The following is a 57,671-nucleotide window of genomic DNA, read 5'->3' on the forward strand; positions in this document are numbered from 1 at the left end:
GATAATACGAAGTGCATTTTTATAATAGACTTTCTTTAATATCTGATCGCTGAGGCCAAGCCCATACATTTTCCAATAAGCATGATACTTTTTATGGTAAGGAAAATATTCGTCTTCTGTTTCAAGCACCCGGAAATAGGTAGCATATTCGCTGGGTACCCAGCTATCCTTGCCAAAAAGTATGCGATCCTGATATGTATCGAAAAACTGCTTTGCCCGCCTGGGCTGACGTCCTAATTCTGCGATGATTGCTCCAAACTCCACATTAAAGTTCGGGTAAGTGTCAAGTAATTTCCCGAGATGATCCAGGTTGTTTGCAAACCATCCGAAATGTGCAATGATGAAGGTGGTCCTGGCATGTTTCTTAACCAGATTATGCTGTTGTTGAATAAGCTGTTCCCATGAATAGCCATCCGAACTGCTGCGGTTTCTGCCAGTTTGCGTAAGAAGTTCCAGCCAGCGTTCATTATTTGCATCGGGCTTGTCCCAAAATTGCTTTGGATCGGCGGTGTGGATCAATACGGGTATACCCAGCTGAGCGCATTTTGCCCATATAGGATCGAGCCTTGCATCATCCACAGCTATTACTTTACCGCTTTGATCCTTAACGGAAAATCCAAGGCTTTTAAATATTTTAAGTCCTTTTGCACCGACTTTAACATCATCTTCGAGCTGTTTAACTGCTTTTTGGATCCATCCTTCCTGCCCAACCCCATCAAATGAAATATTGGTAAAGATCACCAGGCGGTTCGGTGTCGTTTGAGAAACATGTTTAACTGCGGAGGCAAGATACTCACCACCCCTTCCGCTCAGGTTGACCATTACCCGCATATTGAGCTTGTCCATTTCAGAAAGCAGGTTTCCAAGATTTTGAGAACCCATATTATTCTGGTGATTGTGAACATCAATAAAAGGAAATTTCGCACGGGTGATCACATGCTCCGGCACAACCAGCGAAGAAGGGGGATTATATGTTTCGAAATCAATTCTGCTTTTGTCAGTTTGTGCCAGGCTGCAACGGCTAAAGATCAGCAAGGCAGCGAAATAAAGATATTTTGTGTTGAAAATGTTCATCATATTAATTACTCAGGCCTGAATGTAATATATAGTATTGGAAATATGTAAAGCCAATGAGAAAATTACAATGAGAAATACATCTTTTAGCGGTAAACTACCGGAGTCGTTATCCCATTAAGATTGTAAACAACTTTGCCCGCCCTTAAAGTAAGTTCGCATTCCAATTTCTTTGTTGCATCCATTTTATAGCCAGTATGATCCCAAAAGCCAAACTTGCCTTCACGCATGTTGAATACTGAAACGTCGGCAATGGATCCTACCGACAAAGTTCCAAGGTCTTCCCTGTTAATTTCCTTAGCGGGATTTTGTGTTGTAGCTTTAATAACCGAAGGAAGATCCATACCCATGGCAATAAATTTAGACATGACGTCCAATAAATTCTTCATCGCACCATTAGTAGCCCCTTTATTCATATCAGTGCTGATGGAATTTGGATAAAATCCTTGCTGAAGTGCCGGAATGGCTTGTGAATATGCAAAGCTTATTCCGCCAAAACCCACATCGAAAACAATACCTCTTTTTTGCGCTTCAACCACAAATGGTTTGATCTTTTTTGTTTTAGGATCCACGAGAGATTCTCTGGAATCACCAAGTTCGGCAAAACAATGCGTGAAAATATCGCCCGGACGGAGGTGTTTGAAAAATAATTCCTCAATCGAATGTGCCGGCACTGTACCCCCGAAATCAACCATAACAGGGATGTTGGCAATCTTTCCCGCGCCAACTGCTCTGTCAACAGCTACCCAGTCTGGGCGGTTATAATGTGCAGTTTTAATACCAACTATATAGTCTTTGTTTTTTATCGCGAACTCTGCGGTAAGATTTGAATCCATGTCTCCATTATCCTGCTCGAATTGACCTCCCTTATATCCTTCTCCAACAATATTCAGCCATGAAAGAACACGCGTTTCCGATCTGTCAATAGTCTCAGCCTTAAACCGTGGAAATGACTTCCACCCTGAACTTCCCGCATCAACAGTGGTCGTTATTCCTGTTCTGAATGTAAATCCATCAGGAACTGGATCACCGGCTCGTATACCATGAAAATTGTGCGAGTGGATATCGATCAGTCCCGGTGTTACATACAGGCCGGCGGCGTTGACAATTTGGGTTGCAGACTTGGCGTCAATTTTTTTGGCAACGCGTACTATCTTGTCGCCATTGATAGCAATGTCCATTATCTCATTGATATTGTTTTTTGGATCAATAACATGACCTCCTTGTATTACAATGCTATACGTTTGTGCATAACTTGCAAAGACAAGAAAGCAATTTGCGAGTAGGGCAAGTGATAGTTTTTTCATTTGGATTTATTGGTTTTTGAACCCGTATTTGCGGCGTCACAGTTTAATTATTTAGGAAAAATGATCTTCCATATATTACCACCCATAGCCCCGTACTCAATAACATAGGCAGTGTTACCGATCAGCACAGCATCCGTGGCAGCATTAAAGCCTTCTACAATGCGCGTTGTCTTAACAAAGTAGTTGTCGGTCATTTTATCGTATGAGAGATCCAGATGGAGAAGATCAGCTCCTTGCTCTGTGAAAGGTTTCATCATAACTGCGCGTGATCCAAGCGAATAACGGATGGTAAATCCATCGCCCCTAAAATCTTTTGACAGGGCACTTTTTTTGTCGAAGAATAAGGCAAGTGGAGAGCTATGCGGTGTGAAAGTGCTCACAGTAACACCGGTTTGATCCCCATCCAGGATCTTCCCGGAATGGCCACGGTACTCGTTAGCATCCGGTCCGAGGTTTTGAATTCCCGGCGAAAACTTAACACCGGCTGGTATTTTAGGAAAATTGGGATCGTTTCTAAAATACCTTACGGCCCAGGCGTGAGCACTGCGGGGAATGAAAGGATCTGTATCAGGGTTGGGAATCCAATCAGGATATTGTTGTGGATTTTCGATGCCGCCAATTACCCATGGGAAACCATAGTGGCGGCCCTCTCTTATCCAGAACATATCTTCATTATGATCGTAGTCTGAGGAATTGGATACCCCAAATAAATTCCCTTTGCCGTCGAAGCCTATATCGTAGGCGTTCCGAATTCCTTCTGCATAAATATAACCCCCCGCTTTGAGTTTTGCTTCGTCATCCAGCAGAACAAGGTCCTTCGAGTCAATCGGAATCCTGAATACATTGGCGGTAAGTGCCCCGTTCCTTGCATTTGGCCAGGCACCATTATTATCCTGAACCTCACCGTGGTCAGTACGGGCGCCGCTATTTACAAAGATGTATTGGCCGTCAGGACTGATTTCTAAAGCATTCCACCCATGATCAAATACAGTACGATTCGTGCCGTACTCAACCGTGTTAAACACAACCGACATGGCAGGCTTGCCTTTTCCGCTTAAATCGTAGCGAACCATTCTCCCCTTATTGCCTAAGCCATTATTCACTTTCGTATTGCCGGTTAAAAACAGGGTATTTTTATAGATGGCACCCCCCTGTAAACGAGGGATGCTATGATCTTCTACATTCAGAATTCTAACTGCCACCGGATTCTTGCTTAGCAGGTTTTTTATCTGATAAACTTCGCCATCATAGCAGGTAAAGTAGGCATGCCCGGTCGATTCGTCGTAAAGGATACGCACAGATTTCGGGGCTACAGCCATTACATACTCTACTCTGATATCCGGTCGCAAAGCTTTTGGTGGGATCAATGGCTTGGGCACAGGATTGTTTTGTGCATACGATAGGGGCACATTTAAAAACAAAGCAGCGAAAAGAATTCTGACTGCAAACGAATAATTGAACGTCATATATTTAATATAGATTTAAATAAAGCTTGTAGTCAATATTACCAGATAGCGCAGGATAAATGTTTTCCTGCGAATATTTACTAATCAAGATCTATCGCTGTCCAGGTGTGTTGATGAACAAACATCTTTAATAACATGATTCAGGTAGTGCAAAAGCCATCATATATCCGGCCGGGTTAGCAACATCGCCTCCCACACTGATAGCGATATATTGTCTACCGTTACTCCAATAGGTACTTGGGTTGGCATTAGCTACTCCTGGAAGTATATATTCCCAAACCGTTTTTCCTGTTTTCTGATCAATTGCACGAAACTTACGATCCCGTGTACTACCGATAAATAACATGCCTCCTTTAGTTACAAGCGGACCTGCTGAACCGCTTGATCCGGTTTCAGCTGCGCCAGGTAACTGACTTTCCTGGCTATTACCTAGAGTTACCGTCCACTCGAACTCACCTGTATTTAAATTAATGGCGTGTAATTGCCCAAATGGAGGTTTAATCCCTTGCCGTCTTTCGTTGTCATTGAACTGCCCATAAGCAGTAAGATTTAAATACTTATCGTCTTCTATTTTTTCAGCGATCTTATTAGCTGCAATGTTAACTTCGATCTCCCTGAGGAAGCTCTGCTCTCGGTCGGGACGGGGCGCAGCGGATTCCTTATCAAAAAGAAAAGAAATTATCGCATCCTCTTTACCAGAAATAACACTTGCGAACGAAGGCATTTTTCCACCACCTCTTTTTATCTTGTTTAAAGCATCTTCTTTACTTAATCTTGTTTCAATAGCTAAAAGTGAGGGATTTCCGGATTCATCGCCATTCCTATCCGGCATATGGCATGCTACGCAGTAGGTATTGTATAAAGCCTTCCCCTGGGCATAAACGCCCAGGTTGGCAGTTTCGTTCTGTACGACTTTTTTCATCGTAGCGATTTCAGGCGAATCATTGGATTTAACATAAATGATTCCTTTAAAAGGATCGACCGCTCCGCCGCCCCAGCTGGAGCCCCCACGACTGCCGGGCATCATAAAGGTCCCTTTGATAGAAGGGGGGGTGAAAGGCCCTTCATATCTGAACGATCTGAACCGTTTCATCAGCGTATCGTGAGATGCCTGGGAATAATAGGCAATATCAGCTTCGGTAATTATTTGCCGCGCATACGGCTTGGGTTTGGTTGGGAAAGGCTGAGTCGATGAAGTAACTTCACCGGGAATGTCAGAAGCAGGAACCGGTCGTTCTTCGATTGGCCACAGCGGCTCACCAGTATCCCTATTAAAGGTGTAGATATAACCAAGCTTTGAGGTTTGCGCTATTGCGTCTATTTTCTTCTTATTGTGAATTACTGTAATCAGATTCGGAGCTGCGGGAAGATCATAATCCCAAAGATCATGATGTATGGTTTGAAAATGCCATATATATTTGCCCGTACGTGCGTCCAGTGCGACTACAGAATTACCAAAGAGATTATTACCAACCCTGTCTTTTCCATAATAATCGTAAGTAGGGGAGCCAGTGGAAAGAAAAATCATTCCACGTTTTTCATCAAGCGTCATTCCGCCCCAGCTGTTCGCACCCCCAACGTATTTCCAGGCATCTTTTGGCCATGTATCATAACCTACCGCTCCGGGTTGGGGAACGGTGTGAAATGTCCAAACCAATGCACCTGTCTTTACATTATATGCGCGTATATGTCCGGGTTCAGCACCATATAATTCTGAAACCTCATTACCTATGATGTATAGGTCTTTGTAAATAGTACCGGGCGTGGTAGGAATGACGGATATTTTGTCCGGATCACCACGCATACCAATGTTCATACTGACTTTTCCGCCATTGCCGAAACTTGTTATGAGTTCTCCTGTCGCTGCATTAACTGAGAAAAGCTGGTCGCCTCCAGTGAACATTATTCTTTTATCAGACCCATCTTCATAGTAGGTTACACCTCTTCCAACTCCACCGCCGGCAGCACCGTTAAAGGGATCGAAGGACCAAATGTGTTCGCCGGTGGCGGCATTTAAAGCATACACACGGTGTCTTGCCGACATAGTAAACATTACACCGTCAATTATGATAGGATTACTCTCGCTGTTCCCCCCTCTAGAATTTTGCGGAGCGTCATTAAACTTATAAGTCCATGCTAACCCAAGCTGACTCACATTTCCGATATTCACCTGTTCTAATAGAGAGTACGCTGTACCCTCACTGTCTGCCTTATATACAGCCCAGGTACGATTTATATCGACTGGTTTTACATAAAAAGCAGAATAAACCTTGCATCCGGTATTAATCAGGATGCCTATAATGACTGGCACAAGTGCAGACCGTATACAGAGCAAGGTAAATGGTGTAGTCATTTAAAAGGCCATAGTTAATTTAATAAATTGATTTAGTAAATTTTGTTTATTTCAAAGCCTCATTCACTGCTCTCCCAATGTTCCCATTAGGCTCCTGAATCCTCAGAAGACCACTGATGGTGGGGGCGATGTCTGACATATTATACGGAACATTCGTTTTCCCTTGTTTGATTCCCCATCCCATCAATACAAATGGAATATGAGTATCGTCGGGACTTAGAGTTCCATGCGTAGCACCTGTCGGGCCTGAGCCAGAATACCACGCGGGCTTCAGCACAATCTGAATTACTCCGCTTCGCTCACGATTATAGCCATTGATAATGCGTTCGCGATAATTATGCGGGATATTGACAGTTTGCGCCTCCTCCATATCGACGACAAAGGCAACCCCCTCCTTTTTTTGAAGAAATTCAATAATTCTTTTTTTGATGTCAGCCAGATTAGTCTTGGCGGATTCCATTGCAGGATAGTTCAGGCTTACATTGTAGTTACTGAAGCTTCGAACGGCATTTTTTACTTTAAATTCATTCTCCAATGCTATATTCAACTCCTGCATAACTGCTGCGCTTTGAAAAATACCCGCCTGGATTTTGCTGCCAATCATATAATTCGCATTGTGTTGTACGGCATGATCTGCCGTAAGAAACACAGTGTAATTACCCTTGCCAACTTTTGAATCCAAATAAGTAAAAAAGGTGGCCATGTCACGGTCTAGCCTGAGGTACGTGTCTTCAACTTCAATTGAATTGGGCCCGAACTGATGGCCAACATAATCTGGGGTTGATACACTGATTGCAAGAAAGTCGGTAATTGCATCTGCTCCCAGCTGTTCATTTTCGACAGCAGCTCTTGCCAAATCGAGGGTTAAGCTGCTGCCATAAGGTGTACTGGTTATGACTCCCAAGCCGCGCCCAATCATCGCCGATGTTTTTACAGGAAAAGTGGGGCTATCCGTTCCCGCAAATTTTCCTTCGTACGGAGAATCGTCTTTTGTACTTTGCACATAAGTATTAATCGGATACAATGTGTTCCAGTCCTGTTTGAGGTATTTTTCCGGATATTTTTGTGCGTTAAAATCACTGACCCATACAGGGAGGGCATTCATGTAATAGGTGCTGGTTATCCAGTTTCCAGATGTACCATCATACCAGTAGGCAGCATTTGCGCTATGTCCGCCAGGTAGGATGCTTCCCCGGTCCTTTGAAGCAATAGCAATTACTTTCGAACGGAAATTTGTAGCCATCCGAAGCTCATCTGTCATAGTAGTGGTCAGCATATTGCGTGGCGACATCTGCCCCGCGTCAACACTACCGCTTCCCACCGTTGATACGGTGCTGTCTTCGACACAATACACGGTTCTGCCAGTCGCCTGGAGGATAAAATCATTTCCAGCAATGCCATGAATTGCAGGAACTGAACCAGTGTATACGGTAGTATGACCCGCACCTGTAACACTTGGAAGATAATCGATATAGGTATTCTCTACAGAAAAGCCTTCATTAAGCATCCTCTTAAAACCTCCATTTCCATAACGGTCATAAAAGCGGTACAAAAAGTCCCACCGCATTTGGTCCACCATAATGCCAACCACCAGCTTTGGCCTTGCCAATGCTCCGCTTTGTATGGGTGCTTGTGATTTTTTCTGCTGAGCTGTAACCGACAACGAGGAAATGATTATTGAGGAGATTACAAGGATTTTAAATTTCATGTTTAGCTAATATGGCAAAGTAAAAATATAAGTTTAGTGTAAATTATTAGAAGTCAGTTCTCGAAGTCTGTAAGAAGATTCATTCCGACAAATATCTGCTAAATAAAATCTCTGGATGTAATATATTAAATACTTGTGGATTTTCCGTCAACGAAAAACCGGAGTTCCCCTCTAAAATTTGACAATCAGAGGGGTTTATTTTGACTTTCAAATTATAGCCCGATAAAGCTTTTAATTGCCGAAATCTTAATTTTATCAAATATTCCTGAAGTATTTTTTCAGGTCAATTGTGAGGTAAAATGGTAAATATTTCTGAAGATCGGAGGCCCCTGCCTTTATCTGTTTTGGATTTGGTACCGGTGGTTTCCGGCAAAACCCCCGCCGATTCTTTTAAAAATACACTGGATCTGGCTCAAAATGCTGAGCGTTTTGGATATAGGCGCTATTGGATGGCTGAACATCACAATATGGCGGGCATTGCAAGTTCGGCTACTTCGATCCTCATTTCGCATGTAGCGGGCGGAACTTCTAAAATACGGGTTGGTTCCGGGGGTATTATGTTGCCAAACCATTCGCCATTAGTAATTGCGGAGCAGTTTGGAACTCTTGAATCTTTATTTCCCGGACGAATCGATCTTGGTCTTGGGCGTGCCCCTGGAACAGACCTGCTTACGGCGATGGCGTTACGCCGAAATCTGGATGGTGCAGGCGAAGATTTCGCTCAGAACTTAGCCGAGCTTAGGGAATATCTGTCTGCAGAGAATTCAGGCGCTGGTGTACGAGCTATTCCCGGGGAAGGACTGGATATTCCCATTTGGCTTTTGGGTTCGAGCACCTACAGCGCGCAACTAGCGGGTATTCTGGGTCTGCCTTTCTCATTTGCAAGCCATTTTGCTCCAAATCTCCTTTTTACTGCTTTACAAGTTTATAGAGAAAGCTTTAGACCTTCCGAGGTGCTGCAAGAACCGTACGCTATGGCTTGCGTAAATGTGATTGCCGCTGATTCGGATGAAGAGGCTCAGCGTTTAGCAACATCTCTGTATATGGCTTTCCTGAACATCATTAAAGGGACCAGAACAACACTTCAACCCCCGGTTGATAATATGGATTCTGTTTGGAATGAAGCCGAACGAAACGCGGTAAAGCAGATGTTAAGCTATACTTTTATTGGTTGTGCAGAAACGATAAAAACAAAGATTCAGGCTTTCGCCGATGATACCCGTGTTGATGAGATTATGATAGCAGGTATGATCCACGATCATCATGCTAGAGTGAAATCTTATAAGATACTTTCCGAGTTACAAATCAAAAAATATGAAGTGTATATTAGAACATAAATCAGCCGCTTTAAAAATTATTGCATGACTCAGCTAAAAAATATTTCCGAGGGATCTACCTATAAAGCTGCTGCTTCTGTGGCCGATACAGTAGTTAATATTTTCTCACAGCATCTTGACAGAGCTGTAGAAAAAGGGGAAGAAGATATAGCATCGGTTCCTTCTGCACATCATGTTGAACAGATCTTAGATACTGCATTTTGGGCAAGCTTAAGAAGGGAGGAAGGAAATTCGCCTAAGGTTTCCATCGCGTTCTTGTCGCCTGAACAAGCGGGCTTCCCTCTGCGTTTTGAGCATAAGCTAACATTCAGTCCAAACGTCCTTACAAAACTCGGTCCCGGAGTTGAACGGCCTGGTGTTCATCTCGGCGTTTGGTATGATCAGGACGGTTTATATATATGGGGAACCACTCATAAAATTCCGAATTACTGCTTTGTTCTCGATGTATCGGAGCCAGGGCTTTTGGTCATTAAACATCGCCGATCTAATGGGTTTGGAAAGTTTACAAATATTGTTGTTTTAACAGGCGACCAAATCAAAGTTGTTGATGAGGATAGCCGAAATCTTCCGGATTGCCCTGTATTACTGACCTCCCTTCTGGGATTCACATCTGCCTCACCAAACAATTCCGTCAACGTACTGATACAGATTGCTACGTCTATGAGAGCTCACAAACACGGCGGCTCATTACTGGTAGTGCCTTCCGGCAGTGATTCATGGCGAGATTCAATTATTCATCCAATAAAATATTCGATTTCTCCAGCATTTTCAGGGCTTTCCGATCTGATGAGACAGGATATTAAAAATTGGAGTAATGGAATCTGGCAGGGAGAATTGAGCCGGGAAATAGACAGCATTGCGGGACTCACAGCTATTGATGGGGCAACCGTTATTACGGATAAACATGAAGTACTCGCTTTTGGAGCAAAGATTGGCCGCACTGAAGGCAGTTCCCGGGTTGAGCGTGTGCTGATCACTGAACCTATAATTGGAGGTGATGGTGTCATCGTAAATCCGGCAATGAGCGGAGGAACAAGGCACATGTCGGCTGCACAATTTGTCCACGACCAAAAAGACGCTATTGCACTTGTGGCTTCTCAGGACGGTATTTTCACAATTTTCACTTGGTCGCCTTGCGAGAATATTGTCCATGCGCATAGGATTGATAGTTTGCTTTTGTGAGAACCAAGAGCCAGGAATCAGGAATCAAGATTGGGGTTTCATTAATTTAAATTTCTCAATAGTTGTGGGGGGTGACCTAGTCCTGACTCTTGGTTCTTGGTTCCTGGCTCTAAAGCGGTATCTGTTGACTCAAACAATGAAGCGTGCCAAACCCCCATATTAAGTCAATCGCACAAACAGGAATGACTTCCCGTCCGGGGAAACAATCTGCAATAATATTGAGTGCGTGTCTGTCGTTCGGATCGTTGAATGTTGGAACTAAAACACAATTATTTAAGATCAGAAAGTTTGCATAGCTCGCTGGAAGACTAAGATTTTCGAACTCCAGTTTTTGGGGCATAGGAAGGGTAACGATTTTTGGCTTTTGTCCGTTTTCGAGCCTGGCGTTTTGTAATATCTTAAAATTATCTTGAAGTGCTTTGTAATTAGAAGAATTTGCATCAGATTCAACAACTGCGACTATTGTATCCTCATTTACAAACCGGCAAAGATCATCAATATGTCCATGGGTATCATCTCCTTCAATACCATCGCCGAGCCAAATCACATTCGTTATTCCAAGGTATTCCTTAAAAACTGCTTCATAATCAGCTTTAGTAAATCCCGCATTCCTAACCTGGATACTCGGATGCATCAGGCACTCCTCTGAAGTTAACAGGGTTCCTTTTCCATTGACATCGATCGCTCCGCCTTCGAGGACAACCGGACTTCCTTCGTAGATTACCTGGGTCAAAGGAAGCTTTAGAGCTGCAGCCACTTTCGCCGGAACATGCTTGTCGAGCTGATAATTTTTGTATTTAGCCCAACCGTTGAAATTGAAATTCAAAACTTCCCGTTGATCGCCATTTTTTACAATGATCGGGCCTGAATCCCGCATCCAGCTTCTGTTGGTTTTATGGGTTATAAAACGAACCTTTTGAAGATCTACATGAGCTGCGCCCAGCATTTCAGTTACGTTATTCTGTTGTTTTGTATCAGCTACAATTAAAAAAACCTGTTCATATAAACTGATCTTTTTGATGTACTCAACAAAATCCCACTTAATAGCGTCATACTTTCCCGGCCAGTCTTTCCCGCTGTGAGGAAAACAAAGTAAAATACCTTGCTGCTCTTCCCATTCTGCAGGAAACCTTCTGTTTGAAGATTTCATATCAACGGGCTCTTTTAGTAAGATCTTCGTAGGAGTCGATTCTGCGATCCCTAAAGAACGGCCAATTCTGCCTTACATTTTCTTGCAGGTCAAGATCAATTTCTGCAATAAGAATTTCCTCTTTATCTTCTGAAGCTTGTGCAAGGATTTCGCCCTGCGGTCCGCAAATAAATGACGATCCCCAAAATTGGATTCCGTCAGTTCCAGGAACGTATTGTTCCAGGCCGATTCGGTTAGCCGCCGCTACATAAACGCCGTTGGCAACAGCATGGCCTTTCATGACCGTCATCCAGGCGTTCTGCTGTTTCTCACCATATTCATCTTTTTCTTTAGGATGCCATCCAATTGCCGTAGGATAAAAGAGAACCTCTGCGCCTTGCAGTGCCGTTAAACGTGCGGCTTCAGGATACCACTGATCCCAGCAAATCAGCGTTCCGATATTTCCTTTATTAGTGGGAAAAGTTTTAAAGCCAATATCCCCTGGTGTAAAATAAAATTTTTCGTAAAAATGCGGATCGTCGGGGATGTGCATTTTTCGGTAAAGCCCCGCCTCAGTGCCGTCCGTGTTAATAATATAAGCGCTGTTATGGTAAATACCTGCCATCCTTTTCTCAAAGAAAGGGACGATAACAACAATACCCAGTTCCTTTGCCAGCGCACTAAATGCAGTAAATGAAGTGCTGTATAATGGCTCTGCCAGGGCGAAGGCATTAGTATCCTCATCCTGGCAGAAATAGTGCGAACTGTAGAGTTCAGGAATACAAATTACTTCTGCTCCCTGCAGTGCCGCATCCCTCACCCACTTAAGGCATTTCTTCAGATTATTTTGAGGAATATCGTTCAAGCTAACCTGTACAACCGCTACTTTATATTTTTTGTTGGGCATAATTGTGTATTTCAAAAAGGAAGTCCAAAATTACTGAAAATATTGTTCGGGGGAAGTTTCATACAGAGTTTAGTTTGATGAGTTGAAATGTAAACTTTCCAGGCATTTCCCGCAGGCCGGTTTCCGCTGTATTCAGGTTTTTTTGGCAGGAGTTGTGTTGCTATTTACGGAGCAAAATGCACCAAAGCAGATACTATTTGTAGACCCTTGCAGACCAGTCAGCAATCGCTTTTCGAAGGGTATGTTCTTTGACTCTAACGTGCGATTCAGCCCCCGGCAAAAAGCCTTAAAAGGTTTCCTATAACGCCTGTCACCTGTTCTAAACCAGAAAGTTTGGAAATTGCCATATGGACATAGAAATTAACTAATTCAAGCTCGTTAATAACATTTAAATCCTTTTAATCATCGGTTGACTCCTTGACTCCTTTAGCCAAACACTCTTTAATAACCGCCATAAAATTCTTCAGATCGAAAGGCTTGCTGATAAACGCGTCGCATTCATAAGTACCGAGTGATTGGATAACCTTTGGGTAGCCCGAAAAAATAATAACTGGAAGATGTGAAGTGCTGGGTTCGTTTTTTATCATATGGCAAAGTTCACCGCCATTGATTCCAAAAAGCAGGTAGTCGATCAATATCAGATCAGGGTTTTTATCATGTATCATCTGAAATATGTCTTCGACAATAGGGCTTGTATCAACTGAATAGTTTTCCAACGAAAGAGCCGCTTCAACCGCCTCGAGAATATCCTGGTCATTATCGATCACAAGGATGCGTTTTTGCATAGATATAAGATTTTAAACTTAACAACACCTTTGGGATTTTGTTAGGATACCCACGAAAAAGTTAGCGGTTTTTGACAGACCAGGGTCTATATTTATTTAAAGGTGACTCCGAGACCAATGCGATATGAACCCATTGTGAAACTTTGCTTGAAAAAGCCCGATGGGAAATCAATTTCCTGATAATTATAGCCGGTTTGCAAACCCAGATTCAAACTATTATTAACTGATATAGAATATGAAAGGCCCGCTCCGGCGGTAATGCCCCTGTTAATATTGTTAAAAAGCTTAATGGAATAACCACCATATACATCTGCCTTAAAGCCAGTCAAATCCGGATTAAAAAAATATGCTGCGTTAATGGTTATAGGAAGTGTGTTAAAAGTAGCTCCATCATTTTTTTTATAATTATCTGTGCCAAGGGCCAGACCTAATCCATAATTCTCATTGATTACCCGCGTGATACCACTTCGAGTTCTGAAAGCATTAAATTCTGAGTTAGTTCCAAGAGTGTTACTTTGATGAATTAATCCGCCGATCTCTGTGTAATTTACGACTTTTCTTCCCTGTGAATAGGAATTGAGTGCCAAAATGCATAAAAAGGGTAACGTCAGAAATTTAATTTGGAATGATTTCATATCGATATAATGGGTAAATTAACACAATTATTAAGACGAATATACAGTCAGCTAAAATATTGAGTACTTTTTTTCAATAATTTTGCGACTCAATAAGATACGAAATTTACTCGCGATTAGTTCATGGCATTACACATTTCCTCCTTAAATTCGGGTAGTAACGGAAATTGCTATTATCTGGCAAATGACAAGGATGCAATACTGGTAGATGTTGGATTGAATTGCCGGGAGACTGAGAAGAGGATGGCCAGGCTGGGGCTTTCCATGACAAAGGTGAGGGCAATATTTATTTCTCATGAACATTCAGATCATATATGCGGTTTGCCAGTAATTGCCCGTAAATATCAATTGCCCATATATATAACTCCAGGAACACGACTTGGCGGGCGGCTCTCTTTGCAGGATGAACTTGTACGTTCATTTGATGCCCACGAATGCATAAGCATAGGAGATCTGCTTATTACTGCATTTCCTAAACTTCATGATGCTTCAGAACCTCATAGTTTTATTGTTAGCTGCCGGGGGGTAACCGTAGGAGTTTTTACAGATATTGGCTTTCCCTGCGAAAACCTGATCCGGTATTTCAAAAAATGTAATGCGGCATTTCTGGAAGCAAATTATGATGATGAAATGCTTGACAAAGGGGGATATCCTTATTTTCTGAAGAAAAGAATTCGCGGAGGTCAGGGTCATTTATCGAATCGTCAGGCTTTGGAATTATTCACCTCCTGTAAACCCTCCAATATGAGCCATTTACTGCTATCACATTTATCGAGGGACAATAATTCTCCTGAGCTAGTATATGAATTATTTAAGCGGGAAGCGGGTGATACAAAAGTTGTAATTGCTTCGCGAGATAGGGAGACTGAAATATACTACATTCAGGCAGTTGACAGTTGCCGGAAAGATATTTTGCCAATCAAGATTCCTGTGCGAGAAAGTCTTCAATATTCCCTTTTTTAGTATAGTCAAATATCAAATATAGCGATTGGCTTATGTCGATTTTCCTTTATGTTCCCAATGATCTTTAATAATTTCCCCATCTGAACCAGTTTTTAGCCGCCTGGAAAATCTTTCGCCTTTGATTTTGCCATTGAGGTCTTTCTGTCCAAGAAATAACATGATGGGCCTTCCTGCCTGATCAGTCTTAAACGCCATTTGATATTTTTTGAACGGCTTTTCAATTAGTGAGTCAGGTTCGTAAACCTGGTTCAGGACTTTTAACACAGGCTGTTTAAGTTCCATAGTTTTAATTTAAATTTTTCTATTTCTTCGGGATATCATCCAGCTTGAACTGTTTTTCATCTTCATCATCATCGTCCTGTTTTAGTTCGTCCGGATAAGGGTTTAATTTATCTTCATCGGCATTTTCAATATGAAAGTCTAGCCTCACCTCTGTTTTTCTTAAATCAACTCCGGAGGGTGCAGGATTAATTCCATTATCATCCGAACGCTGATCATCTCCATTTGCACTTCCATCCCGGTATTCCTGTTCTTCGGTTTCAGGTGAATCTACTTCCGGATTAAAATCCGAAATTCCTATACCACTTACGCTCCCCATACTTAAATTGTTCCCCATATCCAATTCATTGCCCTGTTGTGTTTCTCCATCCGGACCTTCCTGGTCATTTCTGGGATAATTTCCGTTTTCGTTCATTATAGTATTGTATTTAATTTATAACAAGATTTGAGTGAACTAGTTTTTGCCCTGTTCTATTCTAAATCAATCTTCGCCAAATCCCTCTCCGCCGGGCCATTGAGAACCCTGCCTTCAATATCATATCTGGCTCCGTGACAAGGACAATCCCAGCTTTTTTCTTCAGCATTCCAATTTACAATACAAGCAGCGTGAGTACAGACAGGATTCAAAGCATGTATTTTACCCTGTTCATCCCGATATGCTGCCACCTTTCTTCCGTCAAGTTTGATAACTTTTCCGGTCCCGGGCTTAAGCCGCTTCAATGAATCTGTTTCATGAACGGAGAGTCTGTCGGCGATAAAGTGGTAAACAACGTCAGCGTTTTCTTTGACAAATTCGGTAAAGCCATCTACCGGTTTTATGCGGCTGGGACTGAACAATTCTGCATAAGGATGTTGGTTCCCCAATATAGTGTCAGCAAGAATTTCTGCCGATACACTGCTGAGCATCATCCCATTGCCATTATAACCCGTGGCGCAATAAATTCCCGGCGCGTAGAATGGGATCTGTCCTACATAGGGCAAGCCATCTACCGGAATGTAATATTGCGACGACCATCTGTATTTAACAGAGGAAATATTGAAGTGCTTTCGCACATATTTTTCAAGATTGTCAAAAGCTTTTTCAGGATCATCGTGGCCGGTTTTGTGATCATTTCCTCCAATCAATAAAAGTTCTTCTCCTTCTATTTCATGTGTTCTGAAATAATGATAGGGATCCTGCATATCGTAAACAAGTGCGTTCGGATATGCCCCGCTTTTCAATTTAACCGCAAGAACATAACTGCGGTAGGGTGCACAACGAAAACTAAATATATTAATTCCGGGTGGAATATGAGTAGCATAAATAATGTTTTCAGATCTATAGATCTTCTTTCCTGAAACAGCTGAATGAATTCCGCCTACTGTTTTTATATCTTCAATTTTTGTCCCTTCTACAATAATACCCCCAGCCGTAATATACTCCTTAAGTAAAGATTGAATATATTTTAGCGGATGAAACTGGGCCTGGCCAGGTAGCAACACTGCTTTTTTGAAAGGTATAGGAACAGGAATTTTATCCACATAGGATATCGGAACATTAACATTCGCTGTTCCTTCGTAAAGATCCTCGAGTTGCTTTACTTGATCTTCATCCTCCGCATATACATAGCCGGGCTTTGTTTCAAAGTCGCACTGTACGTTATAGGATTCAATATTCTTCTGTATAATCTTAAAGCCGGAATTAATAGCTCCGGCGAATAACTTTGCACCGTCCTCTCCAAAAGCACTTTCTGCTTCTTTATAAGTGGTATCTGCAAAAGTATTTATGTGAGCACTTGTTCCTCCGGTGGTGCCAAAACCTGAGTTGTGCGCATCAACTATTATTACTTTCTTGCCTGCATTCCTGAGAGTAAGACCTGTTGTGATACCTGTAATTCCAGCTCCAATAACAATGCAGTCAAATATTTCTTCAGCCACCGGACCAAGGCTTTCTCGTTCGCTATCCAAATTCACTTGCCAAGGGCTCAAGTTTTCTCCATCTCTGCTAATTGATTGATTTTGTAAGGCTTTCATAAGATATTGTTTAAAAAGTATACAAAGAAATCGGCTGTAAAGTTTGAATTGTGAATCTCAACAGCTACCGCTCTGCGGCGACATAACTGCGAAACGTAAGATTAACCCGGGGCATCAGAACCCTTTTACTCTTTGGTAAACTGTGCAGCCAATTGGTTTGGGTAGTACCCTTCATCAGCAACAAGCTCCCGCTCTCCAAAATAATTGACACACTGTTTTTTGTTCCCTTATGTTTTAACACGAACTTTCTCTCAGCTCCAAAACTTATTGATGCAATTGCAGTATCCTTTCCAAGAGCTTTTTCGTCGTCGCTATGCCAGGCCATGCCCTCACCTCCGTTGTGGTACAAATTAAGGAGGCAGGAATTAAATTTAGCACCGCAAAGTTTTTCAGCCAGGCCCTTTAATTCCAATAGTTCAGGTGTCCAGGGAAGTGAATGCCTGGTCGTGTTTGAATAGGTATATGAATAGTTATCGTCGCCATACCAGGCAACTTTACGCTTCGTAATAATGTGTCTGCCAAATATTCTAGCCTCGTCATTCTTCCAGGGAATAGTATCAAGCAGCACTTTCAGATATATGAGCGCATTTTCTTTGTTCATGATTTTTCCAAAGTAAATTACTTTTCCATCATATGGAAGCAGATTTGCCTGAATATTGGTATCGAAAAGGTCCATTAGTTATCTGTATTTATTCGGGCTGCTTCCCAACCTATGATAGCACTCTTACGGGTAAGACCCCACATATACCCACCCGGTGCACCGCCAGCCTGTATAACCCGATGACAAGGAATTAAAAATGCTACCGGGTTTTGCCCAATGGCTGTTCCAACAGCTCTTGAAGCGCTCGGGTTTTTAATATTATTTGCAATGGTTGCATAGCTTGTTAGTTTCCCCATCGGAATCTTAAGAAGTGTTTCCCAAACCTTTAGCTGAAAAGCTGTCCCTTTAAGATGTAGTTTAATCTGGTTTAACTTAGTCCAGTCCTGGTTAAAGACGTAGAGTGCATTTTGCTGTATAACATCCATGAAATGCCGTAGTGTTGCATTTGGGAAACGCCCTATTAATTCAGTGAATGACTGTGATTCATTATCAGAAAAAGACATGTGGCAAATCCCTTTTGAAGTTGAAGCAACAAGTAGATTTCCAAAAGGACATTCCGCATAACTATAGTTAATGTTAAGTTCTGCACCACCATTTTTATACTCTCCAGGAGTCATACCCTCGATCTTTATAAATAAGTCGTGAAGCCTGCCGGTGCCTGACAGCCCCGCTTCATACGCTGCATCAAAAAGAGATGCTTGCCTGTCCCTCAAAATATCTTTTGCATATTCAACACTTATATACTGAAGGAATTTTTTCGGGCTTACGCCTGCCCAGTCGGTAAACAAGCGTTGAAAATGAAAGGGGCTCAAATGTACTATTTCTGCCAACTCATTGAGACTGGGCTGGTTCCGGAAATTGAGCCTGATATAGTCAATCGCTTCTGCAATTCTTGAATAGTTAAGTTGATTGGAGGTAGTCATCGCCTGTATTTTGTAAAGCAAAGTTAAAAGGTTCGACAGCTTTCTGAAACCCGAAAGTTGCTCAATTTAACAAACTAAAGGTTTTATACGTGACTGGTGTTATTTATACTCTTTTTGAAATTCATGTAAACCTTTCGAAAAAAAGAGTGTTAAAACTTTACAACATCAAACAAAATTAATCATGAAACAGCAAAGCAAAGCAATGACACCTGCTGACAGAGAAAAAGATAAGTCAGCTTTATTGAAACTTTTCACAGACGAAGTGAAAGATATTTATTGGGCTGAAAAACACCTTTTAAAGGCCCTGCCGAAAATGGCTAAAGGTGCGACTTCTGAAGAATTGACAGGGGCTATAGAAAAACACATTGGTGAAACTGATGTACACATCCAACGTTTAGAAGAAGTTTTCGGACTTTTGGGGATCCAACCACAAGCAAAAAAATGCGATGCCATGGCCGGACTTATTGAAGAAGGACAAGGCATATTAGAAGATACTGAAGAGGGAACGATGACCCGTGATGCTGGTATCATTTCTGCAGCGCAAAAAGTAGAACATTATGAGATAGCTACTTATGGTACTCTTCGTGTTCTGGCGAATACATTAGGATTAACTGATGCTGCTAAATTATTGGAAACTACACTTGAAGAAGAAAAAACTACAGATGTTGGTCTCACAATAATTGCAGAAGGTTTTGTTAATGAAGCTGCTGCACAGGAAGTGGAGTAGTAAACTAACATTTGTTTTTATAGAAAGGCCGTACTTTTTAAGTATGGCTTTTTTTATTGATATTGGTTTTCTGTTACCTGTTACCCGTTCCCAGGCTGGACGGACTAAACGATTTGACTGGCAGCTGGTAACTGGCAACTGATAGCTGATTGCAACGTCACATCAGATACCGAACATTTTCTGTTATCTTTACCTCAAGTCCAATATCCCATGTTCCTCATCATCCTAAACATCACCTTCTGCCTTTCATTTCTGCTCTTTGCCTGGTTCAATCTGAATGACAAAGACTCATGGCTTTGGGTGCCGATATACCTTGCTGCATCAATGTGCTGTGCCCTGGCTGCATATGGGTCATTTTATCCGATGGTCTATCTTTTGCTAAGCGCCTTTTATATCAGTTACGCAACTATTTTATTTTTCTCGAAAGATGGGGTACGCGATTGGATCGTGAAATATAAGCAACCGAGTATTACAGAAAGTATGCAAGCAACAAAGCCTTATATTGAAAATACGAGGGAATTTTTCGGCCTTCTTATCATTACTGCCGCTCTGGCAATCAATTATTTTTCATCCCCGGGAATTTAAGCATTAATATTTCTGTTACAGTGCCGGATCCTTCAAGTTCTGTTCAGATTGTTAATAGTTTTTGGTAATTTTCCCAAGTTAAATTGCTTGACACGGGATAATTCTATAACAGACATGTTTGATTACGATGCAGAAAGATTGCGGGCCGTTATACTCGAGATTACCCGTTCAAATATTTCTTCTGAAGCCTGGGCCTGGCTTGAGGAAAAACTGGATTTAACGGAAATTTCCGCTATAAACACAGTATTTTCTTTGATGCCGAGGAAAACCGGCAAGGAAATTATCAACATTACTCCCTCAGAAGAGATGATTATTGAGGAGATCAAACCAGGCTGGTCACTTAATGGGTGGGCAACAGACCGTCTTTGCCGTGTTTGTTTTTTGATGCACCTAGATTCCGATGAAAAAAATAGATATTTCAAAACTATAGAAGATCTTTTTCTAGCAGCAGAAATGACTGAATTAGTTGCTCTTTACTCGTCGCTTCCGGTCCTGGCTCTACCGGAGATTTGGAAGATGAGATGTGCCGAAGGCATTCGCAGTAATATTGGAACTGTATTGGAAGCAATAATGTATGAGAATCCGTATGCTGCTGCTCATCTCGATGAAAAAGCATGGAACCAATTAGTGATGAAAGCATTTTTCACAGATAAAAATGTTAACAGGATTTACGGGTACGATGCGCGTGCTAATGCAGAACTTGCGCTCATCCTTTCAGACTACGCTCATGAACGATGGGCTGCAGGACGAAGTGTGAATCCTTTGTTATGGAGATCTACCGCTAAGTTTATTGATTCTCGCCTAAAAAAGGATCTGGAGAAAGCACTATCGGAAGGAAATCTAAAAGAACAACAGGCTGCAGCACTCACTATTTTCCATTCCAATTCGGCCGAGGCGAAAGAACTTTTGAAGAATTTTAGCGAGCTGGTTTCTGCAATTGAGAAAAATGAATTAACCTGGAATCAGGTCTAAGCTGGATCAACAAATACATTAAAAAACATTTATCATGTGCTGCACCCATTCATTTGAAGATCGAAAACCAGTCGCTGGCGAGGCTGAAAAATTAGACCTGGATATCATAAAAGGGATGAAGTTTTTTGATCCGCATGTTCACATGTCATCACGTACGACAGACGATTATCAGGCTATGGCCGATGCCGGAATTCTGGCAGTGATTGAGCCGGCTTTCTGGTTGGGTCAACCCCGGACCGGCATTGACAGTTTCAGGGATTATTACAGCAGCTTGATTGGTTGGGAAAGGTTCCGCTCATCTCAGTTTGGGATCAAACACTATTGCACCATCGGACTAAATTCGCGTGAAGCCAATAATGAAAAACTAGCTGAAGAAGTGATGGAGCTGCTTCCACTATTCATTTACAAAGAGGGAGTAGTGGGAATAGGAGAAATTGGCTTTGACGATCAAACGGCCGCAGAAGAAAAATACTACCGGGCTCAGCTGGAGCTGGCAAAAGAATCCGGGCTTCCCGTACAGATTCATACACCACATCGCGATAAGAAAAGAGGTACGCAGCGAAGTATGGACATCGCGATTGAACATGGCCTCGATCCGTTCAAAGTGATAGTTGACCATAACAATGAGGAAACGGTAAAAGAAGTTCTTGACAGAGGTTTTTGGGCAGCTTTTACAATTTATCCCTTCACAAAAATGGGGAATGAACGTATGGTTGAGCTAGCTAAACAATACGGCCCGGAGCGTATAATGATTAATTCAGCTGCCGATTGGGGAATAAGCGATCCCCTTGCCGTACCCAAGACCGCTGCGCTTATGAAGATTAAAGGGATCAGTGATGAAGCAATAAAGCTGATCACTTATTCAAATGCGATTACAGCGTTTGCTCAAAGCGGGCAAATTGATGAAAAAGACTTCGCCAGCCTTGGTAGCGTTGACCAAAGCCAGAAGTTTGAAGGTAATACAGTATTGCGTGGCGGGCAACAGCCCAGAACTGATAAATCATCAATTATTATAAGTTAAGTTGGGCAAAATCAACACTTATCTGCGTCTGGTGCGCCCTGCAAATGTCGTAACTTCAGTGGCTGATGTCCTGGCTGGTATTGCTATATCCGGTTATTTTCTAAACGGTAACATAAATTACAGTTCAGTTTTTCTTTTATGCCTGTCCACCTCAGGATTGTATGCAGGCGGTATTGTTTTCAACGACATTTTTGATGCCGAATTAGATAAGATTGAACGTCCGGAGAGAGCAATTCCGAGCGGTGCCATTCGTATGGGCGAAGCTGTTATCCTTGGATTTCTGTTACTGATCATGGGAATAGCCGCTGCTTTTTATGTTAGCTTATTCTCCGGGATGATTGCTCTGGGTATTGCAATAGCTGCGCTTATCTACGATAAATTCAGTAAACATGACTCGTTTCTTGGACCCTTGAATATGGGCCTGTGCCGGGGGATGAACCTTTGGCTGGGATTGGGTATCCTTTCGTATAGCTTCAATCAATGGCAGATTTTAGGTATGATACCCCTAATATATATCTTCTCAATCACGATGATTAGTCAGGGCGAGGTTCACGGCGGCAAAGTGAGAAACCTTTATATAGGAGGCTTCCTTTATCTTATTGTTATCTGCTTTATCCTAACGGTTGCACGAATAAAAGATAATCTTCTTCTATCTCTAATTTTTTTACTGCCATTTGCTTTTATGATTCTATCCCCCTTAGTAAAGGCAATTGAAGATCCTGTGGGCAAAAATATCGGAAAAGCTGTTAAAGCAGGGGTAGTTTCGCTGATTTTGATGGATGCAGCATGGGCAGCCACGTTTGGCTCAATATATGCCGCAATGGCTATTGCTTGCCTTTTGCCTATATCAATTTGGCTGAGTAAACGTTTTGCTGTTACTTAGTGGACAATTATTTACTCTTTAATTTATATTCATCCGATAATGCCCGGCTCTGATCCGCAATAATATGGAACACCTTAAACAGTCATTTACTGTAAAATTCGAGTATAAAGTATTTTTTACTACCGCTCTTTTTGATATTTCTAATAAGCTTTTTAGTGACTTTCTAAGTAACACTGGCGCGCCCGACATTCCGCGGAAAATACTTTTTGTCCTTGATAAGGGCGTGGTGGATGCAAGTACAGATGTTATAGATCGATTGAAGAATTATTTTGCGATTAACAAATCTGTGCAGCTTATCCAGGAATTCATAATTGTGCCGGGTGGCGAGAAAGTAAAAAATGACACTAGATTTTTTGATGAGATCCTTGAAGCGGTGAACACTTACAAGGTCGACAGGCATTCCTATATCGCTGCAATTGGGGGTGGTTCTGTCCTTGATCTGGTAGGTTATGCTGCTGCTGTGTCACACCGGGGCATAAAGCATATTCGTATCCCCACTACTGTCCTTTCACAAAATGATTCGGGAGTAGGAGTTAAGAATGGGATTAATTATTTTGATAAAAAGAACTTCCTGGGCACATTCGCTCCTCCGGTGGCAGTTTTTAACGATGAGCTTTATTTGAAAACCCTCAGCGACCGTGACTGGCGTTCCGGGATCTCCGAAGCAATAAAAGTCGCATTAATTAAAGACCCCGTATTTTTTGCCTGGCTGGAAGATAACGCCACAGCACTTGTGTCGCGTGATCTTAAAACAATGAATTACCTGGTCCACCGGTGTGCTGAACTTCACATGCAGCATATTGCCGGTCGCGATCCCTTTGAAAGTGGATCATCAAGACCTTTGGATTTCGGACATTGGAGTGCTCATAAGCTTGAACAGCTTTCAAATTTCGAGGTTTTACACGGTGAAGCTGTGGCAATGGGAATGGCTCTTGACACGGTCTATTCAAATCTCTGCGGGCGTTTGCCGGATGATGAAACCGACAGGGTAATTGCCTTACTTAAAGTGATTGGCTTTGAATTAACTCACCCGTTGATGGAAGTTGAAGAAGAAGACAGCGCAATATTACGCGGTTTGGAGGAATTTCGTGAACACCTTGGCGGGAGGCTTACTATCATGCTGCTCGATAAAATTGGCACCGGAACTGAAGTTAATGAGATAGATATTGAATTGCTAAAAGAAGCCGGACAGAAACTTAAGACTTATCAATGAAAATAGCAGCCGGTCATTTTACGTATTGCACGAATATTCATGCAGGAGAATCATGGACCGATCATTTTGAGTCTCTGAAAGAAAAATTCCCTCTGATAAAAGCTGAGGTCTCCCGGGATCAGCCCATGGGAATTGGCTTAAGGTTATCAAATAAGGCTAGTAAAGATCTTCAGGATTATGTGAAGCTCGAAGAGTTTCAGCTTTGGATGAAGGAAAATGATGCTTATGTATTTACTATGAATGGCTTCCCTTACGGGGATTTTCACCATGCTATAGTAAAAGATCAGGTGCATACACCGGATTGGACTACCGCTGAGAGACTAGAATACACCTTAAGATTGTTTGAAATACTTGCCGAACTTCTGCCTGATGGTATAGATGGGGGCGTCTCTACTTCCCCGCTGAGCTACAGGCATTGGTATTCTTCCGACGTGGATTCGCGCAAGGCAATGCACCTGGCCACGGGGAATATGATTTCCATTTTAGAGCACTTGTTTCTGTACAAGAAAAATCGTGGCCTTGTAATGCACCTTGATATTGAACCAGAACCGGACGGTTTGCTTGAAACAGGACGCGAATTTATTGATTGGTATCAAGGCATGCTTGTCCCCATGGCTTTGAAAGAGCTTTCTACGAAGCACAATCTCAGTAATGAGGACGCACTAGAAGCAATAAGAGAGCATATACGCCTTTGTTACGATGTTTGTCATTTTGCTATCGGCTATGAGCCGCATCATGAGATACTCGCTGAGCTTAGCAATTGTGGAATCAAGGTAGGGAAGATCCAGATTAGTGCGGCATTAAAGTCCGACTTGCCTCCTGAGCCTGAATCGAGGACGCTTATTTCTGAAGCATTCTTCAGTTTCGTTGAACCTACATACCTTCACCAGGTGGTAGCCAGGAAAACGGATGGTGAATTGATCCGTTATTGTGACCTGCCCGACGCTTTAACGGATATACAAAATCCGGAAGTTGAAGAGTGGCGTGCGCATTTTCATGTTCCTGTGTTCCTGAAAGATTTGGGCTTTCTGGAATCCACACAGTCTGACATAACAGAGGTTTTAAACATACAATGTGCGACACCATTTACGAATCATCTTGAAGTTGAAACTTATACCTGGGAAGTTTTACCCGATATATTAAAAATGCCAATAGAGTTATCGATTAGCAGGGAGCTAAACTGGGTTAAAGAAGTTTTTAGAAAAAATGAATAAAACAGTTGTTATCGACGTAGTCGGGCTATCTTCTTCATTAATTGGCGAACATACTCCCTTTTTGAAAGGATATATTGCCAGGAAAAATATGGTCAATATACAGCCGGTTTTACCTGCAGTAACCACTTCTGCCCAATCGACATATCTTACAGGAAAATGGCCTTCTGCGACTGGTATTGTTGGTAATGGCTGGTACGATCACGCCGATTGCGAGATTAAATTCTGGAAACAGTCAAATAAACTTGTTGGAGGCGAGAAGATCTGGGAGAAAGCAAAAAAGGAGGATCCTTCTTTTACCTGCGCAAAGATGTTCTGGTGGTACAATATGTATTCAACGGCAGATTATGCAGTCACCCCCCGGCCAAATTACCTTGCTGACGGCAGAAAAATGCCCGACTGTTATTCTCAGCCTGCTGAATTAAGAGACATCCTTCAGGAAAAGCTCGGGACTTTTCCCTTGTTCCAGTTTTGGGGTCCGGGAGCTAATATCAAATCAACACAGTGGATAGCAGATGCCTCCATACTGACGGATGAGTTGTATGATCCGACGCTTACGCTGATCTATCTTCCGCATCTGGATTATTGTCTTCAAAAATTTGGTCCTGATCTTTCCTTAATCCATAAAGAGTTAAATGAGATCGATGAAGTAATCAAAAAGCTTGTTATGTTTTACGAAGGACGGGGTGCCGGCATTGTAATTCTATCCGAATATGGAATATCGCCTGTTCATAATCCTATTCATATAAATAGGATATTCCGCAAAAAGGATATGCTAAATATCCGAATAGAAAGGGGACTTGAACTACTGGATGCAGGCGCATCAAAAGCATTCGTTGTGGCTGATCACCAGATCGCACACGTTTATGTAAACGATAAATCCGTTGAAGATGAAGTTAGGGCTTTACTGGAAAAAGTGCCTGGAATAGAACTTGTTCTAAACAAGGAAGAACAGAAGCCGTATCATATTGATCACGAACGTTCGGGCGACTTCGTAATAATGGCTGACAAAGATAGCTGGTTCACTTACTATTTTTGGCAGGATGATGCAAAAGCTCCTGACTTTGCTCGCTGCGTTGACATTCATAAGAAGCCCGGATATGATCCCGTTGAAATGTTTATGAGCTCGAAGCTGAGAGCGGGATACAAATTATTGAAGAAGAAGGCTGGCTTCCGCTATGTTATGGATGTTATCCCCTTGGATGCTGCGCTTATTAAAGGTTCACATGGCCGCATCGGAGTGGAGAAGGAGTATCAGCCAGTTTTGATCTCTGATATGCAGTTCGGGTCTGATGAACTCGCACCTACGGAAATATTTGATGTGCTCTGGTCTGTTTTGAAGTATGAAGCAAAGGAGCAAGCCTTGTAAGGCTGACCAATATCTTGCAAATGCTTTTTTCATATTTATGGAATTTCTCTTATTTTAGCATATCATTGCCATAGTACCGTGAAACCACAATTTAAAGAGCTTCCGGGCATTGTTAAACGTCTTTTCGATAACATTTAGGGCTTCTTATCTAAACACCCACAGTTACATTTCATCCTTTAGTTCATGAAGATGCAAAAATTAATATTTCTATTTTTCTGTTTGGTCAGCATAAATGTAGCAGCTCAGGCACCGCAAGCCAGTTATGCTATCATTATAAAAGGAGGGCGTGTAATTGACCCTAAAAATAATACTGACGGAGTTATGGATGTTGCAATTGATAAGGAGGGCAAAATTGCGTTGGTGTCAAAAAATATCGATCCTAAAACTGCTACCCGGTTGGTAAATGCGAAAGGTTTGATTGTGACCCCGGGTATCATTGATATGCATACACACAATTTCGCTGGTGTTGAACATGACAGATATTTGAGAAATAGTTATTATGCAAATATGCCTGACGGGTTTACGTTTCGCGTAGGCGTAACAACTGTAGTAGACGCAGGAAGTGCCGGTTGGAAAACATTCGAGAAGTTTAAAGATCAAACAATAGACAGGTCACGAACGCGGGTACTTTCGTTCCTTAATATTGTAGGTGAAGGAATGCCGGGTGGTGCGTTCGAGCAGAATAACGATGATATGGATGCACATAAATCAGCTGAAATGGCGATGAAATATCCAAAGCTGATCGTGGGATTTAAAGTCGCTCATTATAATAAGCCCGACTGGGTGCCTATTGATCGTGCGATTGAAGCAGGCAAAATGTCGGGAAACTTACCAATAATTGTTGACTTTGGAGGAGGCGGTTTGTCGCTTGAAGAATTGACGATTACGAAATTTCGCCCTGGCGATATCTATACTCACGCCTATGGCGGGGGCGGCGCCGGCCGTGAAGCAATAACTGATCCGGTAACCAAACAGTTGCGTCCATTCGTTTTTGAATCACAAAAAAGAGGCGTCATTTGGGATGTCGGTCATGGTGCTGCCAGCTTCTCGTTCGAACATGCCATACCAGCCAGCAAAGCAGGTTTCTGGCCGGATGTTATTAGTACGGATCATCATGGGGGCAGCATGAATTCAGCAATGAAGGACATCCTTAACGTAATGAACAAAATGAGGGCGCTTGGAATGAGTGTCCCGGCGACTATTAATTCAGTTACCTGGAAGCCCGCGCAGGTCATTCATCATGAGGAATTGGGAAACCTGTCGGTTGGTTCAGAGGGTGATGTTACAGTTCTTCGTCTGCGTAAAGGAAAATTTGGAGTTTACGATCAAATGGGCCAGAAGGTACCTGCTAAACAAAGATTTGAATGTGAAGTTACTATTAAAAGCGGTCGTGTATTTTACGACCTTAACGGGTTAACTACGCCAATACCGAGAGTGGCAGGGGGGCTTCCGGCACTTTAATAGTATCATGAATCAAGAATCAGTGCTGTCCGGTAAAAAAAATGACTGTGCTGATTATATGGGTTTTGTCCAAATAGAACTTATTTTTGCTCTCATTATTTTTTGCAACCCCTGGTTATGTCTTAAACAGAGTTAATTGATAATCCGGGACTTTTTCCTGGTAATGATTGGTTCGGCCCGGTTTTTTGAAGGCACCATTATTGACTGATCCGCGTTTGACTCAACAAGAACTAAGTAAACGGAATTAACTTTTGTTAGAGCGATTTTTAATGAGGAAAATATTACCCGATTAGGGGTACGTTTTCTACGAAAATGCAATTTTATTTCGATCTTTTTTATACAAATGGAGCCCTTGATACTACAGGAGGCAATTAAATTTTCTTGACTGAAGTGGCTTAGTATTTGACAATTTATGCAGGAGGAGGAGGGTTTCTAGTGCATCTAAAAGAAGAAAGTTGAAATGCTGAGGGGGAGCTAAGGGGCTTATAAATCTGCTGAAAAGTTTTATGAGAATTATTGTCACTTTTATAATTTCCTCGATATTCGGTTTGTTATCGGCCTCTGCACAGTTTGAAGGGATAAAATTTACAGCTGAATTAAAGAACGCGATTTCCCATTCGGAGGCAAATGATTTTCTCCGTCTGACTGATACAGAAGAAGCGGTTGCTCATGAAATAATACGAGCAAATAATAGCCCGCCAGTTGCTGTTAACGATGCCGCGAGGACAGAAACTAATACGGCAATTACATTCAGTATTGTAGAAAATGATAGCGATCCCGATGGGAATGCTACTTTAGACTTAACATCCATCGATATAGACCCGGGTGCGGGAACCCAAAGTACGTTTACAGTTGCTGGACAGGGCACATACGTAGCCAATAATAATGGTACAATCACATTTACGCCTGTTACCTCATTTCAAACCGGGCAATTTACTGCAACTCCAATCTCTTACACAATAAAAGATAATACAGGACTTTCCAGTAATTCAGCAACTATCACTATGATGGTGAATCCAAAGACCGCTCCTGTCGCAAATCCTGACCAGGCAAGTACGCTTGAGGACACCAATGTAACTTTTAATTTGATCGTTAATGACACTGATCTTAATGGGAACAATACTATTGATATCGCCAGTGTTGACATGGATCCAGCCGCTGCAGGGCGCCAAATTTCATTTACCGTTACCGGGCAGGGTACTTATACAGTTAATAATTCCGGGGTGCTTACATTGGTACCTGTCCCAAATTACAATAGTGGATCAGGTACTGCAACTTCCATTTTTTATACTGTTGCAGACAGAGACGGCTTCCGGAGTAGTCCAGCCCCGATAACAGTAACCGTAACTGCAGTACCTGATTCACCGGTGGCTGTTGCTGATGTGGCTGTAACAAACGAAGACAACTCAATTACCTTTAGCCTTATCGCTAATGACACAGATGCCGACGGAAATAATACAATAAATCCTTCAAGTATCGATTTTGATCCCGGTACTGGTGTTTTAACGGTCTTGAGTGTCATTAATGAGGGTACTTACTCTGCGCTCTCGAATGGTACCATCACTTATACGCCAGTGGCCAACTACAATAGTGGCACGTCGAACGCCACACCAATCACCTATACAATCCGTGATAATTCCGGTCTTGTAAGCAATTCAGCACAGATTACCATAAGCGTAATACCGGTAAATGATCCTCCGTCCGTATCTAATATTTCAAAGTCAGGAAACCAGGGGCAAATAATAGTTTTTATGGCAATTGATTTCAAAACTAAATTCACAGATCCTGAAAATTCGGCCTTGAGTAAGATTAGGGTTGTTAATCTCCCTCTTAATGGTAGCTTAAAACTATTAGGATCTGCTGTAACAGCAGGACAGGAAATTGACGCTGCCAGCCTTGACGCACTTACCTTTTCGCCGCTTCCGGGGTGGAATGGTATCACCAATTTTGGCTGGAATGGAAATGACGGCACAATATATTCGACTGCTAATGCACTGGTTGTTATCACTGTCGCGCCTGTTAATCAACCGCCGATAGTTTCCGAAGTGATAAAAAATCATACCGATACCCAGCCCCTTATTTTTGTAGCGCTTGATTTTACAAATAAGTTCGCTGATCCGGAAAGCAGTGTCTTGGCGAAAATCCAAATAGTTAGCCTGCCTACTGGCGGTACGCTCAGACTATCCGGCACTAATATAACTGCGGGCCAGGAAATTCCCTTGGGAAGCATTACGGGTATTACTTATTTACCTGATCCGGGACAAGCTGGGGTATTCAGTTTCAAATGGAATGGGTCTGATGGGACACAATATGCACTGGTTTCATCAACTGTGACTATAAATATAGTAATTTCAAACAGGCCGCCCCTTGTAAACGACATAACTAAAAGCAGTACAGGTGTTACTCCGGTTTCTTTTGCTATAAGCGATTTTACCTCCAGATTCAGCGACCCCGAAAATAATTCTTTAATCAAAATTAAGGTGCTGACCCTTCCCGCCAACGGAATACTAAGCTTCAATGGTGTGAGTGTGATAGCCGCTCAGGAAATCAATCTTGCCGATCTGGCAAAGCTATCTTTTAAGCCGATAGCCAACTGGGGTGGTATGACTACATTTGCCTGGAATGGTCACGATGGCAACCAGTATGCGGTAAATTCTGCTAATGTTATTATTAGTATTTTGCTGCCCACAGATCCAAACGCCAAGATTGGTGCAGCCAAAATGCTTCATTTAGTTTCATACGGCACTAACGGATCTTATGACGTCAAATTCCTCTTTACACTAGTTAATTATGGATCTAATGGTCTGGAGAAAATAAGCCTTCAGGACGATTTATCTCAAGCTTTTAGCGGCACAACATTTAGTATAAAAAATTTGACGGCACATGGAAACCTCAGAGCTAACCCCTTATACAATGGTAGTTCCAATACAGAACTATTGCTGCCTTCAAGTATTTTAACAGGTGGTGAACAAAGTCAGGTGGAAATGGATATCAGCGTTCGTTTAGTCACACGCGCAGGATTATTTTATAATTATGCTTTTGCGGAGGGAAGTTCCGTAATAACTGCCGCAAAAGTTCAGGACAGATCAACGGATGGCTTGAAACCTGATCCTGTTGTAGTTGGCGACGTGAGTTTGTCAGAAATAACTCCGATAGAGCTGGCCTCGCGACCTACCTTCATTCCTGAAGGGTTTACACCAAATAACGACGGCATAAACGACGTTTTGGCTATAGAGAATACACTTGGTCAGAAGATATCGATTGAGGTATTTAATAGGTGGGGGAACCGTGTTTATCGGGCAGTGGACTACAAAAATGATTGGGCTGGGCGTTGTACCGAAGGAATATACACGGGTCAGGATATTCCGGACGGTACCTACTTCTACGTGGTTATGGTGGAAAATAAAGATAAATTTGCTGGGAGTTTAACGGTTCAGCGGTAAATGAGAGGCTTTATCATATATTCAATCGTAGTCTCGGTGCTGTCCTTTTTGACTTCCGGTTTTGTCAATGCACAACAAAAGCCAATGTATTCTCAATATGTTTTTAATACTTTGGCATACAATCCTGCCTATGCAGGAAGCAGAAACATTGTATCAGTAAGCGCATTATACAGGAATCAATGGGTAGGGATACAGGGCGCTCCGAAGACCGGAACCTTGACAGCAGATGCGCCATTTTCAAATGGTCGTATCGGGTTGGGGGTTCAGCTTATAAGTGACGAACTGGGCGTAACCAAGACTACGGGTGGGGCCATGAGTGCAGCATATCAAATTACATTTAATAATGATGCGAAACTCTCATTAGGGTTGCAGGGGAGCATTAGTAATTTCAGGGCTAACTTTACTTCGCTCAACCTTAAAGCGGGCGGAGGGGGGAATGACCCCGTTTATCAACAGGACATAAACACGATTCTTTATAACTTCGGTTCGGGGATATATTTTTCAACTGAAAGACTATATTTTGGAGTTTCAGTTTTGGATATGTTAAATAATCGCCTGAGGTCCAATTCATCCAATGCAAGGCAAGTGGGCCATGCTTATATTGCCACTGGTTATGTTTTCCCATTGAGTGATGATTTTAATTTGAAGACGGCAGCTCTTGTAAAGGGAGTGATTGGAGCGCCTATACAGGCTGACTTTAACCTTACGCTGTGGATAAAAAATGTGTTAGCGCTGGGGGTTGAATATAGAACCAGTTCGGATATAGCCGCTTCTATGGAATTAAAAATTACTCAAAACATAGGATTAGGATATGCGTACGATCGAAGTACCACTAGTTTGAAGAGTTTTAACACAGGAAGCCACGAGTTTATGATAAGATATATATTTTCGTTTGACCAAAACAATTCCTTATCACCAAGATATTTTTAAGTTAGAATGAAAAAAACGACTGTGTTTCTTTTACTCATGTTTATGCTGGTCCATTCGATCAGCTGTTTGGCATTTTTTCAGGAGGATGAAGGCCCCCTCATGCAAAAAGCAATTAAGGAGTACAATTCTCTTAGATATGTTTCAGCCATTAAGGAATTAGAACGTGTCATAAAAAATGATTCTTCGAATGTGCGGGCCCAGGATATGCTCGCATCAAGCTATCGTAACACGAAAATGTATGATGAGGCCCTTTTTTGGTATGGAAAACTTACCAGACAGAAAAACATTAAACCTGAATGGGCACTTTATTTTGCAGAAGCACTTGCAAATAAGGAGCGGTATGAGGAGTCGGAAATATGGTATCGAAAGTATCTCGGATTGAAGCCCGGAGACCGCCGGGCTGAAGCGTTTAGTAAAGCGAAAGTCGGAGCACTCTCTGAAAATGAGAACTCTTGGGAGATAACATTCCTGAACATAAATACTGACGCCTCAGAGTACTCACCAATGTTATTTAGGGATGGCTTATTGTTCGTAAGTAACAGGAATGAGAAATCGCGTTTTGTATTTGCCTGGGATCAGACTCCTTACACAGATATATTTGTAGTTGACAAGCTTAAGGATGTTCGCGAAAGTGATGAATCGTCTATTGAGCGACGTTTGAAGGGGGAGAGCAATTCACATAATTCCCTTATGGGCCTGTTGTTTGGAGGCAGTAAAGTGGATAAGCCTATTGAAATCGTAAGGCCTTTAACCGGAAAGGTAAAATCGACTTACCATGAAGGTCCGGCAGTAAGTTTGCCTGACGGATCGTTGATGTTTACACGGAATAATTATAACAATAAAAAAGCCGGCAGCAGCAGTTCAGGAATAAACAAACTAAAACTTTATACCGCAGTTGGCGATAATTGGGATGAGATCATTGAGTTTCCTTATAATAGTGATGAGTTTTCTACGGGCCATCCAGCAGTAAGCACTGATGGTAAAGTTTTGATCTTCGCCGCTGATGGTCCCAGGGGATACGGCGGTACAGATCTTTTTTATAGCGTCCGGGCGTCTGAGCGAGGTGCATGGGGACGGCCAGTTAACTTAGGTCCCAGAATAAATACTGAAGGCAATGAACAGTTTCCTTATTTGGACAAAAATGGCAAATTGTATTTTGCGTCCACAGGATACCCCGGGCTCGGTGGGCTTGATATCTTTGAGATTGTACTTAAGGATATGAAACCGGTTGGAAAGCCCCGCAATCTTGGTGCTGGTATTAACTCTTCAGCAGACGATTTCGGGATAATAAAAGATCGCGATTCGGAAACTGGTTATTTCAGTTCTAACAGGCGTGGAAACGATGATATATATCGGTTTACCAAGCTGGAAATTGATGTCAAGCTGCAAGGACTGATTCTTGATGCCAGAACTAATTTGCCGATTGCCGGAAGTAAGCTTTTAGTTAAGCACGGAGGAAAAATCGATACTATTCAAACAAACCCTTTCGGAGAATTTAGTATGCCCCTGGCTAAATCAGAGGATTATGAACTGAGCGCCAAGGCACTGAGTTATTTAAGCACACAGGAATTCACAAGTTCGAAAGGGATGACAAGTGACTCTACAATCAGTCTGGTATTGAAATTAGATAAGGTGGATATTACTCAGAATTGGGTGGTCGATAACTGCGATTCGTTAAAGGCGAGTTTCGCCTTTAAGAATGTTCATTTTGATTTGGATAATTCTCAGCTGCGGAAAGATGACTTATCCTCGCTGAAGCATATGGCTGAGTTGATGAATAGTAATCCACAGATTAATATTATAACCTCTAGTCATTGTGATAGCAGGTCATCAGAAAGCTATAACCGGGATTTGTCACTGAGAAGGGGAGAATCGGTAAAAAGTTATCTTATAAGTATGGGGGTTAGACCGGACCGGATTGAAGTGAAATATTATGGCAAAAGCCGTTTGGTGAATTCATGTATAGAAGGGGTAAATTGTTCGGAAACAGACCAGGCCATCAATAGAAGGACGGAGTTCGAAGTCGTGATGAATGGTGTTAATCTTGCCCAGCTCGATTGTAAATAAACGCCATATGATATTCTCTTGCCCTTAGTCAATGACTGTCGCAGATTCTATGTATTCAACTGGTTTTCCTTCAGTTTTGACCTTATTTAGCACCCATCCAATGAATTTGTCGTTAATGGCAGACAAGTAATTTGCATATTGTTTTCGCTCGGGCGTCATTGACAGCCCGGCCTGGAAAACACTGAGCGTTTTGTCTGAAAAAGAAATCCACTCTTTTGCCTTGTTCAACGACTCCAGTGAAGGCGTTTCAACGATTATTACATCGAAAATTGACTTCAAATTATCCAGTTTCTCTCTAATGGTGTTTTCGTCAGTGAGTTCAAATAGCGACTTATCACCCCCGCGATTACCCATAACCATGATGCCGGTAGAAAAATTAGAGCCCGGTATAGCCCCTGTGTCAAAGTAATCTTCAATAAATAAAGTTGTTACGGAGTTTTGCGTAATTGACGGGTGATCAAAATTGCCATCTATTAACAGCACTTTTTTGCTTACCATAACATATGTATAGGCGATACACGCAGCAATCAAAGTTTTTCCTTCGCCTTCACCTAAACTGGTGATATTTAAAATACTTCCGCGGCTTCCCGCTATAGTAAGTTCTTTGTTTACTTCAAATCTTGTGGAGCGCAGTTGTTTTTTGAACTCTCGCATTTCTGCAGTTCCATGAAGGTTTCTCCAGATTCCTTTCAAATCAAGTGTTGAGTTGCCCACTAAATGCAAAAATCCAAGTACAGGAGCTCGTGTTGCTAATGCAAGTTCAAAAGGTCTTCTTATACGATCGTCAAGGTAGAACATTATTAAGAGAACAAGCAGGCATATTACACTACTTAGAATGCCGCTTAATAAAACGAGTTGCAATTTTTTTGAAGGTTCTGGCTGGCCCGGCGTTGCGACTAGAACCTGTCGGAGTTGAACAGGGTATTCAGATTCCATTTTAGCCTGATTATACTGGGTCAACAGATCCTGATTTTCTTTATTCACTGTTTCGATTTCCCGGTCGAGCGCTTGAATAACATTCGCATGGGGTATGAGATTATCATACTTCCTTGATATAGCAGCGAGTTGAACTTTAAGTGAATTAAGGCTATACGTTGCAAGATCCAACTGTAAAGTTAGGTTCAACCTTTCTTGTATCAGATTTGGTCTGTTGTCAAGCGGATTGGCAATGGATTTATCAGGCTGACTGTCAATTTGTGTGTATTGTATTCTTTGCAGCGAATCGATAGACTTTTTATATACTTCGTCAAAATCACTTTGTACATATTTGTCATATAGTGAATGTATCTCTGACCGGGTAGACAATATACCCTGATTTATGTCGGGTAATGTCGACTCACCATTCCGGCGATCTTCTGGATTAAATCTTTTATCCAGATTTGATATTGCGCCCCGAAAGGAAATGATGTCTTTTTCTGCTTGCTGAATACGAAGCTCATAATTCGCATTTTGATTCATAATTTGAGACGATTGTTCGTTCAAATTGAGTATGCGGTTTCTTATTTTGTATGACCTTAAGTTCGCAATGTGATCCTGAAGGGTCTTTGATTTCTGGTTTACCAAATTTTCCAGGAACTTAACAGATGAACGCTGGTCTCCTTTAACCAAATTGGTGTAATAACTTATGAATTCATCACTTAAAGTGTTTACAACAAAAGCCGATAGGTCAGGGTTTGGCGAGGAATATTCTATATTTATTAAGTCAGTATCTTCAGGATGGTAAACACTTAGTGAAGACTTCAGCGACAAGTCATCATACTCCATAGATTGAAGAACATTATACAGCCTATTTTGCTCAGTGTCGCGCAAATTTAAACCTTCTTTCTTTGCATACTTTTCCCTCAAAATTTCCGCTGCATGCTTAATTGAATGATCATTCAGTTGTTTTAGAAGCGGACTTTTCTCTTTGAAAGGCTTGGATGTCAAATCATGCAACATGATTTGATAGGAAACCAAATTAAGCATGCTTTTTGACCTCATCACTTCGGCCATGTTTACATGTTTTTGAATAATACGGGTGTCCTGTGCACTGTTGTTACTCAAAACGGACAATTCCTGGGTTTCGCCCATATTACCCGGTGTAATTTGAGCTTCGGAACGATAGGAGTCAGGCAGATTTCCGACAATAAAGAAGGTTATCACCATTGTTATCACCGGAATGAGAACAGTAGTGAGAAAGTATTTCCTTACCCAAAAAATAAAGCTTTCAATTCCCCCCATAATTAAAGGACCTCTTCAAGCTTTTTAGTGAGAAGTTCCTCCAAGAGCGCCTTTGCAGATAGAAAGTTCGATTCAATAGCAATTTTGTTTTGGATAGCTAAAGAAACAGCATGTTGACTTCGACTATATACCTCAAAACTTGTTTCTCTTTTTTCATACCGGGATCTTGTTTCGCGACTCATGTTTTGCATGTCTGATACAAGCTTGGATTGTAATTTTAAAGCGTTGACGTGTTGCATGTAAGCAAAATAACGGCGTTTGACTTCGCTTTCAATGGTAAGTTGATATTCTTGCTGCTCGTTTTGTGCAATTTTTTGCTCCAGTTTCGCTTGTTTAACATTAGCCGGTTTTTGCATAAGCGCTCCAAGATTTACTGATACAGCTGCCTGATAGCCATTAAAGATGACAGGATTCCGGATATTCTGAACGCTTTCTGGTGTGTAGAGATATGTAAAACTGAATGCGTCTAGCCAGGAAAGCTGTTCACTGGAAACATTGCTTTTAGCAATGTCAATACGCGCCTTGTACGAATTTAGCCTGGGATAATTGTCTTTTGCAGTAGCAATTAATTTCTCAAGAAACACATTAGAGATTTCTGGCATCATGGAGTCCTGGCTCCTTGACGGAGGAGCCTGTAGAAGAAGGCAAACCAAACATAATAAAGCGTATTTTTTTACCATATATTATTATTTTTCAATATAAAAAAGCGGCCAGGCCGCTTTCAACACTATTCAGTAGTCAAATAAGAAAATTATTTAGAACATAAAAGGTATCATTTTTTTTTGTTTCTCTTTCAAAAAATATCTGTTTTCTTTCTGCTTTTTTTTGTATTGATTAGCTAAGTCCAACGATAATTTTCTTGTTGTACACAGAAGGTGTACCAGGAAATGTCACTAGATCTTCAAATAACCTAATGTTGAATTTTTAGAACTGAGTTTGCCAAATTTTTGCTCACGGGTTAGTGAGATCATAGTTAAGAAGAGAGGCGATAATACAGGATTTAAGTTCTGCTGAATTAAATGGTTTCTTAAAAAAGCAATCTGCCTTGTAGGCCATCCGCTGTACTATGCCTTCCAGATTATCTGCGCTTGAGATTAGAATTACTGGTGTATTGGGGAATAACCCGCTTATCTTCAGGTTGCGAATAAATGACTCCCCATCAATATAGGGCATTTCCAGATCAGAAATAATCAAATCCGGATTATTACCATCTTCAAGCCAGCTTAATGCTTCAGCGCCATTTTCCTTAACTACGAGGTCGTAATCAGCTGATAAAATAAAATTTAGGATTTTATGAATACTTAACTCATCATCAACAATCAGAATTTGTTTTCTCATTAATTTAATCCTTAAAGTTTAAGGTTTAATTCTAATTCGAGTATCGACGCATTTAAGTAATAATTCCAAAAAACTCGGGAATATCACTAAGGGGCTTGGGATACTATCGATTAAACTTAGACAGCTAAATTAGACAAGCCTGATGCCAGTTTTAATAACCTATGCTGGTGCTTTGAGAGTAGATTATTATTTTTGAGAAATCTCACTTTGGGAAATAATTTCCACAAATGTGGTAAAAAATTAACCAACTTATTTAATTATATTCTGTCAACGAAAAATTATTGTCAGCGAGCCTAATTCTTGGATAGCATCGGATAACCCTTGTTAATCCAATCCTGCTTCAAGTTGACCGGGATATTCAATAGTTTTCCATTTGTAAATCCCATCTTCTTCATAAGACTAAATGCAGGCCTGATATTGGGGCATTTCTCGAAGGGGCAGCAACCGCAATAAATAACTACCACCGTACTCTTTGGTAGATTCTTAAGATTTTGTTTTAGTTTATCTAGATTAACAACTTTACTGGCGGCTCCCAGGTTATTGGCACTCTCAATATCTTCCACCACTCCGATATTATAAATCACTGGACGTTTAGCTTTAGAATTTCTTAGGGTCAAAGCGAGATCTGCTGGTTGAAGCAGGTCCTTTGCTTTCCATAAATTTGGCATATCAAGAGTCTTGGAAGTGTTTGGTGATGTCTGCGCATTAACATCTTCAAAACTCCCCAGGATAATAAAAAGGCAAAGAATTTGAATGATTCTTAGATTGAAAGTATTGAATATCATCTGATCCATTATGTGAATTTTTGAACTACACTTTTGAGAGAATCCATGTGACTTGACAGTCAAATCCAGGATAAGTTTCTGGTATACCCTTTAAACAAATCAAAAATACAAAGAATGTTTTTCTTTTAGAATGTGTGCAACAATTATGTTAAAGCGAATAGCTCCATAGCCAGGATTAGCACGCCTGTCAGCAGAATAAACCATCCAAATATCTTTTTGATCCTTGTCGCTGGTAGCTGCCCGGAAAGCCAGTTGCCGATGAATGTCCCCGCAATGCCCAGTGCTGTTATTGAAAGCAATTTGGTCCAATCCATTGAATGATGTACAATATCTCCTGTAAATCCTACTAAAGAATTTAATGCTATAATTACTAAAGAAGATCCAACCGCCGTTTTGATATCGAGCGAAGCATAAAAAATTAGTGCCGGTATGATAATAAAGCCACCCCCTGCTCCCAGTAAACCAGATAATATACCCACAGCTATACCCAATAGTATCAGTCCTTGAGTTTGTGGTAATACCGGACGTTTGATTTCCTGAGGCTTCAGAATACCAATGGACGCAGCTATCATTAAAATCGCGAATAAGACCAACGCTAGAGGGCCTTTTCGAATTAGCATATCGTTATTCTGGTAAATGATATCCGGTATTGCCGGAATGAGAAACGTTCGGATGACGTAGACAGTTATTAGGGAAGGCAGACCGAATGTAAGTGCAACTTTAAAGCTGATTTCCTTTTTGATCCATTTTTGTAGGGCTCCGACGGCACTTGTCGAGCCAACTATAAAAAGCGAATAAGCAGTAGCGAGTATTGGTTCAATATTAAAAAAGTAGACAAGTATCGGAACTGTCAAAACTGAACCTCCACCTCCTATAATCCCAAGTGAAAGGCCTATAAACAACGACGCAATGTAACCGACTATTTCCATCTCCATTATAGTTCAAATATGAGAAAGATAAACGTCACTCATGGATTAAATGGGACGGCAATTGAAATTACTGGGTGTGGATATTATTACTGCAGGGTGTTTACTTTTTAACACGGCTAACTTGCTGGAATACAGTTGGCTCGAAATAAAAAATAAAAATATTACGGTCTTATATAGTGAAACCGCATTTATCAGGAATGGACGTCGTGAAGTTTATTTCTTGGCTTGATTTTCGATGAAAGTGTTTTGTAAAAATACGATTACCATGGCGAGAAGTAAAATAGCTGCGATTAAAAGCTGGATGAAAAATATGGGATTTAAGTTAATTAAATCCCACGTAATTAATGGCCGGACAACCAGGATTAATTATTATAGTTTAGGCAGTTTCGGGATTTACGAAGAAATTTCTAAAGGAATTAAGGATGGAAATAAAATTGCCGCAGACAAGCTTCGGTTCATCTCCTGGACACCGTGGGGGATTGATTTTGAGGTTAATTCTGTCAATGATTTAAGCCAGGCATACCATGATTCCATTAACTATAATCCAGATATGGTTTTGACGTAGAAATTACAGGCTTTTGACCCCGTTATTGTGGATAAAAGTCGACAACTCATCTATGGGATGCTTGAGGATTTTCCCAACATGAATACCTTTGATTTCACACACTTCGATAAGTATTTCTTTAAAATGAAATGCAACCGATCCAACAAAATGGCAAACCTGTTTTGTGTAGTCGGGTAATGATTTTATATTGGTTTCAACAAATTCCTCGAACCCGCTTTTTAAGAGTGCTGCAATGAAAGGGTGATCAATATGATCGCTCATAAACGGTGCGAAAGAAGCTAAAAATGAGTTTGGAGATGGTTGTTGATAGATTCGATTAATAACAGATTCTTTATCCACATTAAACTTCTTTTTAAATGTAGCCCTTAATTCCAGTGGCATTTTACCATATAAAAACGAGGTTAATAGCTTTCTGCCAAAAAAAGTTCCAGAGCCCTCGTCTCCGAGAATATACCCCAATCCATGGTTGCTTTCGTGAATTTTGCTACCATCGAAATACGAGATATTAGATCCTGTTCCCAAAATGCAACAAATTCCCTCGGATGATCCGCAGGTTGCATAAATGGAGGCAATTATGTCGACATCTACACTTACAAATGCGTTCTTAAATACTTTAGAAAGAGCGTTTGATATAATTTCTCTTCGATCGGGACTTGAACAACCAGCACCAAAAAAGTAGATCTCTTTTACCTGACCAACGTATTCCTGAATCTCAGAAGCATTATGAAATATCTGCGTTATATCTTTCTCTGTTAGAAAAAAAGGGTTGATTCCCTTAGTCCTGAAATGGATTGTCTGATTGTCAGAGCGTGTTAATATCCAGTCTGCCTTGGTGGAGCCGCTATCAGCAACTAATAACATAGTAATATCTATATTTCTTCAAGTATCTGATTTGTTAGGGGTTTACCTATAAACTTGGATACAAGGTGGTTTTCTTTTATACGTTTTAAATCCTTTGGATCAAGTGATGAAGAGAGAACGTAAATTTTGAATAAATCAGGTTTTAGATTAGGAAGTTCAATTATAGACTTGAGAAACTCAAATCCACTCATTACGGGCATTCTTAGATCGAGAAAGATAACTTCCGGAATATTTTTTCCTGTTGTTATTGAATCGCGTACAAAATCGAAAGCTTCCTGCGGTGAGTCTATTACAGTGATTATTTCAGCGAAATTGGCATTATCTAATATTTTGCGATTGATCAGGTTGTCAATGTGATTATCGTCAATAAGTAACACATTTTTATATCTATACGCATTCATCCAATCAAAAATACTAAATCTTTGGACTTTAGCAAATAATGGTCCCTTCTAATTAAGTGAGAGTGCTCCGGAAAGTTGCTGAAGTGATATCTCTGCAAGCTTAGCCTGGTACTGAGAATTTGTAAATCTCGCGCTTGCGTCGATGTAGTTCCGTTGAGCTTCTCTGAATTCGAGTGGGGCGACACTACCAAGCCTGAATTTTTCCATCGTAATATCCAGATTCTGCCGGGCTACTTCCAGGTTTTGTTTCTCGAGACGCATCAGTTCGAGGTTTGTTTGAAAGGTTTGGTAGAATGAATTTAATTGGGCTGAAATATTCTGATTGATCTTTTCATATTCCAACTGAGCATTATCTATTTCGATTGATGCAGTTTTCTCATTTCTATTCTGAAGCATCCCGTTAAAAAGGTTAATCGATGCTGTCATTCCATAATTTAATCCCCGTCCGACAGAGTTTCTCGCAAAGCCTAGTGCGGAGGTTGATTTATTGAAATTATACCCTGTATTGACTGAAACATTAGGATATCGCAAAGCTTTAACTTGTTTTAAGTTGAGTTCTGCAATTCGTTTGTTGATTATTGCCAATTGCAAGGCAGGATTTTGTTGATTCGCTATTGTTTGTAAATCAGCAAGTACAAGCTTATTCTGAATGATGATTGTGTCTGATACTGTAAAATCTGTGGAAATGTCTCTCGCCAGTAATTCGTTAAGTCTAATCTTAGTGCCTCTGTACAGATTAAGTTGTCTTAATAAATTTGTTGTATCAGTATTAAGATCAACAGTTGCAACCAAGACTTCTAATTTAGCGGCACGCCCGATTGTATATCTGTTTTCTGAATTCCTTAATCTTAACCTCGAAATATCAACTGCGCCATCCAGGGCTTTTATTTGCTGTTGCTGCTGGACTAAATCATAATAATTGTTAATTACATCCGCCAGCGTGGTTTGAATAGTTAATCTGAAATTAGACTCGCCTAATTGCTGCAATTCTTTTAACTGGTCGTACCGCGCAAACATGCCGAAACCGTCGAACACCTGCCAGTTTAATACCGGACCAAAGCCTAAATTTGAATTCCGGGCTCCATTTCTTTCCTGAGTTACACCACTGGCGAGTGTTTGTTTGGTATTAGACATTGTATTATTTGAACTAAAGTTTCCGGTAACTACGGGAAGCATTCCGGCGTTAGCGCGACTAACATTGGTTTTGGCTATTTCAATATCATTCCTCGTGACTTTAATATCGTAATTATTTTCAAGTGCAATCTGCACCGCTTGTTCCAGTGTCAGCCGTTCCTGTGCATTCGAGCTTAGTGTTAGAGCAAAATAGGTAGTCAGATATAATATTATTCCTTTGAATTTCATTCTTAAAATCGGCTATAACGCATTTATAAATGGGCAAGTTCCAGCTTTTCCTCTTTGTCTTCAGTGTTTTCACCTTCCCCAAAATCAGGAAGTTGTTTGTGTTCCTTAGACCACATTGAATATATTGCCGGGATAACGAAGAGAGTTAAAACGAGAGAAAATAAAGTCCCTCCAATAATCACAATTCCCATACTCATTCTGCTCTTTGCCGCTGCGCCTAAAGCCATAGCGATAGGTAATGCTCCCAGGGCAATAGCGAGGCTGGTCATAAGTATCGGACGTAAGCGGGCCACAGATGCTTCCACTATCGCCTTTTGAAGAGGAATTCCACGCTCCTTTAGCTGGTTCGCAAATTCTACGATCAGAATTCCGTTCTTCGTGACTAATCCTATGAGCATAATGGTACCGATCTGACTGAAGATGTTCCATGTTTGACCAAAAAGCCATAGCGATAGAAACGCGCCCGCTACAGCCATCGGAACTGTAATAATGATAATTAGCGGGTCTATAAAACTCTCAAACTGCGCTGCTAGAATAAGATAGACCAACAGGAGGGCTAAGCCGAAAGCAAAGAGCGTATTCGAGGAACTTTCCTGAAAGTCTCTTGACTCGCCGCTAAGGGACGTTGTAAATGTGTCATCAAGAACTTTATCCGCTATTCGATCCATCGCATCAATACCATCGCCAATGCTTTTTCCCGGTGCTAATCCTGCAGAGACTGTTGCGGACAGGAATCTATTGTTATGATAAAGCTGTGGGGGACTACTAATTTCTCTCACTGAGACAAGGTTGTCTAGTTGGATCAGTTGTCCCTGGTCATTTCTTACAAATGTTGAAGTTAGATCCAGTGGATCATCCCTGTCGCTTTTCGCATACTGGCCCAACACCGAATATTGTTTACCGTTCATAATGAAATAGCCAAACCGTTGCCCGCTTAATGCGAGTTGTAGAGATTGAGCTACATCAAGCACGGATACACCAAGGCTTTGGGCCTTATCGCGGTCTATGCTTATATTTATTTCAGGCTTATTGAACTTGAGGTTTACATCACTATTTGAAAAAGTAGGATCTTTTGCAGCCTCATTCAAAAAAAGCGGGATCTTCTCCTGCAATTTGGCAAAATTAGGTGCCTGAATGATAAATTGTATAGGTAAACCACCGCGGCGGTTCACAGCAATAGTAGGTTGCTCAGTCACCTGGGTCCTGCCGGAAGTATATTTTCTGGTCATGCTTGTCAGGGAATTGGCAATCTCTTTCTGTGAACGATTGCGTTCGCCAGGCTCTGTAAGCCCAATACGCAAAAAACCTGAGTTTGTCGAGCCCATTCCACCAAATCCGGGAGATGTAAAACCGATATTGACTATTTTCTCTGGTATAGAATCGTTAACTAATTTAGTCAAGTCGAGAATAAACCTGTCCATATACTCGAATGTAGCTCCTTCGGGGGCACTTGCCTGCACGCTAATGAAACTTCGGTCATCATAGGGTGCAGTTTCTTTCTGAAGCGTAAACCAGAAGAGGGCAATCATGGCTATGCAAATTGCAATAATGGGGAAACTGACCCATCTTCTGGTCATAAAACTTTCCAATGCGTCTGAATACCCAGTTGTCATCTTCACGAAATAAGGCTCAGTCATGTTGTAGAACTTTGATTTCTTCTGCACTCCGCCTTTCATCAGATACGCATTAAGCATCGGCGTAAGGGTTAGCGAAACAAAAGCTGAAATAAGTACCGCTGCACCTATCACCACTCCAAATTCCCTAAACAGCCGTCCTACGAAACCTTCCAGGAAAATTACTGGTAGAAATACTGCAGCGAGTGTAACCGAAATCGAAATTACTGCCCAAAATATTTCGTTAGAACCTTTTATTGCCGCTTCAAACGGCGACATACCTTCTTCAACCTTTTTATAGATATTCTCGGTCACAACGATTCCATCATCTACCACCAGACCCGTTGCCAGGACAATTGCCAGGAGGGTAAGTACGTTGATGGAAAAGCCGAAAAGGTACATAATGAAAAATGTTGCTATTAATGATACTGGGATATCAATCAGGGGCCTGAAGGCAATACTCCAGTCGCGGAAAAAGAGGTAAATAATAAGGATAACTAAAATCAGGGAGATTAAAATTGTTTCGGCAACCTCCATCACAGAATTTTTAATAAACACGGTGTTGTCAATTGCTGGCTTTAGCTCAATATCTTTAGGAAGTTCTTTTAATATTTGCTCAAAACGTGCATTAACAAGCTTAGCAATCTCAAGATAATTTGTTCCAGGCTGCGGTGTAACAGCGAGACCAATCATTGGTGTTCCCGACTCCCTCATTACACTTTCCATGTTTTCTGGCGCAAGTACAGCCTCGCCAACATCGCTAAACCTCGTAATTCGATTTGAATCAGTTTTAAGTATAAGATTGTTGAAACCCTCTACGGTGTTCAGGTTGCCTATGGTCTTTATGCCGAGTTCAGTATTATTACCGGTAAGTTTGCCGGAAGGCAACTCTACATTTTGCTGGTTCAATGCATTTCGGATATCCAGTGCAGTGAGCCCATATGCCGAAAGCTTGTTAGGATCGATCCACATGCGCATTGCATACCTTTTTTCACCCCAAATGCGCAAACTACTTACGCCAGGGATCGTTTGAAACCTTGGTACAATGGTGTTGTCGGCATATTTACTGAGCTCCAGTGCATTGCGAACACTGCTTTTCATGGTGTAAACCATGATCGGCTGCGAATCAGCATCTTGTTTCGATACGACGGGTGGAGAGTCAATATCTTGTGGCAGACTCCCGGAAGCCTGTGACACCTTATCCCGGATGTCATTTGCAGCCTCTTCCAGATTCTTGTCAAGAGTAAATTCAACGGAAATATTGCTTATTCCCTGGCTGCTGGAGGAAGTTATATTCCGGATCCCATCAATAGAATTTAGCGCCTTTTCAAGGGGCTCGGTAATCTGCGACTCAATAACGTCTGAGTTAGCACCCGCATACCTTGTTTGTACCGAAATTATTGGGGGGTCAATAGACGGGAACTCTCTGATACCCAAAAATGTGAAACCGATAATACCAAAAAGTACAAGCACTAAATTCATGACAATAGCCAGAACCGGTCTTTTTATGCTGGTGGATGATAAGCTCATAAAAATTAATTTGGTATGATTTTTACTTTTATCTGGCTATCGGGTTTTAGAGCCATAATGCCGGTTATCAATACAGTATCTCCTTTTTGCAAGCCCGAAGTAACCAATACTTCTTTCTCGGTACGGCTACTTGTTTCAATTAGAACTTCCACAGCTTTGCCATTTCTGGCGATAAAAACCTTTTTTCCCTGTTCTACAGGAATTATTGATTCTGAAGGGATTAGTATAGCGTTCGAAATAGTTGCGAGGGGCAGGTCAACTTTTGTAAATGACCCAGGAAGCAATTCACCCCCAGGGTTAGATGCCCGCGCGGCTATCTGAAGAGTACGTGAGGTTGAGTTGATGCCAGGCTCTATAGCATAAACCCGGGCCGTGTTGCTTTTGCTCGAGCCCGCAACACTGAATTGAATAGTTGAGCCGGTTAGCATTTGCTGCGAATACTTCTCAGGAACAGAAAATATAACTTTGATGGGATCAATGCTTATCAGACTTGCGACTATCGTTGCAGGAGTAATGTAGCCTCCAACAGACACGGTACGCAGTCCGATTCTGCCACTAAAGGGGGCTATCACTAACGTTCTGGAGATTTGTGCCCGTATCAATCGTGTGGCGGCCTGCAGGGTGCTTTTATCCGCAAGAGCTATATCATATTCTTCGTTACTGATAGCCTCTTTAGTTAATAATAATTTAGCTCTGCGTTCAGTTTCTGAAGCCAACTTTTCACGAGTCAATGCCTGAGATAACTGTGCCTGGAGTTCTATATCGTTTATTTTGAGTAAGGTTTGTCCTTTTCTGACGTTACTTCCTTCTTTAAAATATAAACCTTTAATGATCCCGGACACTTCCGATCTGATTTCTATCTGTTCATTAGCTTCAAGAGAACCTGTTACTGATAGAGAATTCGAGAAGTTTTTCGGCTCAACTATAATACCGTTCACAGGTACCATCGATCCCGCGGGAGCACCCCCTCGCCCGCCAGCGCCCCCTCTGGCACCCGCGTTTCCTAATTGGCTATTTGCTTTGATTCTGTAGACAACAAAGGCTCCAAAAAGGAGAAACAGAATTGTGTATACAATATACTTGATTTTCATATAGTGGCTTAAGATTTAATTTGAGGGGTTTTGGTTGCGTACAATATCTAATTATTTATTTATTCTGTTTTGGTCATATCCCGAAATTTAGACTACTAAATCGGTTAAAGGTTTAAGATGCATAAAGATGTTTACTTTACACCAAATCAAAAACTTGATTTTCCTGTTAAAATTAAAAACGGTTTAAAAGTTGGAAAGGGTACAAATAAAGGAAGATTATCAAAATCTCCTAACCAAATTAAGGTGAGCTAAATCATTTGTTCAAGAGAAAGATGTTTTTTCAGTTTCCACACAAAGCTATTTTTTCTATTTTCAAATAGATTGTTGTAGCAACTATTTTACAGCTTAATTTAGCCGCTTATATTAAATCCTAAGCATTAACTTAATTTTGGCACAAATCCGAATTATGAGATCTATAACATTTTTAATTTTTATGGCAGTTATCACGACTTCTTTAAGCGCGCAGGAGAAAATTACCTTCAAGGTGTCCTTCACCGAGCCTCAGGCCCACTATGCTGATGTCGAAATGGAAATATCGGGGCTGAAAGTTGATCAAATCAATTTGAAAATGCCAGTTTGGACACCCGGTTCGTACCTCATTCGTGAGTTTGCAAAAAATGTGGAGAGCTTTAAAGCATCTGGTTCTACTGGTAATATGCTGAACGTTAGTAAAGTTAATAAGAACACCTGGCAGGTCAACACGGCTAAGAACGGTTCTATCAAAGTAAATTACAGGGTTTACTCCTTTGAGATTTCCGTCCGCACAAGTTTTGTTGACGAATCGCATGCCTTCTTATCCCCGACAGGTTTGTTTTTATACCCTGAGGGAAAGCTTAAGTTACCATCAACTGTAACCATCATTCCATATAAAGGATGGACGGTAATCTCAACCGGACTCGAGAAGGTTCTATCTAAAGTAAACACTTACTCTGCCGCTGATTTTGATATTCTATACGATTCTCCGATAGAAGTGGGTAATCAGGATGTTTTTGAATTTAACGCCGCAGGAGTAGTTCATGAAGTAGCGATGTACGGCGGTGGTAACTATGATAAAGAAATTTTGAAGCGTGATATGGCAAAAATCGTTCATGAACAAACGAAGGTATATGGAGTAAACCCCAATAAGAGATATGTATTCATAGTGCATAATTTCAATTCAGGAGGGGGTGGTCTGGAACATCTGAATTCAACAGTCTTGGGGGCCTCTAGAAACGCATATAGTACGGAGGCAGGCTTATTAAGGTTTTTAGCCCTTGTATCTCATGAGTATTTTCATTTGTGGAATGTGAAGCGGCTTCGTCCGATAGCGTTGGGTCCTTTTAATTACGACGCGGAGAATTATACAAGCAATCTATGGATCGCTGAAGGTTTCACAGCCTATTACCAGGATATCTTTACCAAGCGAGCCGGTTTACTCACTCCCGAAAAATATCTTTCAGGTTTGGCCTCAGCTATAAGTGCGCTGGAGAATGAGCCTGGTAACAAGGTTCAGACGGCCAGCGAGTCAAGTTTTGATGCCTGGATCAAGCAATATCGTCCAAACGAGAATTCCCGAAACTCTACGGTTTCTTATTATAGTAAAGGATCAGTAATAGCTTTAATAATGGACCTTGAAATCATTCATTCTACAAAGGGGAAGGCAGGGCTGGATGAAGTTATGAAAGCCATGTACGATGAATATTATGTAAAGCAAAAGCGTGGTTACACGGACAAGGAATTTAAAGCGATGGCTGAAAAAATAGCTGGCCATTCTTTTAATGAAATTTATGATAACTATATAAACGGTCTGACAACCATTGATTACAATAAGTATTTGAATTATGCTGGCTTTGCTATTAGAAATGATGCAGAACAGGTTGTTGAGCCTTTTCTGGGTATTGCCTCATCTTTAAGGGAGGGAAAAATGATTATCAGCCAGGTTACTCGCGGAAGCGGTGCGTGGAATGATGGCTTAAATGTAAATGATGAAATCGTGTCAATTGATAGTTATGTTATCAAAAAGACATCAGGCGGATCACTTGAAATTCTCAAGTATATCGCTGGACAGCGTGTGGGCGATAAGGTTAAAGTATCAGTAATCAGGGATGGCCTGGACAAAGTAATAGAAGTCACTTTAGGAAAAAATCCCTCTGCAAGTTACAATATTTCTACAGTTGATGCGCCTTCTGCAGCGCAGCTGAGCGTCAGGAAGCGATGGTTAAAGTTATAATAAATCGAAACAGCAGCTATTTGAAGCCGCTGTTTCAATTTTAGTTAAAATGTCAATCTTATTGCCAGACCAACGTCCCCTGTACCAAAATTGGTATTAGGAGTCAATTCAAGTCTTGGTCTCCAGTCCAATGCCAGATTCAATGGAATACCATCAATTTTGTAGTCAAGACCAAGAACCCCGTCAGCACTAAGAAAAACATCGCTTTCAAAATTCTTTACTTTATAAGATCCGATACTCCCACCACCACCGTAATACCACAATAGACCCGGTGCACCATTTATTGGATTATGAACTTCATATAAGCCTGTGAGGATGAAGCGCTTGAAATCGTCATTACTTCTAACAGACAAGTTAAGGTCCAGCGCTTTGTTTGTGTTCAAAAAGGTTTTAAAATTCACACCATTATAGGAGCCTATTCTGACCCCAATAGCATTTTCGTACGATTGTGCATTAGCACTTGACTGTGTTATTAATAAAAGCCCGGCAGTCAGGCAAAGGAGTAATAGCTTTTTCATCTGTATATATTGTTTGCACCAACTTTTCAAATACAATGCCAGTTGCTCAATTCCCGGCTTATTATTTTTACCTTAAAAAGTATAACGAAGATGAATCGATTAACGTATGTAGACTTATTTTTAAATAATTCTGAATCTTGCTGATGGGTTATTAATTTCTGTATCTGGCATTTTTCTTTAATTAAATTGCTAAATTCCGTTTATTAAGTTCTTAAAATAAGTTATGGCTGAAATAACCAGGGTTTTCGATCTCTTGAAACTTTCTTTGGAAAAGTTTAATAAGGAGGATATTGTTGCATCTAAGAGAAATGGCGAGTGGGTCAAATACACAACGCAAGAGTTCGTTGATGAAGTAAATTCGGTGAGTCGCGGACTGATCAGCAAAGGAATCAAGAAAGGTGACAAAGTTGCCATCATGTCACCAAACCGCCCGGAATGGAATATTTGCGATTTTGGAATCATGCAGATGGGAGCAACACAGGTTCCGATGTATCCAACTTTGGCAGAAAGCGACATAAAATTCATCGTAAAAGACGCTGACATAAAACTGGTGTTTGTATCTGACAAAGTCCTATTCGATAAATTGAATACCGTGAGATCCAGAGATAAGGCCGATTTTGAAATTTTCAGTTTTGACATAATCGACGGCATGCCTAATTGGAAAGATATTGTCAGCATGGGTGAGCAGAATAAAAGCATTGACCTTGAAGACTACCGCAAGGAAATAAAGCCTGATGATTTACTGACTCTTATATATACATCTGGGACTACAGGAACGCCTAAGGGAGTTATGCTTACCCACAATAACCTGGTAACCAATGTTATAGAATCTTCAAAATTATATCCTAAAGAATTTTCCAAGGCAATTAGTTTTTTGCCCCTTTCACACGTTTTTGAAAGGATGGTACTCTATATGTATTTCTACCTGGGTGTTTCGGTCTATTATGCACAGAGTATGGATACGATTGCGGCCGATATAGCAGATATTAAGCCTCATGGGTTCACTACTGTTCCAAGACTCCTGGAGAAAGTTTACGACCGCATTGTGGAAAAAGGATCGCAATTGTCCGGAATTAAACGCAAATTATTTTTTTGGGCACTGAATCTGGGACTTAAGTATGAGATGGATGGCAAAAATGGGCCCTGGTACGAATTGCAGTTAAAGATTGCTAATAAACTTGTATTTAACAAGTGGCGAGAGGCCCTGGGGGGCAATATTATGGCTATTGTTTCAGGAGGCGCCGCATTACAACCAAGGCTCGCCCGGGTTTTTTGGGCTGCAGGAATGCCAGTCCTGGAAGGCTACGGACTAACAGAAACATCGCCAGTCATTAACGTAAACGGGCTGCGAAAAGGTGAAGCAAAATTTACCACAGTTGGCAGGACTATAAAAAATGTAGAGGTGAAAATTGCTGAAGATGGTGAGATACTTTGTAAAGGTCCTAACGTGATGAAGGGGTATTATAATCGCCCTGACCTTAGCGCTGAGGTGATCGATAAAGATGGTTTTTTCCACACCGGCGATATAGGTGAAATCGTTGATGGTCAATATCTTCGAATCACCGACAGAAAAAAAGAGATATTTAAGACAGCCGGTGGAAAATATATTGCACCGCAAATGCTGGAAAATAAGTTCAAAGAGTCTATTTTTATTGAGCAGGTGATGGTTATTGGGGAAAATGAGCGTTTTCCTGCTGCCCTGGTTTTGCCATCTTTTGCCACTCTGGAGAAATGGTGTGAAAAAAGGGATATTCCATACACTACGAATCAGGAAATGGTGAAAGATCAAAGGGTGATCGACAAGATCTGGTCGGAGATCGAGAAATACAACGAAGATTTTGGAAACTGGGAAAAGGTGAAAAAGATCGATCTGCTTCCTGCGGAGTGGACTATTGATGGGGGAGAGTTAACCCCAAAGTTAAGTCTGAGAAGGAAGGCTATTTTAGAAAAATATAAAACCCAAGTAGAGCAATTATATAGAAATGCAAACCAGTAAAATTCAAATTAAGGGCAGTTTAAAAGGACTTTTTCTTGCAGCGATATTTCTTTCGTCATGCGTAGGCGGACAGGTAGGAAAAAATAATAGTGGGGAATTTAAAAATGGAATGGTTGTTACAGCTCATCCGTCTGCCTCAAAGGTAGGCCTTGACATCCTGAAAAAGGGAGGAAATGCTGTTGATGCCGCTGTGGCAGTCCAATTTGCACTAGCAGTCGTTTACCCTTCGGCAGGAAACATTGGCGGGGGTGGTTTCATGGTTTACCGTTCTGCTCAGGGTGATATAGCCGCACTCGATTTCCGCGAAAAAGCACCCGGAATGGCCAGCCGGGATATGTACCTGGATCTCCAAGGTAATCCAATTACTGAAAAAAGCCTTTATGGCCATCTCGCTGCAGGCGTTCCGGGAAGTGTGGATGGAATGGTGCAAGCTCATGCTAAATATGGTGAATTGCCCTGGGCGGAAGTGGTCCAGCCATCACTTGATTTAGCAAGAAATGGATTTCCGGTTACGGAAAATCAGTCGCGTGATTTTGTCGGTGAACAAAAAGACTTTAAGAAATATAATCCTGGTAAGTCATACTATATTAAGGATTCCTGGACAACTGGCGAGCTGTGGGTACAGGAAGATCTTGCAAATACACTTGAGTTGATTCGTGATAATGGCCGTGAAGGCTTTTACAGGGGCAAGGTAGCAGACCATATCGTTGCTGAAATGCAGTCGGGTGGCGGTTTGATAAGCAAAGAAGATCTTAAAAATTATCACGCAGTTTGGCGGGAGCCGATCGTAGGAAATTATAGAGATTATAAAGTTATAACCGTACCGCCACCTTCAAGCGGAGGTATTGCACTATTACAATTGCTAAATTCAGTTGAGCCTTTCCCATTGAGACGCTGGGGATACAACTCTGATTCAACAATTCAGGTAATGGTTGAGGCGGAACGGCGGGTATATGCCGACCGGGCATCCCATCTGGGTGACCCAGATTTTTACAAAGTTCCTCAGAAATATTTGATCCTTCCCATCTATTCTAAAGTGCGCATGAGTAATTTTAACTGGAACAAGGCCACCCTGAGCACAGATATTAAAGCTGGTGAGGTGCCTATGGAAAGTGAGGAAACCACGCACTTTTCTATTGTAGATAAATCTGGAAATGCAGTCTCAATTACTACAACTATCAATGGAAGCTACGGATCAAAAGTATTCGTAAAAGGAGCCGGTTTCCTTCTTAATAATGAGATGGACGACTTCTCCGTTAAACCCGGATCACCAAATATGTACGGTCTTCTAGGCGGTGAAGCTAATTCAGTGCAACCTAATAAGAGAATGTTAAGTGCTATGACGCCCACTATCCTGGAAAAACATGGCCAATTGTTTATGGTGGTCGGAACGCCAGGTGGCTCCACCATTATAACATCCGTTTTTCAAACTATTCTAAATGTTGTTGACTTTGATAGAAGTATGCAGGCCGCGGTTAGTGCAAAAAGGTTCCATCACCAATGGTTTCCAGACGAGGTTGCAATGGAAAGAAAAGGCTTGGATAGCATGACAGTCGTGAGGCTCACGCAGAAAGGTTATAAATTTCGCGAGAGAGGAGCAATTGGCAGGGTCGATGCGATACTGAAAACTAAATGGGGATACTATGAGGGCGGGGCGGATCCTAGAGGCGACGATACTAAACTGGGCTGGTAAATCTGTATCAACCCAATCTCTCTCCCCAGATTTCAATTAACGTTCTCGTCGTTCTAATTTAATTTCGCGAAGGGATATTGCTGAAAAATAACCTGTCCCATACCATCTTTCTCATAAATGGCAAAACAGTTCTTTTCGAATAGTTTAGAAATATTATTTTCTCCTAACCCAAGTTCTGAAGGATAAGGTTTGTCGGCCGAAAAAAAATATATCTTTGTGATCCCATATTTAGTATGTGGCATATAATCTCCATATTGCTTCATTTCTTCCCAGGGCTCCCCCTCAACAGTGACAGCATAAACACGGACAACCGGGCCTGTATTTTGCTCATTTCTGATAAATGCAACCTCTTTGAAATTACCCTTCAGGTCTTTTATTCCGGGTTCTGTTAAGACGTTCCAGATCATAACACTGATAATAAAAAGCGCAGCAATGGATATGTAGTAGTTTTTGTTTTTCAAGGTTCTTGGTATCAAGCCTGCCTGCCGACAGGCAGGTATCATGCAAAACATAACAGTGCTGATGAACAAAAATAACAATGTGCTTGCATATTAAATAGTTATTATTAAATTTGCTATGCTTGCATAGTAATTATTATATGAAACCAGAGGAGACTGTAGATTACTTTTTGAAGATTGTCTGGCAAACCGTTGCAAATAAATATAATCAGATAGCCGCGGAATACGGTATTACTCAGGCCCTTGGCTATATGCTTATAAATATTCACGAGGAAGGAACTACAGTATCACAGATCGCTGTATTGTCTGGCGTTAAATCGACTAGTCTTTCCCGCATGCTAAATAATATGCAAGAACTGGGACTGATTTATCGTGAAACAGATACGGCAGATAAGAGATCGGTAAAGATCTTTTTAACTCCTTTCGGTGTCGAAAAACGACAGATCGCTAAAGACGTTGTCAGGAAGTTTAACGAGTTTTTAAACTCCCACATTTCGGATAAAGAGCGCCTGCAGTTAATAAAAAGCCTGAATAAAATAAATCAACTAACCTTTGATTATAAACCTCAGTAGTTGAACCCGCCCTACAGCGGTTCAACTACTTGAAATTTTATTATGATGAAACGAACGATCAGAAAAGTAGCAGTATTAGGCTCCGGGATAATGGGATCCCGCATTGCCTGTCACTTTGCCAATATTGGTGCAGAGGTATTGCTCCTGGATATGGTACCGAAGGAACTCAGTAGCGATGAGAAGGCAAAGGGCCTGACGCTTGATGATAAAGTTTTAAGGAATAAAATAGTAAATGCTGCACTTGATAGTACCATAAAATCAAATCCCTCGCCCATATTCAGTAAGAAAGTGCTGAGCAATATTATTACAGGAAATTTCCAGGACAATATGAAGGATATTGCCGAATGCGATTGGGTTATTGAAGTAGTTGTTGAGCGCCTGGATATTAAGAAGCAAATTTATGATGAAGTTGAAAAATTCCGGACCCCGGGAACTTTGATCAGCTCAAATACATCGGGCATTCCCATTCATTTAATGACTGAGGGACGGTCGCAAGATTTCAGAGAACACTTTTGCGGAACTCATTTTTTTAATCCGCCACGCTATCTGCGTTTGCTTGAAATCATTCCCGGCCCCGCGACAAAGCCGGAGATCATAGATTTCCTGATGACTTACGGAGATAAGTTCCTCGGAAAGACTACAGTACTTTGTAAAGATACTCCCGCCTTTATAGCCAACAGGGTTGGTGTTTACTCCATTATGGCCTTGTTGCACCTCGTGGAAAAAATGGACCTGACGGTAGAAGAGGTTGATAAATATACTGGCCCAGCTCTTGGTCGTCCTAAATCTGCAACTTTTCGAACAACTGACGTTGTCGGTTTAGATACAATGATTAACGTAGCCGGCGGTTTATTCGATAACCTTCCGCAAGATAAAGCTCACAATTTATTTGAATTGCCTGCTTATGTCAAGAAAATGCAGGAAAATAAATGGCTGGGTGATAAAACACAGCAAGGTTTTTATAAAAAGATAAAAGGTGCCGATGGAAAGTCGGAGATCCTTGCCCTCGATTTGAAAACGTTTGAATACCGGCCACAGCAGAAAATAAAATCTGCAACTCTTGACGCTACCAAGGCAGTTGAAAACCTAGGCGAGCGAATGAAGGTATTTGCAAAAGGTTCAGACAAAGCAGGAGACTTTTTCCGCACTTCGTTCTTTGGCTTGTTCGAATATGTATCCGACCGTATTCCGGAGATTTCAGATGAGCTGTACCGGATAGATGATGCCATGCGTGCCGGCTTCGGTTGGGAGCTCGGACCTTTCGAAGTTTGGGACTCATTAGGTGTGAAAGAAGCGTTGGAGGGGATGGACAAGTACGGTAACCAGGCAGCACCCTGGGTAAAAGATATGCTTCAATCCGGCAACACATCATTTTATAAAGTTGAAAACGGGGTTAAAATGTATTATGACATCCTATCGAAGACTTATAAGGTTGTACCGGGTACCGACGATTTTATCATTCTTGATAATATCCGCGAAAGCAAAACGATTTGGAAAAATTCCGGTACAAGTATAATCGATCTTGGGGATGGCATCCTTAATCTTGAGATCCACACGAAGATGAATACGATTGGCGGGGAGGTAATTCAGGGACTTAACAAGGCTTTGGATCTTGCGGAAAAAGAATACCGGGGGCTTGTAATTGGAAATGATGGTGCTAATTTTTCAGCGGGTGCTAATATAGGAATGATTTTCATGGCCGCCCTTGAACAGGATTGGGATGAAATAAATATCGCTATCCGGATGTTTCAGAATGCAATGATGCGTGTGAGATATTCTTCAATACCAGTTGTAGCAGCAGCTCATAACCTCACCTTAGGCGGCGGCTGTGAACTGTGTTTACATGCAGATCATGTTCAAACTAACGCTGAAACATATATGGGTCTTGTTGAATTTGGCGTCGGATTAATTCCCGGCGGGGGAGGTACGAAGGAATTTGCATTACGCATTTCTGACGAGTTTAGAGAAGGTCAGATTGAGCAAATGGCTTTAAGAGATCGTTTTTTAACTATTGGAATGGCTAAAGTTTCTACTTCAGGCGTTGAAGCCTACGAGCTTGGCTATCTTCAGAAGGATAAATACAGCATCACTATGAACCGCGGTCGTCTGATTGCCGATGCCAAGGAAAAAGCAATCGAACTTGCCGAGGCTGGTTACACCAAACCCATTCAGCGGAAAGATATCAGGGTACTAGGTAAACAGGGAATGGGAATCGTATATGCCGGAGCTAACTCGATGTTCGCCGGTAACTTCATCTCTGAACACGACAAAAAGATATCTGAGAAGTTAGGCTATGTTCTTTGTGGCGGAGATTTATCATCACCCACGCTAGTAACTGAGCAATATCTCCTGGATCTGGAACGTGAAGTTTTTCTTTCGCTCTGTGGTGAAAAGAAAACGTTGGAGCGTATTCAATCCATACTGACTAAAGGAAAACCTTTACGGAATTAATAAGCTACGAATAGAATAGAGATACGAATGCTCATATCTCATATCTCATATCTCACAAAATGAAAGAAGCATATATTATAGCTGCATATAGAACTGCTGTCGGGAAAGCCCCACGGGGAGTATTTCGCTTTACACGTGCAGATGATCTGGCAGCGGAAGTCATTAAAAACCTGGTCGCAGCAGTGCCGAACCTCGATAAAGAGGAAATCGATGACGTAATAGTGGGTAACGCAACTCCTGAAGCAGAGCAAGGTTTGAATCTGGCACGTATGATCTCGTTAATGGGATTAGATACTGATAAAGTTCCTGGGGTGACTGTTAACAGGTACTGCGCGTCTGGTTTAGAAACCATCGCAATCGCTTCTGCAAAGATCAAGTCAGGCATGGCCGACTGCATTGTTGCCGGCGGGGTTGAAATTATGTCGGGTATGCCTTTCGGCGGATGGAAACTGGTACCCAATGCGGATGTTGCCAAAAGCCATCCTGACTGGTACTGGGGTATGGGACTAACCGCGGAGGCCGTCGCGAAAGAATA

The 57,671-nt window shown here is 41.4% G+C and carries 48 protein-coding genes (1 of these 48 running past the window's edge); 22 read left to right on the forward strand and 26 right to left on the reverse strand.

What is annotated here, in order from left to right:
- From ACLL8Z_RS04750 to pafA, 5 genes are all read right to left on the reverse strand, one after another.
- Positions 1-1,077 (reverse strand): amidohydrolase family protein (locus tag ACLL8Z_RS04750; protein ID WP_411273616.1); only part of this gene is annotated, 1,077 nt, incomplete at its 3' end.
- A gap of 83 nt (positions 1,078-1,160) precedes the next feature.
- Positions 1,161-2,381, reverse strand: coding sequence for an amidohydrolase/deacetylase family metallohydrolase (locus ACLL8Z_RS04755; protein WP_411273617.1), 1,221 nt, complete (start codon positions 2,379-2,381; stop codon positions 1,161-1,163).
- Positions 2,382-2,428: 47 nt separating this feature from the next.
- Positions 2,429-3,847 (reverse strand): hypothetical protein, encoded by a 1,419-nt coding sequence (locus ACLL8Z_RS04760; protein WP_411273618.1) that lies wholly within the window; start codon positions 3,845-3,847, stop codon positions 2,429-2,431.
- A 127-nt stretch (positions 3,848-3,974) separates the two neighbouring features.
- Positions 3,975-6,200 (reverse strand): PQQ-binding-like beta-propeller repeat protein, encoded by a 2,226-nt coding sequence (locus tag ACLL8Z_RS04765; protein WP_411273619.1) that lies wholly within the window; start codon positions 6,198-6,200, stop codon positions 3,975-3,977.
- 46 nt (positions 6,201-6,246) lie between these two features.
- Entirely contained in the window at positions 6,247-7,908 is a 1,662-nt protein-coding gene (pafA, locus tag ACLL8Z_RS04770; RefSeq protein WP_411273620.1) for an alkaline phosphatase PafA, read from the reverse strand.
- Positions 7,909-8,207: 299 nt separating this feature from the next.
- Here pafA and ACLL8Z_RS04775 point away from each other — a divergent pair, with 299 nt between their 5' ends.
- Positions 8,208-9,245: an LLM class flavin-dependent oxidoreductase gene (locus ACLL8Z_RS04775; protein ID WP_411273621.1), complete on the forward strand. Its 1,038-nt coding sequence runs from the start codon at positions 8,208-8,210 to the stop codon at positions 9,243-9,245.
- Positions 9,246-9,269: 24 nt separating this feature from the next.
- Positions 9,270-10,427, forward strand: a complete 1,158-nt coding sequence (locus ACLL8Z_RS04780) for a putative sensor domain DACNV-containing protein (RefSeq protein WP_411273622.1) — start codon at positions 9,270-9,272, stop codon at positions 10,425-10,427.
- A gap of 109 nt (positions 10,428-10,536) precedes the next feature.
- Here ACLL8Z_RS04780 and ACLL8Z_RS04785 read toward each other — a convergent pair whose 3' ends face one another.
- The 4 genes from ACLL8Z_RS04785 to ACLL8Z_RS04800 form a co-directional block, all read right to left on the reverse strand.
- Positions 10,537-11,577: an agmatine/peptidylarginine deiminase gene (locus tag ACLL8Z_RS04785; RefSeq protein WP_411273623.1), complete on the reverse strand. Its 1,041-nt coding sequence runs from the start codon at positions 11,575-11,577 to the stop codon at positions 10,537-10,539.
- 1 nt (position 11,578) lies between these two features.
- Positions 11,579-12,463, reverse strand: coding sequence for a carbon-nitrogen hydrolase (locus ACLL8Z_RS04790; RefSeq protein WP_411273624.1), 885 nt, complete (start codon positions 12,461-12,463; stop codon positions 11,579-11,581).
- A 398-nt stretch (positions 12,464-12,861) separates the two neighbouring features.
- A complete protein-coding gene (locus tag ACLL8Z_RS04795; protein WP_411273625.1) occupies positions 12,862-13,248 on the reverse strand; it encodes a response regulator in 387 nt (128 codons plus the stop codon).
- Between the two features lie 92 nt (positions 13,249-13,340).
- Positions 13,341-13,883, reverse strand: a complete 543-nt coding sequence (locus ACLL8Z_RS04800) for a hypothetical protein (RefSeq protein ID WP_411273626.1) — start codon at positions 13,881-13,883, stop codon at positions 13,341-13,343.
- Between the two features lie 123 nt (positions 13,884-14,006).
- Between ACLL8Z_RS04800 and ACLL8Z_RS04805 the strand changes: the two genes are divergently transcribed.
- Positions 14,007-14,846, forward strand: a complete 840-nt coding sequence (locus ACLL8Z_RS04805) for an MBL fold metallo-hydrolase (protein ID WP_411273627.1) — start codon at positions 14,007-14,009, stop codon at positions 14,844-14,846.
- Positions 14,847-14,876: 30 nt separating this feature from the next.
- Here ACLL8Z_RS04805 and ACLL8Z_RS04810 read toward each other — a convergent pair whose 3' ends face one another.
- The 5 genes from ACLL8Z_RS04810 to ACLL8Z_RS04830 all read right to left on the reverse strand — a co-directional run bounded on the left by ACLL8Z_RS04810 (position 14,877) and on the right by ACLL8Z_RS04830 (position 18,662).
- Entirely contained in the window at positions 14,877-15,128 is a 252-nt protein-coding gene (locus ACLL8Z_RS04810) for a hypothetical protein (RefSeq protein ID WP_411273628.1), read from the reverse strand.
- Positions 15,129-15,147: 19 nt separating this feature from the next.
- Positions 15,148-15,540, reverse strand: a complete 393-nt coding sequence (locus ACLL8Z_RS04815; RefSeq protein WP_411273629.1) for a hypothetical protein — start codon at positions 15,538-15,540, stop codon at positions 15,148-15,150.
- Positions 15,541-15,596: 56 nt separating this feature from the next.
- The gene (locus ACLL8Z_RS04820; protein ID WP_411273630.1) at positions 15,597-17,138 is read right to left on the reverse strand and encodes an FAD-dependent oxidoreductase; all 1,542 of its coding nucleotides are present in this window, start codon (positions 17,136-17,138) and stop codon (positions 15,597-15,599) included.
- Positions 17,139-17,202: 64 nt separating this feature from the next.
- A complete protein-coding gene (locus ACLL8Z_RS04825) occupies positions 17,203-17,814 on the reverse strand; it encodes an alpha-ketoglutarate-dependent dioxygenase AlkB family protein (RefSeq protein WP_411273631.1) in 612 nt (203 codons plus the stop codon).
- The gene (locus ACLL8Z_RS04830) at positions 17,814-18,662 is read right to left on the reverse strand and encodes a bifunctional helix-turn-helix domain-containing protein/methylated-DNA--[protein]-cysteine S-methyltransferase (RefSeq protein WP_411273632.1); all 849 of its coding nucleotides are present in this window, start codon (positions 18,660-18,662) and stop codon (positions 17,814-17,816) included. Before ACLL8Z_RS04830 ends, ACLL8Z_RS04825 begins: the two co-directional genes overlap by 1 nt.
- 181 nt (positions 18,663-18,843) lie before the next feature.
- Here ACLL8Z_RS04830 and ACLL8Z_RS04835 point away from each other — a divergent pair, with 181 nt between their 5' ends.
- The 12 genes from ACLL8Z_RS04835 to ACLL8Z_RS04890 all read left to right on the forward strand — a co-directional run bounded on the left by ACLL8Z_RS04835 (position 18,844) and on the right by ACLL8Z_RS04890 (position 34,544).
- A complete protein-coding gene (locus ACLL8Z_RS04835; RefSeq protein ID WP_411273633.1) occupies positions 18,844-19,389 on the forward strand; it encodes a ferritin-like domain-containing protein in 546 nt (181 codons plus the stop codon).
- 210 nt (positions 19,390-19,599) lie between these two features.
- The gene (locus tag ACLL8Z_RS04840) at positions 19,600-19,974 is read left to right on the forward strand and encodes a transmembrane 220 family protein (RefSeq protein ID WP_411273634.1); all 375 of its coding nucleotides are present in this window, start codon (positions 19,600-19,602) and stop codon (positions 19,972-19,974) included.
- A 114-nt stretch (positions 19,975-20,088) separates the two neighbouring features.
- On the forward strand, positions 20,089-20,946 hold the full coding sequence (locus ACLL8Z_RS04845) for an EboA domain-containing protein (protein WP_411273635.1): 858 nt from the start codon (positions 20,089-20,091) through the stop codon (positions 20,944-20,946).
- Between the two features lie 34 nt (positions 20,947-20,980).
- Positions 20,981-21,967 (forward strand): TatD family hydrolase, encoded by a 987-nt coding sequence (locus ACLL8Z_RS04850; RefSeq protein ID WP_411273636.1) that lies wholly within the window; start codon positions 20,981-20,983, stop codon positions 21,965-21,967.
- Position 21,968: 1 nt separating this feature from the next.
- Positions 21,969-22,850, forward strand: a complete 882-nt coding sequence (gene eboC, locus ACLL8Z_RS04855; RefSeq protein ID WP_411273637.1) for a UbiA-like protein EboC — start codon at positions 21,969-21,971, stop codon at positions 22,848-22,850.
- A gap of 64 nt (positions 22,851-22,914) precedes the next feature.
- Entirely contained in the window at positions 22,915-24,063 is a 1,149-nt protein-coding gene (locus ACLL8Z_RS04860) for a 3-dehydroquinate synthase (RefSeq protein ID WP_411273638.1), read from the forward strand.
- Entirely contained in the window at positions 24,060-25,277 is a 1,218-nt protein-coding gene (eboE, locus tag ACLL8Z_RS04865; RefSeq protein WP_411273639.1) for a metabolite traffic protein EboE, read from the forward strand. Before ACLL8Z_RS04860 ends, eboE begins: the two co-directional genes overlap by 4 nt.
- Positions 25,270-26,643 (forward strand): alkaline phosphatase family protein, encoded by a 1,374-nt coding sequence (locus ACLL8Z_RS04870; protein ID WP_411273640.1) that lies wholly within the window; start codon positions 25,270-25,272, stop codon positions 26,641-26,643. Before eboE ends, ACLL8Z_RS04870 begins: the two co-directional genes overlap by 8 nt.
- A 189-nt stretch (positions 26,644-26,832) precedes the next feature.
- The gene (locus ACLL8Z_RS04875; protein ID WP_411273641.1) at positions 26,833-28,104 is read left to right on the forward strand and encodes an amidohydrolase/deacetylase family metallohydrolase; all 1,272 of its coding nucleotides are present in this window, start codon (positions 26,833-26,835) and stop codon (positions 28,102-28,104) included.
- A 506-nt stretch (positions 28,105-28,610) separates the two neighbouring features.
- The gene (locus ACLL8Z_RS04880) at positions 28,611-31,547 is read left to right on the forward strand and encodes an Ig-like domain-containing protein (RefSeq protein ID WP_411273642.1); all 2,937 of its coding nucleotides are present in this window, start codon (positions 28,611-28,613) and stop codon (positions 31,545-31,547) included.
- Positions 31,548-32,477, forward strand: coding sequence for a type IX secretion system membrane protein PorP/SprF (locus tag ACLL8Z_RS04885; RefSeq protein ID WP_411273643.1), 930 nt, complete (start codon positions 31,548-31,550; stop codon positions 32,475-32,477).
- Positions 32,478-32,483: 6 nt separating this feature from the next.
- Entirely contained in the window at positions 32,484-34,544 is a 2,061-nt protein-coding gene (locus ACLL8Z_RS04890) for an OmpA family protein (RefSeq protein WP_411273644.1), read from the forward strand.
- A 24-nt stretch (positions 34,545-34,568) separates the two neighbouring features.
- Here the strand turns inward: ACLL8Z_RS04890 and ACLL8Z_RS04895 are convergent, their stop codons facing one another.
- From ACLL8Z_RS04895 to ACLL8Z_RS04915, 5 genes are all read right to left on the reverse strand, one after another.
- On the reverse strand, positions 34,569-36,764 hold the full coding sequence (locus ACLL8Z_RS04895) for an exopolysaccharide transport family protein (RefSeq protein WP_411273645.1): 2,196 nt from the start codon (positions 36,762-36,764) through the stop codon (positions 34,569-34,571).
- Between the two features lie 2 nt (positions 36,765-36,766).
- Positions 36,767-37,444 (reverse strand): TolC family protein, encoded by a 678-nt coding sequence (locus tag ACLL8Z_RS04900; RefSeq protein WP_411273646.1) that lies wholly within the window; start codon positions 37,442-37,444, stop codon positions 36,767-36,769.
- A 271-nt stretch (positions 37,445-37,715) separates the two neighbouring features.
- Positions 37,716-38,102, reverse strand: coding sequence for a response regulator (locus ACLL8Z_RS04905; protein WP_411273647.1), 387 nt, complete (start codon positions 38,100-38,102; stop codon positions 37,716-37,718).
- A 293-nt stretch (positions 38,103-38,395) separates the two neighbouring features.
- Positions 38,396-38,896 carry a rhodanese-like domain-containing protein gene (locus ACLL8Z_RS04910; RefSeq protein WP_411273648.1) on the reverse strand — a complete coding sequence of 167 codons (501 nt, stop codon included), beginning with the start codon at positions 38,894-38,896 and terminating at the stop codon, positions 38,396-38,398.
- A gap of 134 nt (positions 38,897-39,030) precedes the next feature.
- The gene (locus ACLL8Z_RS04915) at positions 39,031-39,822 is read right to left on the reverse strand and encodes a sulfite exporter TauE/SafE family protein (RefSeq protein WP_411273649.1); all 792 of its coding nucleotides are present in this window, start codon (positions 39,820-39,822) and stop codon (positions 39,031-39,033) included.
- A 259-nt stretch (positions 39,823-40,081) separates the two neighbouring features.
- On the opposite strand from ACLL8Z_RS04915, the gene ACLL8Z_RS04920 reads away from it, so the two are divergent.
- Positions 40,082-40,381: a hypothetical protein gene (locus ACLL8Z_RS04920; RefSeq protein WP_411273650.1), complete on the forward strand. Its 300-nt coding sequence runs from the start codon at positions 40,082-40,084 to the stop codon at positions 40,379-40,381.
- A gap of 3 nt (positions 40,382-40,384) precedes the next feature.
- Here ACLL8Z_RS04920 and ACLL8Z_RS04925 read toward each other — a convergent pair whose 3' ends face one another.
- Genes ACLL8Z_RS04925 through ACLL8Z_RS04945 form a run of 5 tightly spaced genes read right to left on the reverse strand, consistent with a single transcriptional unit; the run spans position 40,385 to position 47,239 of the window.
- A complete protein-coding gene (locus tag ACLL8Z_RS04925; RefSeq protein ID WP_411273651.1) occupies positions 40,385-41,242 on the reverse strand; it encodes an N-acetylglucosamine kinase in 858 nt (285 codons plus the stop codon).
- An 8-nt stretch (positions 41,243-41,250) separates the two neighbouring features.
- Entirely contained in the window at positions 41,251-41,643 is a 393-nt protein-coding gene (locus ACLL8Z_RS04930; RefSeq protein ID WP_411273652.1) for a response regulator, read from the reverse strand.
- Positions 41,644-41,691: 48 nt separating this feature from the next.
- Positions 41,692-43,005: a TolC family protein gene (locus tag ACLL8Z_RS04935; protein WP_411273653.1), complete on the reverse strand. Its 1,314-nt coding sequence runs from the start codon at positions 43,003-43,005 to the stop codon at positions 41,692-41,694.
- A 23-nt stretch (positions 43,006-43,028) separates the two neighbouring features.
- Entirely contained in the window at positions 43,029-46,148 is a 3,120-nt protein-coding gene (locus ACLL8Z_RS04940) for an efflux RND transporter permease subunit (RefSeq protein ID WP_411273654.1), read from the reverse strand.
- Positions 46,149-46,153: 5 nt separating this feature from the next.
- On the reverse strand, positions 46,154-47,239 hold the full coding sequence (locus tag ACLL8Z_RS04945) for an efflux RND transporter periplasmic adaptor subunit (RefSeq protein WP_411273655.1): 1,086 nt from the start codon (positions 47,237-47,239) through the stop codon (positions 46,154-46,156).
- A gap of 433 nt (positions 47,240-47,672) precedes the next feature.
- Here ACLL8Z_RS04945 and ACLL8Z_RS04950 point away from each other — a divergent pair, with 433 nt between their 5' ends.
- Positions 47,673-49,448, forward strand: a complete 1,776-nt coding sequence (locus ACLL8Z_RS04950; RefSeq protein WP_411273656.1) for a M61 family metallopeptidase — start codon at positions 47,673-47,675, stop codon at positions 49,446-49,448.
- Between the two features lie 44 nt (positions 49,449-49,492).
- On the opposite strand, the gene ACLL8Z_RS04955 is transcribed toward ACLL8Z_RS04950, so the two are convergent.
- Positions 49,493-49,966, reverse strand: coding sequence for a hypothetical protein (locus tag ACLL8Z_RS04955; protein WP_411273657.1), 474 nt, complete (start codon positions 49,964-49,966; stop codon positions 49,493-49,495).
- Positions 49,967-50,189: 223 nt separating this feature from the next.
- Between ACLL8Z_RS04955 and ACLL8Z_RS04960 the strand changes: the two genes are divergently transcribed.
- Positions 50,190-51,962, forward strand: a complete 1,773-nt coding sequence (locus ACLL8Z_RS04960; RefSeq protein ID WP_411273658.1) for an AMP-dependent synthetase/ligase — start codon at positions 50,190-50,192, stop codon at positions 51,960-51,962.
- Positions 51,949-53,655 (forward strand): gamma-glutamyltransferase, encoded by a 1,707-nt coding sequence (ggt, locus tag ACLL8Z_RS04965; RefSeq protein ID WP_411273659.1) that lies wholly within the window; start codon positions 51,949-51,951, stop codon positions 53,653-53,655. The genes ACLL8Z_RS04960 and ggt overlap by 14 nt, the downstream gene beginning before the upstream one ends.
- 53 nt (positions 53,656-53,708) lie before the next feature.
- Here the strand turns inward: ggt and ACLL8Z_RS04970 are convergent, their stop codons facing one another.
- Positions 53,709-54,062, reverse strand: a complete 354-nt coding sequence (locus ACLL8Z_RS04970; RefSeq protein ID WP_411273660.1) for a hypothetical protein — start codon at positions 54,060-54,062, stop codon at positions 53,709-53,711.
- A 191-nt stretch (positions 54,063-54,253) separates the two neighbouring features.
- Here ACLL8Z_RS04970 and ACLL8Z_RS04975 point away from each other — a divergent pair, with 191 nt between their 5' ends.
- The 3 genes in view from ACLL8Z_RS04975 to ACLL8Z_RS04985 are tightly spaced (at most 59 nt apart) and all read left to right on the forward strand, a layout consistent with a single transcriptional unit that may run on beyond the window.
- On the forward strand, positions 54,254-54,685 hold the full coding sequence (locus ACLL8Z_RS04975; RefSeq protein WP_411273661.1) for a MarR family winged helix-turn-helix transcriptional regulator: 432 nt from the start codon (positions 54,254-54,256) through the stop codon (positions 54,683-54,685).
- Positions 54,686-54,730: 45 nt separating this feature from the next.
- On the forward strand, positions 54,731-57,136 hold the full coding sequence (locus ACLL8Z_RS04980) for a 3-hydroxyacyl-CoA dehydrogenase NAD-binding domain-containing protein (RefSeq protein WP_411273687.1): 2,406 nt from the start codon (positions 54,731-54,733) through the stop codon (positions 57,134-57,136).
- Positions 57,137-57,195: 59 nt separating this feature from the next.
- Positions 57,196-57,671, forward strand: partial view of an acetyl-CoA C-acyltransferase gene (locus ACLL8Z_RS04985; RefSeq protein ID WP_411273662.1) — the beginning only. It continues 703 nt past the right edge of the window; 476 of the gene's 1,179 nt are visible here — the first part of the coding sequence; the start codon lies at positions 57,196-57,198; the stop codon falls past the right edge of the window.

This window comes from Daejeonella sp. (assembly GCF_046590655.1).
Taxonomy (GTDB): Bacteria; Bacteroidota; Bacteroidia; order Sphingobacteriales; family Sphingobacteriaceae; genus Daejeonella.

Coding starts and splice junctions, on each gene's coding strand:
- ACLL8Z_RS04755 (WP_411273617.1), bottom strand. CDS start 2,381: ATGAAAAAACTATCACTTGCCCTACTCGCAAATTGCTTTCTTGTCTTT.
- ACLL8Z_RS04760 (WP_411273618.1), bottom strand. CDS start 3,847: ATGACGTTCAATTATTCGTTTGCAGTCAGAATTCTTTTCGCTGCTTTG.
- ACLL8Z_RS04765 (WP_411273619.1), bottom strand. CDS start 6,200: ATGACTACACCATTTACCTTGCTCTGTATACGGTCTGCACTTGTGCCA.
- pafA (WP_411273620.1), bottom strand. CDS start 7,908: ATGAAATTTAAAATCCTTGTAATCTCCTCAATAATCATTTCCTCGTTG.
- ACLL8Z_RS04775 (WP_411273621.1), top strand. CDS start 8,208: ATGGTAAATATTTCTGAAGATCGGAGGCCCCTGCCTTTATCTGTTTTG.
- ACLL8Z_RS04780 (WP_411273622.1), top strand. CDS start 9,270: ATGACTCAGCTAAAAAATATTTCCGAGGGATCTACCTATAAAGCTGCT.
- ACLL8Z_RS04785 (WP_411273623.1), bottom strand. CDS start 11,577: ATGAAATCTTCAAACAGAAGGTTTCCTGCAGAATGGGAAGAGCAGCAA.
- ACLL8Z_RS04790 (WP_411273624.1), bottom strand. CDS start 12,463: ATGCCCAACAAAAAATATAAAGTAGCGGTTGTACAGGTTAGCTTGAAC.
- ACLL8Z_RS04795 (WP_411273625.1), bottom strand. CDS start 13,248: ATGCAAAAACGCATCCTTGTGATCGATAATGACCAGGATATTCTCGAG.
- ACLL8Z_RS04800 (WP_411273626.1), bottom strand. CDS start 13,883: ATGAAATCATTCCAAATTAAATTTCTGACGTTACCCTTTTTATGCATT.
- ACLL8Z_RS04805 (WP_411273627.1), top strand. CDS start 14,007: ATGGCATTACACATTTCCTCCTTAAATTCGGGTAGTAACGGAAATTGC.
- ACLL8Z_RS04810 (WP_411273628.1), bottom strand. CDS start 15,128: ATGGAACTTAAACAGCCTGTGTTAAAAGTCCTGAACCAGGTTTACGAA.
- ACLL8Z_RS04815 (WP_411273629.1), bottom strand. CDS start 15,540: ATGAACGAAAACGGAAATTATCCCAGAAATGACCAGGAAGGTCCGGAT.
- ACLL8Z_RS04820 (WP_411273630.1), bottom strand. CDS start 17,138: ATGAAAGCCTTACAAAATCAATCAATTAGCAGAGATGGAGAAAACTTG.
- ACLL8Z_RS04825 (WP_411273631.1), bottom strand. CDS start 17,814: ATGGACCTTTTCGATACCAATATTCAGGCAAATCTGCTTCCATATGAT.
- ACLL8Z_RS04830 (WP_411273632.1), bottom strand. CDS start 18,662: ATGACTACCTCCAATCAACTTAACTATTCAAGAATTGCAGAAGCGATT.
- ACLL8Z_RS04835 (WP_411273633.1), top strand. CDS start 18,844: ATGAAACAGCAAAGCAAAGCAATGACACCTGCTGACAGAGAAAAAGAT.
- ACLL8Z_RS04840 (WP_411273634.1), top strand. CDS start 19,600: ATGTTCCTCATCATCCTAAACATCACCTTCTGCCTTTCATTTCTGCTC.
- ACLL8Z_RS04845 (WP_411273635.1), top strand. CDS start 20,089: ATGTTTGATTACGATGCAGAAAGATTGCGGGCCGTTATACTCGAGATT.
- ACLL8Z_RS04850 (WP_411273636.1), top strand. CDS start 20,981: ATGTGCTGCACCCATTCATTTGAAGATCGAAAACCAGTCGCTGGCGAG.
- ACLL8Z_RS04860 (WP_411273638.1), top strand. CDS start 22,915: ATGGAACACCTTAAACAGTCATTTACTGTAAAATTCGAGTATAAAGTA.
- eboE (WP_411273639.1), top strand. CDS start 24,060: ATGAAAATAGCAGCCGGTCATTTTACGTATTGCACGAATATTCATGCA.
- ACLL8Z_RS04870 (WP_411273640.1), top strand. CDS start 25,270: ATGAATAAAACAGTTGTTATCGACGTAGTCGGGCTATCTTCTTCATTA.
- ACLL8Z_RS04875 (WP_411273641.1), top strand. CDS start 26,833: ATGCAAAAATTAATATTTCTATTTTTCTGTTTGGTCAGCATAAATGTA.
- ACLL8Z_RS04880 (WP_411273642.1), top strand. CDS start 28,611: ATGAGAATTATTGTCACTTTTATAATTTCCTCGATATTCGGTTTGTTA.
- ACLL8Z_RS04885 (WP_411273643.1), top strand. CDS start 31,548: ATGAGAGGCTTTATCATATATTCAATCGTAGTCTCGGTGCTGTCCTTT.
- ACLL8Z_RS04890 (WP_411273644.1), top strand. CDS start 32,484: ATGAAAAAAACGACTGTGTTTCTTTTACTCATGTTTATGCTGGTCCAT.
- ACLL8Z_RS04895 (WP_411273645.1), bottom strand. CDS start 36,764: ATGGGGGGAATTGAAAGCTTTATTTTTTGGGTAAGGAAATACTTTCTC.
- ACLL8Z_RS04900 (WP_411273646.1), bottom strand. CDS start 37,444: ATGGTAAAAAAATACGCTTTATTATGTTTGGTTTGCCTTCTTCTACAG.
- ACLL8Z_RS04905 (WP_411273647.1), bottom strand. CDS start 38,102: ATGAGAAAACAAATTCTGATTGTTGATGATGAGTTAAGTATTCATAAA.
- ACLL8Z_RS04910 (WP_411273648.1), bottom strand. CDS start 38,896: ATGGATCAGATGATATTCAATACTTTCAATCTAAGAATCATTCAAATT.
- ACLL8Z_RS04915 (WP_411273649.1), bottom strand. CDS start 39,822: ATGGAGATGGAAATAGTCGGTTACATTGCGTCGTTGTTTATAGGCCTT.
- ACLL8Z_RS04920 (WP_411273650.1), top strand. CDS start 40,082: ATGGCGAGAAGTAAAATAGCTGCGATTAAAAGCTGGATGAAAAATATG.
- ACLL8Z_RS04925 (WP_411273651.1), bottom strand. CDS start 41,242: ATGTTATTAGTTGCTGATAGCGGCTCCACCAAGGCAGACTGGATATTA.
- ACLL8Z_RS04930 (WP_411273652.1), bottom strand. CDS start 41,643: ATGAATGCGTATAGATATAAAAATGTGTTACTTATTGACGATAATCAC.
- ACLL8Z_RS04935 (WP_411273653.1), bottom strand. CDS start 43,005: ATGAAATTCAAAGGAATAATATTATATCTGACTACCTATTTTGCTCTA.
- ACLL8Z_RS04940 (WP_411273654.1), bottom strand. CDS start 46,148: ATGAGCTTATCATCCACCAGCATAAAAAGACCGGTTCTGGCTATTGTC.
- ACLL8Z_RS04945 (WP_411273655.1), bottom strand. CDS start 47,239: ATGAAAATCAAGTATATTGTATACACAATTCTGTTTCTCCTTTTTGGA.
- ACLL8Z_RS04950 (WP_411273656.1), top strand. CDS start 47,673: ATGGCAGTTATCACGACTTCTTTAAGCGCGCAGGAGAAAATTACCTTC.
- ACLL8Z_RS04955 (WP_411273657.1), bottom strand. CDS start 49,966: ATGAAAAAGCTATTACTCCTTTGCCTGACTGCCGGGCTTTTATTAATA.
- ACLL8Z_RS04960 (WP_411273658.1), top strand. CDS start 50,190: ATGGCTGAAATAACCAGGGTTTTCGATCTCTTGAAACTTTCTTTGGAA.
- ggt (WP_411273659.1), top strand. CDS start 51,949: ATGCAAACCAGTAAAATTCAAATTAAGGGCAGTTTAAAAGGACTTTTT.
- ACLL8Z_RS04970 (WP_411273660.1), bottom strand. CDS start 54,062: ATGATCTGGAACGTCTTAACAGAACCCGGAATAAAAGACCTGAAGGGT.
- ACLL8Z_RS04975 (WP_411273661.1), top strand. CDS start 54,254: ATGAAACCAGAGGAGACTGTAGATTACTTTTTGAAGATTGTCTGGCAA.
- ACLL8Z_RS04980 (WP_411273687.1), top strand. CDS start 54,731: ATGAAACGAACGATCAGAAAAGTAGCAGTATTAGGCTCCGGGATAATG.